The sequence below is a fragment of the Mucilaginibacter sp. dw_454 genome (genome assembly GCF_018449775.1).
Taxonomy (GTDB): domain Bacteria; phylum Bacteroidota; class Bacteroidia; order Sphingobacteriales; family Sphingobacteriaceae; genus Mucilaginibacter.
The window spans coordinates 1-57,671 of the sequence record NZ_JAAVVB010000009.1 but is presented as its reverse complement, the minus strand read 5'-3'; the positions used below and the strand labels follow the sequence as shown (position 1 = coordinate 57,671).

General features: G+C 43.8%; 55 protein-coding genes (1 of these 55 running past the window's edge). 30 read left to right on the top strand and 25 right to left on the bottom strand.

Going from position 1 to position 57,671, the window contains the following annotated elements:
• Window positions 1–1,170, bottom strand: partial view of an aminomethyl-transferring glycine dehydrogenase gene (gcvP, locus tag HB679_RS20115; protein ID WP_214073830.1) — the start only. The gene continues 1,740 nt to the left of window position 1, outside the view; the window shows 1,170 of its 2,910 coding nt (coding positions 1–1,170); it begins with the start codon at window positions 1,168–1,170; the stop codon falls past the left edge of the window.
• A 162-nt stretch (window positions 1,171–1,332) separates the two neighbouring features.
• On the opposite strand from gcvP, the gene HB679_RS20110 reads away from it, so the two are divergent.
• A complete protein-coding gene (locus tag HB679_RS20110; protein ID WP_214073829.1) occupies window positions 1,333–1,791 on the top strand; it encodes an Lrp/AsnC family transcriptional regulator in 459 nt (152 codons plus the stop codon).
• Between the two features lie 81 nt (window positions 1,792–1,872).
• Here the strand turns inward: HB679_RS20110 and HB679_RS20105 are convergent, their stop codons facing one another.
• Complete coding sequence (locus HB679_RS20105; RefSeq protein ID WP_214073828.1) at window positions 1,873–2,589, bottom strand: pyridoxine 5'-phosphate synthase; 717 nt, start codon at window positions 2,587–2,589, stop codon at window positions 1,873–1,875.
• Window positions 2,590–2,679: 90 nt separating this feature from the next.
• Here HB679_RS20105 and HB679_RS20100 point away from each other — a divergent pair, with 90 nt between their 5' ends.
• Complete coding sequence (locus HB679_RS20100) at window positions 2,680–3,678, top strand: polysaccharide deacetylase (protein WP_214073827.1); 999 nt, start codon at window positions 2,680–2,682, stop codon at window positions 3,676–3,678.
• Between the two features lie 207 nt (window positions 3,679–3,885).
• Window positions 3,886–6,921 (top strand): outer membrane beta-barrel protein, encoded by a 3,036-nt coding sequence (locus HB679_RS20095; protein WP_214073826.1) that lies wholly within the window; start codon window positions 3,886–3,888, stop codon window positions 6,919–6,921.
• A 98-nt stretch (window positions 6,922–7,019) separates the two neighbouring features.
• Here HB679_RS20095 and HB679_RS20090 read toward each other — a convergent pair whose 3' ends face one another.
• The 4 genes from HB679_RS20090 to HB679_RS20075 form a co-directional block, all read right to left on the bottom strand.
• Entirely contained in the window at window positions 7,020–7,385 is a 366-nt protein-coding gene (locus HB679_RS20090; RefSeq protein ID WP_214073825.1) for a response regulator, read from the bottom strand.
• A 264-nt stretch (window positions 7,386–7,649) separates the two neighbouring features.
• The gene (locus tag HB679_RS20085; RefSeq protein ID WP_214073824.1) at window positions 7,650–8,099 is read right to left on the bottom strand and encodes a carboxymuconolactone decarboxylase family protein; all 450 of its coding nucleotides are present in this window, start codon (window positions 8,097–8,099) and stop codon (window positions 7,650–7,652) included.
• 73 nt (window positions 8,100–8,172) lie between these two features.
• Window positions 8,173–8,745, bottom strand: a complete 573-nt coding sequence (locus HB679_RS20080; RefSeq protein ID WP_214073823.1) for a Crp/Fnr family transcriptional regulator — start codon at window positions 8,743–8,745, stop codon at window positions 8,173–8,175.
• 9 nt (window positions 8,746–8,754) lie between these two features.
• Entirely contained in the window at window positions 8,755–9,867 is a 1,113-nt protein-coding gene (locus HB679_RS20075; protein ID WP_214073822.1) for a hypothetical protein, read from the bottom strand.
• 399 nt (window positions 9,868–10,266) lie between these two features.
• Here HB679_RS20075 and HB679_RS20070 point away from each other — a divergent pair, with 399 nt between their 5' ends.
• Genes HB679_RS20070 through HB679_RS20050 form a run of 5 tightly spaced genes read left to right on the top strand, consistent with a single transcriptional unit; the run spans window position 10,267 to window position 15,575 of the window.
• Entirely contained in the window at window positions 10,267–11,076 is an 810-nt protein-coding gene (locus tag HB679_RS20070) for a hypothetical protein (RefSeq protein WP_214073821.1), read from the top strand.
• A gap of 18 nt (window positions 11,077–11,094) precedes the next feature.
• The gene (locus HB679_RS20065; protein WP_214073820.1) at window positions 11,095–11,859 is read left to right on the top strand and encodes a methyltransferase domain-containing protein; all 765 of its coding nucleotides are present in this window, start codon (window positions 11,095–11,097) and stop codon (window positions 11,857–11,859) included.
• Window positions 11,860–11,862: 3 nt separating this feature from the next.
• Entirely contained in the window at window positions 11,863–14,010 is a 2,148-nt protein-coding gene (locus HB679_RS20060; RefSeq protein WP_214073819.1) for a 7TM diverse intracellular signaling domain-containing protein, read from the top strand.
• Between the two features lie 53 nt (window positions 14,011–14,063).
• Window positions 14,064–15,149: a hybrid sensor histidine kinase/response regulator gene (locus tag HB679_RS20055; protein WP_214073818.1), complete on the top strand. Its 1,086-nt coding sequence runs from the start codon at window positions 14,064–14,066 to the stop codon at window positions 15,147–15,149.
• A gap of 6 nt (window positions 15,150–15,155) precedes the next feature.
• Window positions 15,156–15,575 carry a response regulator gene (locus HB679_RS20050; RefSeq protein ID WP_214073817.1) on the top strand — a complete coding sequence of 140 codons (420 nt, stop codon included), beginning with the start codon at window positions 15,156–15,158 and terminating at the stop codon, window positions 15,573–15,575.
• A 4-nt stretch (window positions 15,576–15,579) separates the two neighbouring features.
• On the opposite strand, the gene HB679_RS20045 is transcribed toward HB679_RS20050, so the two are convergent.
• From HB679_RS20045 to HB679_RS20035, 3 genes are all read right to left on the bottom strand, one after another.
• Window positions 15,580–16,044, bottom strand: coding sequence for a response regulator (locus HB679_RS20045; protein ID WP_214073816.1), 465 nt, complete (start codon window positions 16,042–16,044; stop codon window positions 15,580–15,582).
• A 114-nt stretch (window positions 16,045–16,158) separates the two neighbouring features.
• Complete coding sequence (locus HB679_RS20040) at window positions 16,159–16,743, bottom strand: carboxymuconolactone decarboxylase family protein (RefSeq protein ID WP_214073815.1); 585 nt, start codon at window positions 16,741–16,743, stop codon at window positions 16,159–16,161.
• Between the two features lie 62 nt (window positions 16,744–16,805).
• Window positions 16,806–17,351 carry a peroxiredoxin gene (locus tag HB679_RS20035; protein WP_214073814.1) on the bottom strand — a complete coding sequence of 182 codons (546 nt, stop codon included), beginning with the start codon at window positions 17,349–17,351 and terminating at the stop codon, window positions 16,806–16,808.
• Between the two features lie 258 nt (window positions 17,352–17,609).
• Between HB679_RS20035 and HB679_RS20030 the strand changes: the two genes are divergently transcribed.
• The gene (locus HB679_RS20030) at window positions 17,610–18,296 is read left to right on the top strand and encodes an SGNH/GDSL hydrolase family protein (RefSeq protein WP_214073813.1); all 687 of its coding nucleotides are present in this window, start codon (window positions 17,610–17,612) and stop codon (window positions 18,294–18,296) included.
• A gap of 101 nt (window positions 18,297–18,397) precedes the next feature.
• On the opposite strand, the gene HB679_RS20025 is transcribed toward HB679_RS20030, so the two are convergent.
• Window positions 18,398–19,261 carry an AraC family transcriptional regulator gene (locus HB679_RS20025; protein ID WP_214073812.1) on the bottom strand — a complete coding sequence of 288 codons (864 nt, stop codon included), beginning with the start codon at window positions 19,259–19,261 and terminating at the stop codon, window positions 18,398–18,400.
• A 183-nt stretch (window positions 19,262–19,444) separates the two neighbouring features.
• Window positions 19,445–21,484, bottom strand: a complete 2,040-nt coding sequence (locus tag HB679_RS20020; protein WP_214073811.1) for a beta-L-arabinofuranosidase domain-containing protein — start codon at window positions 21,482–21,484, stop codon at window positions 19,445–19,447.
• A gap of 252 nt (window positions 21,485–21,736) precedes the next feature.
• Here HB679_RS20020 and HB679_RS20015 point away from each other — a divergent pair, with 252 nt between their 5' ends.
• From HB679_RS20015 to HB679_RS20000, 4 genes are all read left to right on the top strand, one after another.
• Window positions 21,737–24,193 carry an alpha-L-arabinofuranosidase C-terminal domain-containing protein gene (locus HB679_RS20015; RefSeq protein WP_214073810.1) on the top strand — a complete coding sequence of 819 codons (2,457 nt, stop codon included), beginning with the start codon at window positions 21,737–21,739 and terminating at the stop codon, window positions 24,191–24,193.
• Between the two features lie 395 nt (window positions 24,194–24,588).
• Window positions 24,589–25,353 (top strand): SDR family oxidoreductase, encoded by a 765-nt coding sequence (locus HB679_RS20010; RefSeq protein ID WP_214073809.1) that lies wholly within the window; start codon window positions 24,589–24,591, stop codon window positions 25,351–25,353.
• A 225-nt stretch (window positions 25,354–25,578) separates the two neighbouring features.
• A complete protein-coding gene (locus HB679_RS20005) occupies window positions 25,579–26,487 on the top strand; it encodes an AraC family transcriptional regulator (RefSeq protein ID WP_214073808.1) in 909 nt (302 codons plus the stop codon).
• Window positions 26,488–27,202: 715 nt separating this feature from the next.
• Window positions 27,203–27,508 (top strand): GIY-YIG nuclease family protein, encoded by a 306-nt coding sequence (locus tag HB679_RS20000; protein ID WP_214073807.1) that lies wholly within the window; start codon window positions 27,203–27,205, stop codon window positions 27,506–27,508.
• A 403-nt stretch (window positions 27,509–27,911) separates the two neighbouring features.
• Here the strand turns inward: HB679_RS20000 and HB679_RS19995 are convergent, their stop codons facing one another.
• From HB679_RS19995 to HB679_RS19975, 5 genes are read right to left on the bottom strand one after another with little or no spacing between them, the layout of a single operon-like run.
• Window positions 27,912–28,931 carry an asparaginase gene (locus tag HB679_RS19995; RefSeq protein WP_214073806.1) on the bottom strand — a complete coding sequence of 340 codons (1,020 nt, stop codon included), beginning with the start codon at window positions 28,929–28,931 and terminating at the stop codon, window positions 27,912–27,914.
• Between the two features lie 32 nt (window positions 28,932–28,963).
• Window positions 28,964–29,731 carry a TatD family hydrolase gene (locus HB679_RS19990; protein WP_214073805.1) on the bottom strand — a complete coding sequence of 256 codons (768 nt, stop codon included), beginning with the start codon at window positions 29,729–29,731 and terminating at the stop codon, window positions 28,964–28,966.
• A gap of 48 nt (window positions 29,732–29,779) precedes the next feature.
• The gene (locus HB679_RS19985; RefSeq protein ID WP_255547678.1) at window positions 29,780–30,766 is read right to left on the bottom strand and encodes an FKBP-type peptidyl-prolyl cis-trans isomerase; all 987 of its coding nucleotides are present in this window, start codon (window positions 30,764–30,766) and stop codon (window positions 29,780–29,782) included.
• 55 nt (window positions 30,767–30,821) lie between these two features.
• Window positions 30,822–31,784 carry an FKBP-type peptidyl-prolyl cis-trans isomerase gene (locus HB679_RS19980; protein ID WP_214073803.1) on the bottom strand — a complete coding sequence of 321 codons (963 nt, stop codon included), beginning with the start codon at window positions 31,782–31,784 and terminating at the stop codon, window positions 30,822–30,824.
• A gap of 6 nt (window positions 31,785–31,790) precedes the next feature.
• Window positions 31,791–32,801 (bottom strand): DHH family phosphoesterase, encoded by a 1,011-nt coding sequence (locus tag HB679_RS19975; protein ID WP_214073802.1) that lies wholly within the window; start codon window positions 32,799–32,801, stop codon window positions 31,791–31,793.
• Between the two features lie 173 nt (window positions 32,802–32,974).
• Here HB679_RS19975 and HB679_RS19970 point away from each other — a divergent pair, with 173 nt between their 5' ends.
• Both HB679_RS19970 and HB679_RS19965 read left to right on the top strand, forming a co-directional pair.
• Window positions 32,975–33,394 carry a nucleoside-diphosphate kinase gene (locus HB679_RS19970; RefSeq protein WP_214073801.1) on the top strand — a complete coding sequence of 140 codons (420 nt, stop codon included), beginning with the start codon at window positions 32,975–32,977 and terminating at the stop codon, window positions 33,392–33,394.
• Between the two features lie 184 nt (window positions 33,395–33,578).
• Window positions 33,579–33,776: a hypothetical protein gene (locus tag HB679_RS19965; protein WP_214073800.1), complete on the top strand. Its 198-nt coding sequence runs from the start codon at window positions 33,579–33,581 to the stop codon at window positions 33,774–33,776.
• On the opposite strand, the gene HB679_RS19960 is transcribed toward HB679_RS19965, so the two are convergent.
• Together HB679_RS19960 and HB679_RS19955 are read right to left on the bottom strand one after the other, a co-directional pair.
• Entirely contained in the window at window positions 33,763–34,053 is a 291-nt protein-coding gene (locus HB679_RS19960) for a DUF721 domain-containing protein (RefSeq protein WP_214073799.1), read from the bottom strand. The genes HB679_RS19965 and HB679_RS19960 overlap by 14 nt on opposite strands.
• Complete coding sequence (locus tag HB679_RS19955) at window positions 34,046–35,146, bottom strand: DNA replication/repair protein RecF (RefSeq protein WP_214073798.1); 1,101 nt, start codon at window positions 35,144–35,146, stop codon at window positions 34,046–34,048. The genes HB679_RS19960 and HB679_RS19955 overlap by 8 nt, the downstream gene beginning before the upstream one ends.
• A gap of 142 nt (window positions 35,147–35,288) precedes the next feature.
• On the opposite strand from HB679_RS19955, the gene HB679_RS19950 reads away from it, so the two are divergent.
• From HB679_RS19950 to ytxJ, 3 genes are all read left to right on the top strand, one after another.
• A complete protein-coding gene (locus tag HB679_RS19950; RefSeq protein WP_214073797.1) occupies window positions 35,289–35,966 on the top strand; it encodes a tetratricopeptide repeat protein in 678 nt (225 codons plus the stop codon).
• 89 nt (window positions 35,967–36,055) lie between these two features.
• A complete protein-coding gene (gene ribH / locus HB679_RS19945; protein WP_214073796.1) occupies window positions 36,056–36,550 on the top strand; it encodes a 6,7-dimethyl-8-ribityllumazine synthase in 495 nt (164 codons plus the stop codon).
• Between the two features lie 252 nt (window positions 36,551–36,802).
• Entirely contained in the window at window positions 36,803–37,132 is a 330-nt protein-coding gene (gene ytxJ, locus HB679_RS19940; protein WP_214073795.1) for a bacillithiol system redox-active protein YtxJ, read from the top strand.
• A 132-nt stretch (window positions 37,133–37,264) separates the two neighbouring features.
• Here the strand turns inward: ytxJ and HB679_RS19935 are convergent, their stop codons facing one another.
• Window positions 37,265–37,666 (bottom strand): OsmC family protein, encoded by a 402-nt coding sequence (locus HB679_RS19935; protein WP_214073794.1) that lies wholly within the window; start codon window positions 37,664–37,666, stop codon window positions 37,265–37,267.
• A 154-nt stretch (window positions 37,667–37,820) separates the two neighbouring features.
• Between HB679_RS19935 and lipA the strand changes: the two genes are divergently transcribed.
• Genes lipA through HB679_RS19920 form a run of 3 tightly spaced genes read left to right on the top strand, consistent with a single transcriptional unit; the run spans window position 37,821 to window position 40,106 of the window.
• The gene (gene lipA / locus HB679_RS19930; RefSeq protein WP_214073793.1) at window positions 37,821–38,699 is read left to right on the top strand and encodes a lipoyl synthase; all 879 of its coding nucleotides are present in this window, start codon (window positions 37,821–37,823) and stop codon (window positions 38,697–38,699) included.
• A gap of 25 nt (window positions 38,700–38,724) precedes the next feature.
• A complete protein-coding gene (locus HB679_RS19925) occupies window positions 38,725–39,273 on the top strand; it encodes a sigma-70 family RNA polymerase sigma factor (RefSeq protein WP_214073792.1) in 549 nt (182 codons plus the stop codon).
• Between the two features lie 8 nt (window positions 39,274–39,281).
• On the top strand, window positions 39,282–40,106 hold the full coding sequence (locus HB679_RS19920; RefSeq protein ID WP_214073791.1) for an anti-sigma factor: 825 nt from the start codon (window positions 39,282–39,284) through the stop codon (window positions 40,104–40,106).
• 150 nt (window positions 40,107–40,256) lie between these two features.
• On the opposite strand, the gene HB679_RS19915 is transcribed toward HB679_RS19920, so the two are convergent.
• The gene (locus HB679_RS19915) at window positions 40,257–41,762 is read right to left on the bottom strand and encodes an NAD(P)H-hydrate dehydratase (protein WP_214073790.1); all 1,506 of its coding nucleotides are present in this window, start codon (window positions 41,760–41,762) and stop codon (window positions 40,257–40,259) included.
• A gap of 42 nt (window positions 41,763–41,804) precedes the next feature.
• Window positions 41,805–42,320 carry a GNAT family protein gene (locus HB679_RS19910; RefSeq protein ID WP_214073789.1) on the bottom strand — a complete coding sequence of 172 codons (516 nt, stop codon included), beginning with the start codon at window positions 42,318–42,320 and terminating at the stop codon, window positions 41,805–41,807.
• Between the two features lie 51 nt (window positions 42,321–42,371).
• On the opposite strand from HB679_RS19910, the gene HB679_RS19905 reads away from it, so the two are divergent.
• From HB679_RS19905 to infB, 5 genes are all read left to right on the top strand, one after another.
• On the top strand, window positions 42,372–44,807 hold the full coding sequence (locus HB679_RS19905) for a prolyl oligopeptidase family serine peptidase (RefSeq protein ID WP_255547677.1): 2,436 nt from the start codon (window positions 42,372–42,374) through the stop codon (window positions 44,805–44,807).
• A 313-nt stretch (window positions 44,808–45,120) separates the two neighbouring features.
• Window positions 45,121–45,537 carry a hypothetical protein gene (locus HB679_RS19900; RefSeq protein WP_214073788.1) on the top strand — a complete coding sequence of 139 codons (417 nt, stop codon included), beginning with the start codon at window positions 45,121–45,123 and terminating at the stop codon, window positions 45,535–45,537.
• Between the two features lie 132 nt (window positions 45,538–45,669).
• On the top strand, window positions 45,670–46,140 hold the full coding sequence (rimP, locus tag HB679_RS19895) for a ribosome assembly cofactor RimP (RefSeq protein ID WP_214073787.1): 471 nt from the start codon (window positions 45,670–45,672) through the stop codon (window positions 46,138–46,140).
• Window positions 46,141–46,221: 81 nt separating this feature from the next.
• Window positions 46,222–47,457 (top strand): transcription termination factor NusA, encoded by a 1,236-nt coding sequence (gene nusA, locus HB679_RS19890; RefSeq protein WP_214073786.1) that lies wholly within the window; start codon window positions 46,222–46,224, stop codon window positions 47,455–47,457.
• Window positions 47,458–47,520: 63 nt separating this feature from the next.
• Window positions 47,521–50,508, top strand: coding sequence for a translation initiation factor IF-2 (gene infB / locus HB679_RS19885; RefSeq protein ID WP_214073785.1), 2,988 nt, complete (start codon window positions 47,521–47,523; stop codon window positions 50,506–50,508).
• A 161-nt stretch (window positions 50,509–50,669) separates the two neighbouring features.
• On the opposite strand, the gene HB679_RS19880 is transcribed toward infB, so the two are convergent.
• The 3 genes from HB679_RS19880 to HB679_RS19870 form a co-directional block, all read right to left on the bottom strand.
• A complete protein-coding gene (locus tag HB679_RS19880; RefSeq protein ID WP_214073784.1) occupies window positions 50,670–51,344 on the bottom strand; it encodes a metal-dependent hydrolase in 675 nt (224 codons plus the stop codon).
• A 122-nt stretch (window positions 51,345–51,466) separates the two neighbouring features.
• Complete coding sequence (locus tag HB679_RS19875; RefSeq protein ID WP_255547683.1) at window positions 51,467–51,799, bottom strand: YbaB/EbfC family nucleoid-associated protein; 333 nt, start codon at window positions 51,797–51,799, stop codon at window positions 51,467–51,469.
• 10 nt (window positions 51,800–51,809) lie between these two features.
• Window positions 51,810–53,135, bottom strand: a complete 1,326-nt coding sequence (locus HB679_RS19870; protein WP_214073782.1) for a serine hydrolase domain-containing protein — start codon at window positions 53,133–53,135, stop codon at window positions 51,810–51,812.
• A gap of 141 nt (window positions 53,136–53,276) precedes the next feature.
• Here HB679_RS19870 and HB679_RS19865 point away from each other — a divergent pair, with 141 nt between their 5' ends.
• Genes HB679_RS19865 through HB679_RS19855 form a run of 3 tightly spaced genes read left to right on the top strand, consistent with a single transcriptional unit; the run spans window position 53,277 to window position 56,194 of the window.
• Complete coding sequence (locus HB679_RS19865; RefSeq protein WP_214073781.1) at window positions 53,277–54,275, top strand: tetratricopeptide repeat protein; 999 nt, start codon at window positions 53,277–53,279, stop codon at window positions 54,273–54,275.
• Between the two features lie 42 nt (window positions 54,276–54,317).
• Entirely contained in the window at window positions 54,318–55,328 is a 1,011-nt protein-coding gene (locus tag HB679_RS19860; RefSeq protein ID WP_214073780.1) for a tetratricopeptide repeat protein, read from the top strand.
• 5 nt (window positions 55,329–55,333) lie between these two features.
• Window positions 55,334–56,194, top strand: coding sequence for a tetratricopeptide repeat protein (locus HB679_RS19855; protein WP_214073779.1), 861 nt, complete (start codon window positions 55,334–55,336; stop codon window positions 56,192–56,194).
• A gap of 176 nt (window positions 56,195–56,370) precedes the next feature.
• Here the strand turns inward: HB679_RS19855 and HB679_RS19850 are convergent, their stop codons facing one another.
• Window positions 56,371–56,958, bottom strand: a complete 588-nt coding sequence (locus HB679_RS19850; RefSeq protein ID WP_255547676.1) for a Crp/Fnr family transcriptional regulator — start codon at window positions 56,956–56,958, stop codon at window positions 56,371–56,373.
• 57 nt (window positions 56,959–57,015) lie between these two features.
• Here HB679_RS19850 and HB679_RS19845 point away from each other — a divergent pair, with 57 nt between their 5' ends.
• Window positions 57,016–57,639: a chloramphenicol acetyltransferase gene (locus HB679_RS19845; protein ID WP_214073778.1), complete on the top strand. Its 624-nt coding sequence runs from the start codon at window positions 57,016–57,018 to the stop codon at window positions 57,637–57,639.
• The last annotated feature ends 32 nt before the right edge of the window (window positions 57,640–57,671 follow it).

The following is a 57,671-nucleotide window of genomic DNA, read 5'->3' as shown; positions in this document are numbered from 1 at the left end:
AAATTTAATCGTGTCGAAGTAAGCCTCGTTTTCTTGTTTGTAACCTAAAGCCGCTAAGCTTTTGCTCAACAAAATGGTCAGACCATGAATCCGCTCGGCAATCAGTTTCAAACCTTTAGGGCCATGATAAACCGAGTACATACCGGCCATAATAGCCAATAATGCCTGCGCGGTACAAATGTTAGAAGTCGCTTTATCTCTGCGGATGTGTTGCTCGCGGGTTTGCAGTGCCATACGCAGGGCGTAGTTGTCGGCGCTGTCAATAGTAACCCCAATGATACGACCCGGCAAAGAGCGTTTGTATTCTTCTTTAGTAGCAAAAAATGCAGCATGCGGACCGCCAAAGCCCATTGGTACGCCAAAGCGCTGGGTAGTACCAACCACAATGTCGGCACCCCACTCGCCCGGAGGCGTTAACAGTACCAGGCTCATTAAATCAGCAACAACGGTGGTTTTAATGCCTTTCTCGTGACCCTTTGCGACAAAATCTGCATAGTTATAAACAGCGCCCTGGCCGGCAGGGTATTGCACTATGGCACCAAACATATCGTCGGTTAATTCAACCGTGCGGTGGTCGCCTATTTGCAGGGTAATGCCATAAGGCTCTGCCCTGGTTTTTAAAATATCTATCGTTTGCGGGAAAACTTCTTCAGAAACAAAGAAAGTCTTGGCTTCTTCTTTTTTACGCAGGCTATATTGCATAAACATAGCCTCTGCAGCAGCAGTACCTTCGTCTAGTAAAGATGCGTTGGCAATTTCCATCCCGGTCAAATCAATTACCATGGTCTGGAAGTTTAACAAGGCTTGTAAACGGCCCTGTGCAATTTCTGCCTGGTACGGCGTATATTGGGTATACCATCCCGGATTTTCAAGGATATTACGCTGAATAACACCCGGCACAATCACGTCATAATAACCCTGGCCAATATAGCTGCGGAAAACTTTGTTTTTTGACGCGGTTTGCTTTAAATCCTTTAGGTAAGCAAACTCGCTTTTTGCAGTTGGCAAATTAAGCGGTTTCTTTAACCTGATCTTAGCCGGTACCGTTTGATCTATCAGCTCGTCAAGCGTTTTAACGCCGGTGGCTTTTAGCATTTCTGCGGTATCTGCTTCGCTGGGCGCTATGTGCCTGCCTTCAAATTTCTCCTCGTACTGTGTGTTTAATTTCATGCTAATTTCCTGCTTAATTAATCCCGGTCAAAGTTACGGAATAAAGAATTTTTATTTTATATGGATAACCTTATCGGTAAATTTTTCTGTAAAAGTTTATATTTTTATAAAAAAAATCTTTACAAGACAAGATCCACCCAAATAATTAGAAAATTTATCCCCATGGAAACTATAGACGAAATTGACAAGAGCATACTGCGCGAATTACAGAAAAACGCCAAGATCACCACCAAAGAATTAGCCTCGAAACTAAACCTTACCATCTCCCCTGTATATGAGCGCATAAAGCGCCTTGAAAACGCCGGTTTTATCAAAGATTATGTGGCGATCCTTGACAAAAATCTCATTAACAAACCCTTTACCAGCTACTGCCAGGTATCCATGCGTTACCACGAAGAATATATCGACAAATTTGAGGAGGAAATATTAAAACTTGACGAAGTGCAGGAGTGCTACCATATAGCCGGGCAGATAGATTTCTTATTGAAAATAAACGTAGGCAGCATTGATGAATACCATGATTTTATCAGGTACAAACTATCTAAAATTAACAACATAGGTTTGTTGAACAGCGCCTTTGTTTTAAAGGAGATCAAGAAAACGTACGCGTATAATATTTGATGACATAATGTAGAGACGCAACATTTTGCGTCTCTGTGCAGGTTCTACATTCAGACGCAAAATATTGCGTCTCTACAGCGGTTAAACCAACTGTCTCAAATACATTTGCACCGTATTTTCTAAACCATAATACAAGGCATCGCTAATCAATGCATGGCCTATGCTTACTTCGTCTAAAGCTGGAATTTTTTCGGCGAAATATTTTAAGTTATTCAGATCAAGATCATGGCCGGCGTTAATACCTAAACCCAGTTGATGGGCCACTTGTGCAGCTTTAACATAAGGTGCTACGGCTGCCTCTTTGTTTTGCGGATAATGATGTGCGTAAGCTTCGGTATATAACTCTATGCGGTCGGTACCGGTAGATGCCGCAGCTTCTACCATTTCAACAATCGGATCAACAAAAACAGAAACCCGGATACCGGCATTTTTAAATACAGCGATGATATTTTTTAGATACTCCTGGTTCTTAATGGTGTCCCAACCATGGTTTGAAGTGATCTGTCCCAGTACATCAGGCACTAGCGTAACTTGCTCGGGCTTACTGGCCAAAACCAGGTCGACAAATTTTTGTTCCTGGCAGTTGCCTTCAATGTTAAACTCGGTGGTGACGATTTTTTTTAGTTCAAAAACATCATTGTAACGAATGTGTCGTTCGTCCGGACGAGGGTGTACCGTGATGCCCTGCGCCCCGAAACGCTCGCAGTCTTGAGCAACTTGTACCAGGTCGGGATTATTGCCACCGCGCGAGTTACGTAATGTAGCTATTTTGTTTATGTTGACAGATAATCGAGTCATCGTAGGTAGATTTGTAAACTTAAAGAGTCAAATATCACCATTAGTTAATAATAGCCCAAACATTTTTAATTGCATTTAGTTGCCAAGCATATGAAACCCTTTTTTAAATTATTGCTGATAGTTTTACCGCTCACTATTTTCGCGCTAACGGCGCGCGGACAAGCCAATTATTTAAAAATTACAGATTACCGGGTAGATTATGGCTGGGCCAAACGTTTTCCGCAAGACTGGATAGTACTGCGCCGCTTTGAAAATGCCGGCCGTCAATATATGCTGATGGTGAACCCGCAAACGCTGGAAACCAAGGTTGACGAATCAAAAGACTACCAGGTAAAAGCTATGTCGATGGTAGCGCTGCGCGACATGTTTAGCAGTTCGCCGTATGCAAAAGCTTTGGTTAAAGCCGAGCGGCAATCTGTAATGGTACAGGACGCCGGCATAGAAATGGGCATGCCTAAAGAAGCCGGCATCAGTTTAACTGCCGATCTTTGCCCGTCGCACCGCCCGTTGGATAAAGAGATCTTTACAGATCTGTTCCACGAATTTCAAAAGGTAGAGAAGCCTGCGCCTATCGCCTTGTCTGTTACCGGCGTATGGATGCGCCAGCATCCAAAAGACCTGGAGTGGCTCAAACAAATGGAGCGTAACGGCGAGATCTATATTACCTGGATTAACCACTCTTTCAATCATCGCGTTAGCAAAACCTTACCCTTAAAAGAAAACTTCTTGCTGGAACCCGGCACGGATATAAGTTATGAGGTGTTAGAGACAGAAAAAGCGATGCTCAAAAACGGCTTACTCCCTTCTACATTTTTTCGTTTCCCCGGCCTGGTGTCAGACCAGCAATTGGTAAACCGCATCACCGAAGGTTTTGGGTTAATCCCTATCGGTACGGATGCCTGGTTGGCTAAGGGCCAGGAACCACAGTCGGGCAGTATAGTACTTATCCATGGCAATGGCAACGAGCCTGTCGGCGTACACGACTTTATTAACCTGCTAAAATCAAAAACACAGGCTATTGCCAATAAGCAATGGCTGCTGTATGATCTGCGCGAAAGTGTGGACGAAGAGTTTGAGAGTTCAAAATAGCCATTTTAAATATCACAGGTCATATTTTGGGGTCGAAAGAGGTTGATCTATAGCTACTAATGTAACAATTGTGGTATTAACCAACCATTCGGGGCGCACTGTGTAACAATAGTATTAAAGATAATTATTAAAAGTAATTAAAGTTGAACCTTTGCGTCCGAATGATTTAATGCAATTTTTACACCACTAAACGTACCACAAACAATTATGAAATCTATTTTAATTCCCCTATTTCTGCTCTTTTTATGTGTGGGGACGTCCTATGCGCAGACTACGCACAATGTGCGCGGTACTGTTGTAGACACCACCAAACAGAGCCTGCCCGGAACCGTAGTAAAAATCAAAACCGACCAGGGTGACAGCACCCAGGTTGCTACAGATCTTGACGGTAAGTTTTCTTTTGATGCCCTTAAAGGCACTAAAATCACTTTATTTATTTCGAACTTTGGCTATAAAGCCATTATTAAACACTTTAGTTTTTCGCCAACTGATAGTACTACATTGCAGATACCAACGATAGTATTAAAAAGCGAAGCCAAGCAACTTAAAGAGGTAACTATTGTTGGCGTAAACCCGGTTAAGTTTACCGAGGATACGGTAGACTATAAAATAGCAGCCTACCCCGTGCGCCAGGACGCTCCGGTAGAAGACGTTTTAAAGAAAATGCCGGGCGTTGATGTCGATGTAAATGGCAACGTTACCGTACAAGGTAAAAACGTTACCAAAGTGCGAATAAATGGCAAAGACTACATGGGTGGCGACGTGCAGGCGGCTACCAAAAACATACCTGCCGATTTATTAGAAAGCGCCCAGATCATTGATGATTACGGCGACCAGGCAGCGCTTACCGGCATTAAAACCGGCGAACCTAATAAGATCCTGAACTTTACTATCCGTGCCGATAAAAACTATGGCTACTCTGTACAAGGTACCGTGGGCGATGGCCGCGATGCATTGCCATCCACTAAAGGTGCTGACGGCACTACGCTAAAGCCCGATGATGCTAACCGTTACCTGGGTACTTTAAATTTGTTTGATTTTAAAGGCAATCGTCAGTTAACCGTTTTAGCTAATCTTAATAATACCAACACCAATACCTTTAATTTTGGTGGCGGTGGCGGCAACAACCAGGGTGGCGGCAATGGCGGCGGCGGAAACGGCGGTGGTGGTGGCGGCCAGGGTGGTGGTGGCGGCGGCCGTGCTCAAAGAGGCAGCAACAACGGCTTAGCCAGCACCAAAGACGGCATTACCGATGCGCACGCCGTGGGCCTTAACTACCGCGATCAATGGGGTAAATACGTGTCTGTATATGGCAGCTATAGCTTTTCTGACAACACTACCTTTACACAAAGCAATACCCTGCGTACCAACAGCGGCCAGGCAACAGATAACACCAATGCTACCACTGCTAATGATAACCCCATCAATCATCGCTTTAACTTTAACTTAGAGTACAAGCCTGATACGATCAACTATTTAAAGATATCGCCTACCTTTACTTATGCCAGCACTAATTCTACCTCATTAGAAGATGTAGTAGTTCATGATGCGGGCGTTACTACGCAGGCTTATAAAACTAACATAGCCAGTAACTCAAGTACGCCTACTTTTTCTACCAACTTATTGTTTAACCACCGTTTTCCAAAACGTGGCCGTAACTTAAGTGTATATGGCCAGGTTAGCACGTCTACCTCAAACTCATACACCAACCCAATAGTTAATAATACTGTTGGTACCTTAAACGTGCCGGCCAACCAGGTATCGAATACACAGAACCGCACTACCAGCTATGGCGGTAACCTATCTTACCTGGAGCCTGTTGGTAAAATATCGTATTTAGAGTTAAACTATAACTACAACCGGTCTTATACCACCAATGATAAAGAAACAGATACTTTATCGGCAGCAAATACTTACAACAACTATTCGCTGTTAAGCAACAATTACAACTATACATTTGTAACCAACCGGGTGGGTTTAAACTTTAGGGTTATTGATACTAAATACAACTATACCCTGGGCGTTGGCATACAGCCTTCTACTTTGGATGGCCGTTCAATCACTAATAATATAGACACGCACCGCGATCAAACCAACATAGTACCGGCTGCGCGTTTTGTTTACAATTTCTCAAGAAACGAGACTTTGAGTTTAAACTACAACGGATCAAGCACGGCCCCTACATTTACCCAATTACAGCCGGTAGTTGATTTAACCAGCGCATCTTACCCGGTAGAGGGTAACCCGGATTTGAAGCAACAGTTTACCAATAACTTCTCCCTGCGTTATAATTCGTTTGGTTTGGCAACCGGTAATATCCTGTTCTTGAATACCTCGTTTACTTCTATAGGCGATTATGTTGCATCGCGTACAACTACTTACAACAGGCTAAGCTCGGCAGTATTAAATGCCGACCCAACCTTGAAAAACTTTAGCAACACAACCCTAACCCGTTATGTAAATGCCGACGGCTATTATTCGGCTGCAGCGCAGGCTTTATTTGCTAAGCCTTGGGACGAGCGTCGTTATACTTTCTTTATTAACGGTAATATTACTTATAATAAGTATCCGGCTTTTGTGGATATGGTTGATAGCAACAACGTAGCAAGCGCTACTTTAAAAAATATCTCAAAAACGTTAACCTTCACACCGGGCCTGCGTTTCAGATTAGATATCCCTAATGTGGTTGATGCGCAAGCCAGCAGCAATTACTCTATCAGTAAAACCGATAATTCTTTAACCGGCACCAGCTCATTAACGCAAAACGTTAACATACGCGCCTTAACGCTTGGCCTTACCGGTAAAAACTACTTTGGCGACTGGACATTTAGCTATGATTATTCTAAGCAAATCAACTCGGGCTATACTATCCCGGTAACCAATCCTAATATCTTAAGCTTGTATTTAGAGCGTAGATTTTTGGCTCAAAACCGTGCCACTATCCGCTTTGCGGCTTATGACTTATTTAACCAAAATACCGGTTTTTCTGTTACCAGCGATGGTGCCAGCGTAACCCAAACCAGCGTTAACCGTTTAGGCCGTTATTATATGGTAACCTTTGCTTTGCGTCTGCAAAAATTTGCCGGACGTGCACCTGTACAAGATGGTGACGGCAGCTACAGAAACGGTGGTGGCGGCGGAGATCGTCCTCGTGGTCAGCGTGGTGGCGGTGGTGGTTTCGGCGGAGGCGGCAATGGTGGCGGCGGAGGCGGTGGCTTCGGTGGCGGTGGCACTCCTGAATAAGCTTCTAACTCACAATAATTAATAATAGATAGAAAAGTAAAACCCCGTCGCGAATTATCGTGACGGGGTTTTATGGTTTTATAACGTTATGGCGATGACTATGCAACCGAGCTTATTACGCGTTCCAGTTCTTCCAGATCAAAAGGTTTAGCCAGGTATGTTTCTGCACCGGCATGGCTGGCCAGCAATTGAATATCGCTGTTAGCCGAAAAATAAATCACCGGGATACCCTTTAAATCGTCAGACTTTTTAAGTGTCTGCGTAGCTATAATACCGCCGGCGTCGGGTATCCAATTATCCATCAGTATCACATCAGGCATAATGCCAGAAACACGTTCGGTTATAGAGTTGCAATCTGTAAAGGTATGCACCTCCCATCCCTTTTCTTCTAAAATGTAATTACAGATAGACAGAATATCCTCATCATCGTCAAATACAATGATTTTACGTTTGGTTTCGCTCATTTACTAGTCTGGTCAAAAAATTTCTCGGTGTGAAGCTATATAATAACATTACTTACATGCAAATGTTTTGTTAAATATCGCTTTTTTTAGATAAATGAGCGGGGTTGTATAAACATGTGGACTAATCGGACGGGAGTTAATAATGAGTTTCCAAGTAAAATACATAATCAACTGTCATTCTGAGCGATAGCGAAGAATCTTATACGACATTTCAGGTTTTATAAGATTCTTCGCTATCGCTCAGAATGACAAAAAATTTAATGCTTACGCCACAACCCTTTTAGGCTGCAAATGGGTGGTTACACCAATGCGGTTCCAGGCATTGATAACTGTAGCAGCCATGATAAGTTTGGCCAGGTAATGCTCATCAAACAGGCTTGCCGCTTTTTCGTAGGTTTCGTCAGATACGCCGCCGTGCGAGATATTGGTGATCTCTTCAGTCAGCGCCAATACAGCTCGTTCCTCTGGTGTAAAAAAACTGGTTTCGCGCCAGGCATTTAATACATAAATGCGCTGCTCGGTTTCGCCGTGGCTGCGTGCATCACGACTATGCAGATCAAGACAATAAGCGCAGCCATTTATTTGCGACGCGCGGATCTTCATCAACTCCCAATGCATTTTGTCGATGCCGCTGTTGGCTACATATTGTTCCAGGCCGGCTAATGCTTTGTACCCTTCGGGTTCAACTTGCAAAATGTTTATTCTGTTGCTCATGATATTTTGTTGTTTTTGATACACCAAAGGTCGGTACCAAACCCTATTCAAAATCTTAATCATGATTAAGAAATCAAACCTTTTTAGCTCTTATCTTACTTAAAAATTGCGGAGTAAACCCAAGGTAAGAGGCCAGCATGTATTGGGGCACACGCTGCAAAAAATCAGGGAAACGGTTGCTGAAGTTGCGATAGCGTTCCTCGTCTGTAAAAGAGTAAATGTATTCAATACGGCGTTGAGTGGCTGCATAGGCACGCTGCAAAATCAACCTGAAATATCTTTCCAGTTGCGGGATAGCTTGAATCAGTTCTTCCTGTACTTCCTGGTTCCAGGCAATCACCTCTGCATCTTCAATCGCCTGGATGTAAAAACGCGATGGCTTTTGGCTGTCCAGGCTGTCATAATCGGTTATCCACCAGTTTTCTAACGCAAATTGCGTTATCTGTTCCTGTTCTTTTTTATTGATAAAATACAACCGAAGCAAACCCTCGCTTACAAAATAATTGCCCCGGCATACTTTACCCGGTGTTAGCAGGAAATCTTTTTTCTTGATAGACGTTAACCTCAGTTTGGCACAGATCAGGGCCGCCTCATCATCCGTCAGTGTAACATATTTACGGATATGATCAAGCAGCGCGGTGTACATCAGCTAAGCTTAATTATTTTTTAAACCAATGCGATTGTTGGCATAGTCCAGCAAATACTCGTTATTCAAAAAGAAATCTATACTAAATATAGTGCGGTTATCTTTTGAGTATGATGGATTTTGGACCTCGGTTAAATTAAAGGTTGATGTAGTGGTGTATTGATAATTGAACCCTTGCCCGGTGGTTATGGATACGCTACTGTTTGCCGGCAGTGCAGCCGAATTACTTGCTGCTGATGGATCTTCAACAATTGTGGTTAATGGCGTGCCGGTATCAAACAGTATTGTGCCTTGTACCGTTTTACCGTTATAGGTTATACTTGATGCAATATTGGGCGAGTACCCGCTGATAGCATTGTAAGCCAGCGGGTGCATAACAAAATTAGACGAATTAAGATCGGCCGGGGTAAGCCCAATATATAATAAATCGGCAGTGTAAGTTGCCGAGGTTAGGAAATTTGCTGAATTAAGTTGCGCCAATCTGAAACCGCTGGTGATGTTGCTGGCTAAAGCAAAATAACTAAGCGGACTGGCTATTTTACGGCTGGTTGCGCTTACACCAGGTGCCACGCCAAATACGTCGGCAGAGTGGGCTGCCAGCTGCGCCCCGGTAGTCAGGTTTGTTACTTTGTAATATAAAAAGAAAGGGATGCGCGGTGTGGTAACATTGCCATGTCCGTCGCCAATGGTTACATTGGCATACGCCAGGTTGCCGTACTCAGATATTGCGCCATCAACACCACCGTAACTTATCACTGCTTTTTGCGATGTAATAGTAATACCGCTAACCACAATTGAATCGCCGGTTATCTGGAAGCCGTCGCTGGTGATCATCGATGCAGGGAGGATTCCGTTGGCATCGATAGTCATACCGGTTGAGCCGGTATCAAACACCAACCCATAATTCTGTGTGGTTATATCGCCCAATTTGGAGCACGCTATAAATATACGGCGTGATTGGGTGCTGCTTGCGGCCTCTTCATACAAACCAAGTTTAGCAAAATTTACCGGGCTTGTAGATATAGGGTTTACCTGCGGGTCTTTTTTACATGATGCCGCAAACAAACTTAAAAACAACAAGGTTAAAACTTTATGATGCGCTTTAAAGTAACATTTATCCATATTGAATGTCTTAGGCTTGCCTGAAATACAATTATACCCAATAACGCAAATTTACTATTTGCGGTATTAGTACCGGTGTAAATAAATTTTTAATTTATTTAAAAAAAAATCGTTCGGCCAGTTTTAATTAATACTTAACAAAATGCAATTTTTAAATATTTGCTTTTTAATGGATATGTGAATTAACGTGCCTTTAATGAAAGTTTTACATCGCTACTCTTTTTAGGAATTATTTTATTACTTTTCATCGATTAAACCTATAAGCAATCGATTGCGACCTGTAGCCCCTAAATGGTTTGATTTTTAAACGGTTGAACGAAACTTAGTGAATTATTTTGCCGTTTGAAGGACTACCTTTTTAATACAATTGATTATTAACAAGCTATATTATAGCAACAAATGGACAAGATTTTAGACAAAGCAGTGCCGGAAGTAAGACTCAGAGCTTTCAGAGCTATTGACGAACCTAAAACTTGTGCACTGTTTGTGGAAGGGCATGCTAACGTGTTATCAAGTATTGGCATTAAAAAAGTAACCTCTTCACAAAACGGCTGGACAACCAATCCCGCTGTCTTTGTAATAATTGTCGAGTCGATGGATGGCAAGCGTGTTTTTGGCGGTGCCCGTGTGCATGTGTCGGGCGGCTCAGAGCCATTACCGATAGAGCAAGCGGTTAGTTTGCTTGATCCATCTATCCATAAGCTGGTTTGGGAATATAGCCACAACGGTACGGGCGAGGTTTGCGGTTTGTGGAATTCGTCCGAGCTATCCGGTTATGGCATAGGCACCCCCTTATTAATACGCTCGGGTATTGCCATAGCAGCGCAATTAGGCATACAAACATTGTTTGCGCTTTGTGCACCTTATACGGTGCAGCCGGTGGTAAACTGCGGCATGGAGCTGGTAAGCAGCATAGGCAACAAGGGTACCTTTTATTACCCCAAGCTAGATCTTATAGCTACTGCCATGGTATTAAATGACCTTGAAAATTTAAGCAGAGCCAGAGACGAGGACCGGGCTGAGATCATGCAAATGCGCAACCACCCGGATGAACTGACCATAAATGAACTAAAGCAAAAGAAAATAACTGTTTATTTTGCTTTAGGTATTCCAAATCTCAATAAATGGAATCTGTCAGAATTTATCGAGGCGGCCAACCAGGACTTTTTGCAAACCAGTGTTAACGAGCGCGACATCAATTTTTTATAAATTAAACATAACGGCATTATGTCAGAAAAACACTACGATATCAATTACCTGCAAAATTCAAGGCGGTTACTGCTTACGCTTAAAGAAGCATCATACAATTACTTTGAAAAGATCAACAGCGGCACTATCATTGACTTAGGCTGCGGCGCAGGTAAAGATGTAATTGAATTGGCAAAGATTGTTGGTAACGACACCAAAGTTATAGGCATTGACCATGACCCGGTGATGCTGGAACAAGGTAAAACAGATGCCAAAGATCTCCCTAATGTAGCGTTTATTCTTTCTGAGGCTTATCCTTTGCAATTTGGCAGTGAAACAATTGCAGGTTTACGTACCGAGCGTGTAGTGCAACATCTGAAAGAGCCGCAAAAAGTAATTAATGAAATTGCGCGCATTCTTAAACCGGGCAGCCCCTTTGTAATTATTGAGACCGATTGGCACAGCCTTTCTTTTTATACACCGTTTGCCGATACGCAACAGAAAATTAACGCTTATTTAACAAACCAAAAAGTAAACAACGGTTTTGCTGCCAGAAAGCTAACCAACTATCTGAAGCAAAGTAATTTTAAAGATATTAAATTTGAAATTCATCCATTTATATTGGGTACCTTAGAAGAAGCTAACCAATATTTGTGGGTGCAAAAAATGGCGCAGGAAACCGCCGAAAAAGGTTTCATCACCACCCAAGAGTACGAAGAATTTTATAACGCATTGCAACAAGCAGATACCGGGGGGTATTTCGCATGTTCAATAAACCTGGTAGTAGCAACATGTATTAAATAAATGATGGGCAGGTATTTTTTAAAAACACTGATCTTTTTTGCCTTCCTATTTTTGGGGCTGCATGCAAGTGCCGATGTTATTATTGACGGCAAAACTAATCGTACCCTAATTGGCAGAGAAGTTTACGTTTTACAGCCAGGTAAAGAATTAGGGCTTAGTGATGTCTTAAAATCGGCCGAATTTAAAAAATACGACAAAGAAGTGCCTAACCTGGGTTTTTCTGAGCACAGTGTATGGCTGCGTTTCACGGTCACTAATAAGGATGCAGATCCGGCTTTCTTGCTTGACGTAGCCTACCCCATACTTGACGAGGTAGAACTATTTTCGCCTGACGCAAACGGCAAATATCACGATAATTTAATGGGCGAAGTAAGACCCTTTAATACCCGGAAATACGATCATCCCAATTACATCTTCGACCTTGACATACCGCAACATTCAAGCAGAACCTACTACCTGAGGGTAAAAAGCGCCGAGCAACTTATATTACCAATTTCTATTAACGAGCCGGCTACACTTTGGCAGGTTTTAAGCCGCGATGACCTTTTATCAGGTTTGTTTATTGGCGCCATTGTAATTATGTTTTTGTATAACCTGTTTATTTACTTTTCTGTAAAAGACAGGAGCTATCTGTACTATGTAATTTATGTCGCGTCGGTGGGCTTAACCCAAATTGGTATCAAGGGCTTTACCTTTCAGTATTTGTGGGGCAATCAAACAGGCTTCGAACTAAAAAGTGTCGTACTCTTTGCTTGTATCGGTCCCATAGCTGCACTGCTGTTTACCAAAATATTTCTCTCAACCAGTATCCGTGCACGCCGGTTTGACAAAGTGCTTACCGGCATTATTGTATTAATGATAGTTGCGTTTGTTGTTACGGCATCAGGCCAAATTCAAACCGGCTTTAAGCTAATGCAGCTATTTACCACATTGTTTGCTTTTAGCCTCATCATTGTGTCGCTAATTGTAATGTATAATGGCTACCGCCCGGCAAGGTTTGTGTTTTTATCATGGCTAAGTTTGTTAATAGGCGCCATAATATTTACGTTGAAAGACAACGGAGTGCTGCCTTATAATACATTTACCGGTTATTCCATGCAGGTTGCAACCGCTGTCGAAATGGCTTTGCTATCCTTCGGTTTGGCCGACAGGATCAACATATTAAAGAAAGAAAAAGAAGCCTCGCAGGCCGAAGCGCTAAACATAGCCAAAGAAAACGAACGCATCATACGCGAACAAAACGTGGTTCTGGAATTGAAAGTAAGCGAACGTACCCAGGAATTAAATCAATCGTTCGAGGACCTGAAACAGGCGCAATCGCAATTGGTTGATTCTGAAAAAATGGCATCTCTGGGTCAGTTAACTGCAGGCATAGCACACGAGATCAACAACCCTATAAATTTTGTAACGTCAAACATTAACCCGCTAAAACGCGATGTGGAGACAATCCTGGAGGTAATGAATACCATCGAGAACGTTAGCCAGTCTGACTTGACGATAGAAGAGAAGAAAAAACAAATCGAAGCGTATAAAGAAGAGGTTGATTTTGATTACCTGGTTGTAGAGATCCGTCACTTAATTAACGGCATTTATGAAGGCGCCACACGTACCGCCGAAATTGTAAAAGGTCTGCGGATTTTCTCAAGATTGGATGAGGATGATTTGAAACTTACCGATATTAATGAAGGACTGGAATCAACCCTGATCATTGCTAACAATTTGATAGGTGCCAGAACCAGCATTGTCAGAGCATATGGCGAGTTGCCACTAGTTGAGTGTTACGCAGGCAAGCTTAACCAGGTATTTTTAAATATCATATCAAATGCGGCTTATGCTATCGGGAAAAAATATGGAGATAAGGCAGGCGGAGAAATTAAAGTGGGCACTGTGGTTAACAATGGGCATGTCGAGATTTCCATCAGCGATAATGGTGCAGGTATGAGCGATCAAACCATGAAGAAAATATTCGAGCCTTTTTTTACCACTAAAGATGTTGGTGAAGGTACCGGCCTGGGTATGAGCATTGCATATAATACCATAAGGAAACACAATGGACAAATTGTTGTGAATTCTGAGATAGATAAAGGCACCGCGTTTATTTTAAAGATTCCATTAATTTTTGACGCAAAGCCTGCATTACCTCATGCCTGATATATACCTAGTAACGATTGATAAACCTTTTACCGAATATAAACAGATCACCAATGGCCGAAAAAATTAAAATACTATACCTGGATGACGAAATGGACAATCTCACAGGTTTTAAAGCAACATTAAGGCTTGATTATCAGGTTTACACGGCGGTAAATGTACCAACCGCGCTAGAGCATCTGGTGAAACATCCGGACATACGGGTGATTTTTTGCGACCAGCGCATGCCGGGCAAAACAGGTGTCGAGTTTTTTGAAGAGTTGCGTGGTACACACCCGCTGCCCATGCGTATTTTATTAACCGGCTATACTGATATTGATTCGGTAATTGATTCTATTAACCGCGGTAATATATTTCGCTTTGTTAAAAAGCCATGGATAGAAGCCGAGCTTGTTTCGGCAATTGAAGAGGCTAATAAATTTTACCAGGCCAACTCTATGCTTGCCATTAAAAATGACGAATTACAACGGGCCTACAGCGAGTTAGATAAGTTTGCCTATAGCGTAAGTCATGACATTCGCGGGCCGCTTTCAGGCATTTTGGGTGCCATTAACGTAGCGCGCGATATGCATGATATTGCCGAGATGAGAGAGATGCTTTTTTTGATGGAAAAATCATTAAAAAAACTGGATACCTACATCCTGAGCATGCATGATTACTACAGCTTGCAGCGTGGCGAGCTGCATATTGGCGAGGTAGACTTTCAAAAGATGGTAGAGGAATTTAAAGACATTTACCGTACCGCAGCAAGCACAGCCCAAATCAACTTTAAAGTCAACATTAATCAGCGCGAACCTTTCAGAAGCGATACCGTTCCATTAAAATTGGTTTTAAATAACCTGCTATCCAACGCATTCAAATATCAAAATAAAAACACCGATGCTAAAGTTGTGGAGCTTAACATTGAAGTAAACAAAGGCGCAGCTGTTATAACCGTTAGCGATACCGGCATTGGCATTTTGGGCAATCACCTGGGCGAGATATTTAATTTGTTTTATCGCGCCTCTTCGCAAGAGGCCGGTTCGGGCTTTGGTTTATATAACGTAAAAAGCGCTTTGCTAAAGCTTAATGGCCAAATAGAGGTTAACTCTGTATTGAATAAGGGAACTACTTTTAAAGTAATTATCCCCAGTAAATAAGTGTAAATGGAATTGTCGTTTATTATTATTGATGATACCGAGCTTGATCATTTTATAGCACGTAAAATGATTGGGAATGTAAATGCGGCTTACACCGTGAAAAGTTTTATGGATGCCGGGTTGGCGTTGCAGCATATTATATCGCATAAGCACGACAGCGCTATCAAAGTAGTCCTGGTGTTTTTGGATATCCATATGCCCATGATGAATGGCTTTGAGTTTGTAGAGGCGTTTGAAAAACTAGAACAAGCCATTCAGGACAAGTATTATATTGTTGCGCTAACATCATCCATCGAAGTATCAGACATTAACCGTATAGCCTCTTACAGCTCGTTCAGAACCCGCATCACCAAACCCATCACGGCCGATGGGTTGAAATCGTTGCTAAATACAGTGGCTGCCGAATTCGGCATAAGCTTAACCTAACAGATTAAGAAAGCAGTTTCTGCCGCAACAAAAACTCCAGCTGATCATTAGACATCCCTAGCTGTTGGTTCTCTATCTTTAGTTTGATTTTTTCCTGGTATGCCTCGTAGGCCCGATCGATGGTCATGTACAATTCTTCCTCGTTCCATGGTTTAGTCAGGTAATGGAATATCTGGCCTTTGTTTATCGCGTCAACCACCGCATTCATGTCGGCATAGCCGGTTAACAATAAACGTATGGGGTCAGGATACAGCGGGATAACTTTTTCCAGTAACTCAACCCCGGTCATAGCCGGCATGCGTTGGTCGGTAATTAAAATCTGGATTGGCTTTTCGGCCAGGATCTTCAGGGCTTCCTCGCCGCTTATGGCGGTATACACCTGGTATTTTATGCGGAATACCGCCTTGAAAGAAAACAAATTGTTTTCTTCGTCATCAACATATAAAATTGCTATCTTTTTGTCGGCCATGGGGATGACACTTTTAATCTGATTTGCTTAATTAGATAGGGTTACTACTTGTTTTTTAGACGCGCAGCAACCCTATTTATTACAAATTAGTTAAAATATTCAACAAAAACAAAATTAGAATACGATTTTTCCTGTCGCAGTTACCAGCGATGCAATACGCACCGCATCGAATATACGCTCTTCTGTTGTTCCTAATTTTATCAACGAATCCTCATGTGCATTAACACACATTTCGCAACCGTTTACTGCAGATATAGTTAAACTCATCAGCTCAAAAAACTCTTTGCCTGTTACCGGTTTCATCATAATCTGCATGCGTATGCGGGCAGGGATCTGGTTGTATTTATCTTTCCGGGTAAAGTGCCTGAAACGATAAAACACATTGTTTGATGCCAGTAATGAAGCACAGGCGGCAGCCTCGGCAATATCTTCGGTAGTAGCGCCTTGTTCAGTGGCATATTTAGTGTAAAAATTAGTTAACGGCAGGTTGTTATTATTAACCGCAACACTCAAGCCAAGCAAGGCGCATTCCTTAGTGCTTAACTGCTCTGAAGTAAGGGTGCTGGTAAAATTCAGTTTCAAATCGCGCAGATAGCGCGACTCTCCGTTTTCTAATAAACTCAGGCTCGCGGTGCGATAATTGGTATCAACGCCCAGGCTCTGTAAAAACTCATTGATGGTATCTGTGCTTTCGCTCATGGTAGTATTTCAGTAAAATATGATCAAAAAAAATCCCCGTTTTACCGGGGATCTTCGAGGTATTAAGCAGTTAGTGTTTCCTGGCCTTTTTCCCAGTTGCAAGGGCAAAGCTCGTCGGTTTGTAAACCGTCCAGTACACGTAAAACTTCTTTAACGTTACGGCCAACACTTAAATCATTAACACATACCCAACGTACAATGCCGGTAGGGTCTATAATGAAAGTAGCACGGTAAGCAATTTTTTCTGTAGGCTCTAAAATACCCAGCTCTTCGGCTAATGATTTTGAAGTATCGGCCAGCATCGGGAATTTTAAATCGCGCAGGTCATCATGATGAGTTCTCCAGGCAGCATGCACAAACTCAGAATCGGTTGATGCACCAATTAAACGGGTTTCGCGGTCGCGAAACTCGCCAAAGTTTTTATTGAACTCAGCAATCTCAGTAGGGCACACAAAAGTGAAATCTTTTGGCCACCAAAACATCACTGTCCAAACGTTATCATCATTAACTAAATAATCAGAAGTTAACGTTTCAAATTCTTTTCCTTTTTCAAGGCTAACTACTGCTGTTTTAGAGAAAGCCGGAAACTTTTGTCCTATCGTAATCATATATAAATGTGTGTTTAAATTTTATGCGAATATACGCCAAATTGCCCTATAAATTTATTGCATTTTTGAATAGCCTATAGATTTTAGCTATATATAAAATTAACAAAATAGTTTTTGCGAATTTTTACCAGGCGTTATATTTTTGTTAATATTCTGGCGCGGTAAGCTTTACAAAACTGTAACAAAACCTGCATTTAAATCATAATTGACTTGTTAACCTCTATTTTCTCATATTTGTAATAACCATTTATCCAACACGTGAAAAATAGCCTTTTTAAAATAGCATTGTCATTAGTTTTTATGCTGATGGCATCCATTGCAGCATTTACGCAATCCAGGTTAGTAAAAAACCTGGCTGCCGGCAAACATCAAACCCTGGTAACCTATGGCACAAGCCTTACTGCGGCCGAAGGTGGCCATGCCTGGGTTGACTCGGTAACCCGGGCGCTCAATAAAAAATACAACAATCAGCTTACTACCATTAACGCAGCCAAAAGTGGTATGTGGTCTACCTGGGGTGTACAGAATTTAGAAGATAGCGTAATTAAAAAGAACCCCGATGCTGTACTGATTGAGTTTAGTATGAATGACGCGTTTATGAATTATAAAACCAGTGTTGATTTGGCTAAACTCAATCTAAACTACATGATTGATCGCATCAAGCTTTACAACCCCGATTGCGAAGTGATTTTGCAAACTATGGACATCGCCCTAAACATCCATGGCGAGCAACGACCCGACCTGTTAAAATATTACCAAATGTATCGCGACGTAGCCAAATCGCGGAGCTTGTTGCTGATAGACCATTACCCGCACTGGAAGGCCCTGCTTGACAAAGGCCGCGACGCATACCTCAAAGCGGTACCTGATGGCATTCATCCGGGTATAGAAGCATCGAAAGACATTATCGCGCCTTATGTGGTGGAGCGGTTGGAAGGGAAATAACACTTATGTCATTGCGAGCGAGGAACGAGCGTGGCAATCGCAAGGAGAAAAGCCTGAACGCGTGCGATTGCCGCGCTACGCTCGCAATGACAGCTATTATTTTAATTAGCCCGCTTAATTAAAAACTGCCGCTGATACTCCATCGGCGTTTGGCCCTTAACCGCTTTGAATTTTCTATTAAAATAAGATACATTATTGAAACCCGCATCAATGCTAACCTGCGACATGCCCAGATTATTACTCTGCAAAAGTTTACAGGCGTAACCAATCCGCAGGTCTATCAAGAATTCAGATAAAGTTTTTCGGGTAAACTTCTTAAAATATCGACAAAAAGCAGACGGCGACAAATAGGCCACCGATGCCACTTCATCCAAAGAAAGATCGCGCTTAAAGTTATCCAGTATATAATCATACACCTTACTCATGCGGGTAGATTCATCAACGTTAATACCATGCAGAAAGCCCGGACTTGACAGCAGCGTGTACCCGCCGGCAATAGATAGCGAATGCAAAATATCCAACAGCGCAATAACTGTCTCGGTAGGATTTTTAGTAACCAGCGCATTTACTTTTTGAGCGATGGACGCAGTGGTTTCCTCATCAAACACAATCCCTTGCGATGAACGCTGCAGCAGGTCTTTGATCTGTTTAAAATGCTTGCGGTCAAAAAAGCCCGGCCCCAAAAAGTTTTCATGAAATTGAATAACGATTTGTTTGATCGCCTCGTTTTTACTCAATCCGCGGGTATAAAAGGTGTGCGGTAAATCGGCACCGAACATACATAGATCAGGGCCGTTAAATTCGGTAATGCTATCGCCCACCATGCGCTGGCCCGAACCTTCTAAAATCAGAATGATCTCAAACTCAGGATGAAAATGGAACGGAAAATCGTTATACTTAAATTGCTCCTCTTTGACAACAAACAGGTTATCAGGACTTACAATACTCTCGCGAAAAATTCTCATAGCGCTTTAACTCGTCCCATCGGGCACGAATTAAAGCTACTGATTTGAATTGAATATCGCGCGATCTAATAACACAAAAGAAGCTTGTCATTTCGAGCATAGCGAGAAATCTATACACATGCAAGTCGTAAATGCTCGTGTATAGATCTCTCATTTCGTTCGAGATAACATTAAAGTGTAAGGCTACTTGCCATTCTCGGGCATCCAAACCTGGTAGGTAGTACTTGGCTTACGGTTGCCTAAGCTATAAAAAGGGATGGCGGTAAACTTAACTTGCTGCCCGGCTTTGTCGGTTGTTTCGCCGGTAATGACGTTTACACCGTTTAGCAACTCTGGCTTATAATTGATAGCCATCACCGTGTTAGCGGTCAAGGTGTAATCCTGGACACCCGGGTTATCTAAACTCTCAAAACCATATACTATCGGTCCGGCTGCTATGGCAATCTTACCTTTAATGGTTTTCACCTGGTCATTAACTGAAACTATGCGGGGTTGTACCGGTAAGGTCAATTCCACTACGTCGCCTTTTTTCCAGCTGCGGGTTATGGTGGCGTAGCCTTTTACCTGGTTTAGGGCAATTTCTTTACCGTTAACTTTTAGTTTTACGCCGCTGCCAACGTTCGATTTATACAGATCAAACGGGTTCTCTTTATTCTCTGCCCATCCCGGAATGCGTACATTCATGGTGAACGTTTTTGGCTTTTCGGTAATCACTTCAATATGGGTAGTGCCTTTCCATGGGTAGCCGGTAGTTTGTTTTAGCGTGATGTCGCTACCATCCAGCTTAATCTTTCCTTCGCTGCCGATGAACAGGTTTACATAAACACGCTTATCATCATAACCATAAATATACTGCGGCAATGCCGATACCATTTTCAGGATCATTGGCGGGCAGCAAGGGCAACCATGCCAGGCCCACCGGTTATGATCGGTTGCTATCAGCGGATTCTCGTAAAAATAATGGTCGCCGCTTAACGACACACCCGACAGCAGGTTGTTATAAGCTACACGCTCAAACTCGTCCATATATTTGCCGTCAGCTTCCAGCTCGTTCATTTGCTCGCTAAAAAAACCGGAGCCTATAGATGCGCAAGTCTCCAAATAAGCATGCTCCGGCAAGAAATAATCCGGGCCGAAACGCTCGTCATCTGCAATGGCACCTTCGCCGCCGGTGATGAACATGCGTTTGCCTATCATGTTGTTCCAATAATTATTAACCGTTTTGATATAGGCCGGATCTTTAGTTTCCAATGCGGTAGCTGTTACGCCGCTCGCCAGCAAAGTAGCACGCACCGCGTGGCCCTCAATGGTAGTTTGTTGTGTAACCGGTATGGCATCCTGGTTATACGAGCCATCGCTGGCGCGTTTATAAGTACTGTCCGGGTTGCCGTGGTTGCCGCGGTCGTCAATCCAATATTTGGCCAGCGTCAGGTAATTCTGTTCATGTACCGGGGCACCCATTTTGGCTTTTAATTCCGGGTGTTGTTTGAAAAGCTGATATAGGCGCAACTCAATCTCTTCCGGGCCGCCATGACCCGGTATCACGTTATTCTTTGGTGCCGGGCCCATCACTTTGTACATGTAATTGCTCAGCTTAACACTAACCGACAGCAACTTGGTTTTGCCTGTTGCGCGGTAATAGTGTATCCCGGCATCAACCAGCATACCTGCGTTATAAACATCGTGCTGCCAGCGGTCCTGGCCGCCATTTAGGCCCCAGCGTTGTTTGGGGCGGGTAAGGGTGGTGTAAGTGTTTAAATAGCCATCCGGATCGACCGCTTGGGCCGCTGCAATGCGATCGATATAAGCATCCAGCTTTTTCTCCAGTTTAGCGTCCGGGTATTCGGCCAGAATATCGGCCGCGCCGCGAATGGTTTCATAAACCAAGCCGTCGTACCATGGCGGGCCGTCGTGCTGGCCGATATTTGTTTTGCCCTGCGCTACCAGGTCAAAGTTATGGAAAGCATCGCTGGTGTGGCCGGTTCTTTCTTTTTCGGCTTTGGTGTCCGGGCGATCAATTTCATATTTACCTTCCAATTTGTCCAGCACATCATATACGGTAACGGTGTTCCAGACACGAATTTTAGGGCTCCAGAATGAATCATTAACTTTTACAGATTGCAGTGTTAACGGATGTATGGTGTGCTCCTGGGCGGAACTTTGAACGCTGAAAAACAACTGGCCAAGCGCCAGCACAATTAATGGTTTTTTTAACGATATCATTAAGTAATTTACTATTTATTGGTTGGAATTTAAAAACGCTTTTACGCAAAGCTAAATTGCGCTTTTTGCTGATTTTGTTTTTGCACTATTTTGGCCTTTTTTTGTACAGGGTTGATGGGTTGACTTATTGAGGCCTCGCTATTTAGTCAAAATCGAACTAAAAAATATCAATTGTGTTCAAGTACAGACTGGGTGGACAGAGGATTTTTGAGCAATTTTAAAAACCCTTATATCAAAATAAAATATCTCAACATGAAGCAATTTATCCGTACAACTATTGGTGCAGTAAGTCTTGCTGTTTTTGCGCTCGGCGCATCGGCACAAAACGCACGTATTGCCATTGATGCAACTAAAGTGCTCAATAAAATACCGGCCAAAATGTACGGCTCATGTATTGAGGATGTGAATCACGAAATATACGGTGGATTGTATGACCAATTGCTTTACGGCGAAAGCTTTGAAGAGCCTGCTCCAACCCCTAATTACGATGGCTGGAAAACCTTAAACGGCGAATGGAAGCCTACGGCTGCTGGTATTGAGGTAAAGCCGGGGTCAGGCGATAAACTCATCCGCGAAAACCCGATTGTTAAAAACGGCAGTGCTGAGGCCGATATCAAATTTACAGGCCGGGGCGATAATGCCGGTTTTATTGTCCGGGTTAACCATGAGCAGGCCGGGTTAGATGATTTTGATGGTTACGAGATCAGCCTAAATCCCGACAGGCAAATGGTGATATTGGGCAAACATGTTCATAATTGGAAAATGCTGAAAGAAGTAAAAGTAAGTTTTGACAGAAACAGCTGGACGCATTTAAAGGTTGACATGAACAATGGGCAGATCTCGGTTTATGTAGGTAATGAACATGCTGCCTATCTAAAGAACATAGACGCTCCGGCCTTAACCTATACCGACACCGACCATCCGCTATTAAGCGGCAAAATAGGTCTGCGCACTTTTAATTTAGGGGCGATATTTGAAAACTTCGCCATTAAAAAAGATGGCGAAACCATCCGCAGTTTGTTTAGTGGCAAACCACCGGTGCAGGTAAGCCGTGTGTGGGATGCTGTAACCAGCCCTACAGCCCGCGCCAATTTTATGCTGGATGGCAATGACCCCTACAATAGTAAACAAGCGCAGGTTATAGAGATTTTAAGCGGGACAGGCAAAATAGGCGTAGCCAATAAGGGCCTTAACCGCTGGGGCATCAGTGTAAAACGGGGCGAGAAATTTCAGGGATCGGTATTTTTTAAGGCTGATGGTTTGACAGGGCCGGTAACCGTAGCCCTGCAAAATGCTGCCGGGACCAAAACCTATGCGTCGACAAGTTTTAAAAGCATAGCTTCTGCCTGGACAAAATATCCGTTCACATTGACTACTAATGCCACGGACCCTAAAGCGCGCTTCGTCATCTACATCGATAAAAAAGGAAGACTAAGCATCGACCAGGCCACGCTCATGAATACCGGTGCTGCGCAATTTAAAGGCTTGCCGCTTCGTGCCGACATTGCCACTAAAATGCAGGAGGAAGGTTTGAACTTTGTACGCTACGGCGGCACCATGGTAAACGCGCCCGACTATAAATGGAAAAACATGGTCGGCCCGCGGGATAAGCGACCCATTTACGAGGGCCATTGGTACTCATACACCAGCAATGGCTTTGGCATCAATGAATTTGTAGCATACAGCGAAGCAGCCGGCTTCGACCCCGCTTTTGCCATCAATGTGGAAGAAACACCGCAGGACGTTGCCGATATGCTGGAATATTTAACCGGCAGCGCCACTACCACCTGGGGTAAAAAACGCGCCGAAGCCGGTCATCCCGCCCCTTATAAATTGAAATACATTGAACTGGGTAATGAAGAGGTTATTTGGGGCGATCTGAAAAACGATTACCAGCACTATGCAGAGCGTTTCAATTTATTGTACGACGTAATTCACAAAAATAACCCGGAGATTAAAGTGATCTGCGCTGCCTGGTGGCGGCCGAAGTCTTTGGATAATATGGAGATGGTTTTTAAAGCCATTAACGGCCGTGCCGATTATTGGGATCTGCACACCTGGGCCGATGATGCCAACTCCGGCACCCAAGTGGACCATGACCTGCAAAACATGAGGGACATGTTTTTAAAATGGGACCCGAATACCAAACTGCGTATCACCATTTTTGAAGAAAACGGCGGCCTGCATAATCTGCAACGCGCACTGGGTCATGCCACTACCATGAATGCGGTGCGCAGGCACGGAGATTTTGTGTTAACATCGTGCGCAGCCAACGGCTTGCAGGGTTTGGGCCAAAATGATAACGATTGGGACCAGGGCCAGGTGTTCTTTACCCCATCGCAGGTATGGGGCATGCCACCATTTTACGCTACGCAGATGGCTGCCAAAAACCATGAGCCGTTACGCGTTGAAAGTAATGTAGATGGCGACCTGGACGTTACTGCTACGCGTAGTGAAAGTGGAGATGAGTTAGTGCTGCACGTAGTAAATACAAAGAGCGCCGCGGTTGCAACCACTATCAGTTTAAGTGGCTTTACAGGTAATGGCCCTGTTAAAGTTTATTCTTTAGCAGGTGACCCAAAGGCTGAAAATACGCCATTGCATCCTACAGCGGTTTCTACCAAAGAAAGCAGCATCCCGCGTAGCGGAAATACTATTAGTTATACTTTTCCGGGTAATTCTTATACTATTTTGCGATTGAAGAAGTAGGGATATTTTATAGCGAATCTTTAAGCTCCCTCCAACCGTCATTGCGAGGAACGAAGCAATCTCTACAACAGACAGTCAATAGGATAATCTCATTGGCGATAGCCGGCACGATCACTACGGACATTGATTAGCAAGTGTAGAGATTGCTTCGTTCCTTACAGCAATGACGTGGCGGTGGAGTTGCTGCGCGCTCAATACCATATGGCGATGAGATCGTCACGCTCGTACCTCGCTCACGATGACGGTATGAATATGGCGATAAAAAAAAACGATCCATCCGCATATCTGCACATCATCACCTCATTATTTGAATTTTGCAAATAACCGATTGATTTATCCAAACACTACCCTTCTTCCTGTCACGATCTTTGTATCATACAAATCAAAAGAAGAAAATGGAAAGCAAAAACAAAATAGCACTGGTAACCGGCGGCAGCCGCGGACTAGGCAAAGACATGGCCCTTAGACTGGCCGAAAAGGGAATCAACGTTATCCTTACCTACAACAGCAAAGCCGACGAGGCAGAGAAAGTAGTTAGTCAGATACAGCAAAGCGGACAAAAAGCTGCGACTCTACAATTAAATACCGGCGACATTAAGGGCTTCGGCGCATTTATTGAAAAACTGAATGGTGTTTTAAAAGATCAGTTTGGCACAGATCATTTAGATTTCATCATCAACAACGCCGGCACGGGCCATCATGCGCCTATAGCTGAAACAACAGAAGAAGCTTTCGACGACTTGCTGAACATCCATTTTAAAGGCGTGTACTTTCTGACACAAAAATTATTGCCGATATTGAATAATGGCGGCGGCATTGTTAACATATCGTCTGGTTTAGCACGTTTTGCGATGCCCGGCGCATCTGCCTATGCGGCTATGAAAGGCGCTATCGAGGTGTTTACCCGTTACCTGGCCAGAGAATTAGGCGCTAAACAAATTCGCGCTAACGTAGTTGCGCCCGGTGCAATTGCTACCGACTTTAATGGTGGCGCGGTTAGAGATAATCCGCAATTAAATCAGATGGTAAGCAACAATACGGCAATGGGTCGCCCGGGTGTGGCCGAGGATATTGGCGGTTTGGTAGCTTTTTTGTGTACTGATGATGCCCGTTGGATAACCGGCCAGCGCATTGAAGCATCGGGCGGTATGTTTATTTAATATAATTTCATCAAACTGGTTTCACCGATTGTAATTTGATTTAACTGATCAGGTTGTGTTGATCGATTAAATTTGCTAATTTTAATTTTGAATTCATTGATTGATTTATGCAAATACAACACATAAAATCAGGCATTAAAATCAATATAAAAGCATTTAATAAGCAGCAAAAAACATTTATTTAAGCAGTAAAAGCATTTAAAAACAATTAGTGTAATCAATAATATGATTGGTAAGACCTCATTAAACGAGTTTTACGAAGAAAGCTCGGCTCCGCTACCCGATGGCATAGCCAAAGAGATAGGGCATTTTAATGTGTTTGTTACCGAGACACTGTTTGACAAAAAGACAGGTGCGCGCGAGATGCCATACAGCCGCCGCGAGTATTATAAAATAAGCTGGATAAGAGGAAAAAGCAGGGCAGAGTATGCCGATAAAACGATCGACATACCGGAAAGCGCCCTGCTTTTTGCTACCCCAAAAATACCTTACCACTGGATTCCCGAAGATGGTAACCAAACCGGCATGTTCTGCATTTTTACTGCCGATTTCCTGGCGCAGGGCAAAAGCGGTGTCGATTTGGATGATCTGCCTATTTTTCAATCGGGGCAGGTACCGGTATTTCAATTAACCCCGACTGAAGTAGAGGAAATAGAATACATTTTCAAAAAAATGCACCGCGAGATCTCGTCCGACTATCGCTTTAAATACGACCTGCTGCGTAACCTGGTCTTGGAGCTGATCCATTACGGCCAGAAACTGCAGCCGGTATCAGTAATGGAGTCGGCCCATAATGCTTCAGAGCGGATCTCGTCTTTATTTGTCGAGCTACTGGAAAGGCAGTTTCCTGTCGAGTCGCAGCACCAGCGGCTAAAACTGCGTACCGCAAAAGACTATGCCGACCTCCTTGCCGTGCACGTCAATCACCTCAACAAAGTATTAAAAGAAGTTACCGGCAATACCACCACGCAGATCATTGCCAACCGCGTTATCCAGGAAGCCAAGATCCTGCTCAAACAAACCAACTGGAACATAGCCGAGATTTCTTACACGCTGGGCTTTGATGATATTGCCCATTTCTCTAATTTCTTTAAGAAACAAACGAGCGTGGCGCCGGTGGCGTTTAGGGGGTGAGGGGCATCTATCTCAAGACACAAAATATTGCGTCTCTACATTTGCTACCACGTCATCGTGAGCGAGGTATGAGCGTGGCGATCTCTTTAAAAGCGATAAGTAACTGCAAACGCCGCTCTCCACCACGTCATCGCGAGCGAGGAACGAGCGTGGCGATCTCTTTAAAAGCGATAAGTAATTGCAACGCCCCTCCTTACCAAGTCATCGTGAGCGAGGTACGAGCGTAACGATCTCTTTAAAAGCGATAAGTAACTGCAAACGCCGCTCTCCACCACGTCATCGCGAGCGAGGAACGAGCGTGGCGATCTCTTTAAAAGCGATAAGTAATTGCAAACGCCTCTCCCTACCACGTCATCGCGAGCGAGGTACGAGCGTGGCGATCTCTTTAAAAGCGATAAGTAACTGCAAACGCCGCTCCCCACCACATCATCGCGAGCGAGGAACGAGCGTGGCGATCTCTTTAAAAGCGATAAGTAACTGCAAACGCCGCTCCCCACCACGTCATCGCGAGCGAGGTACGAGCGTGGCGATCTCTTTAAAAGCGATAAGTAACTGCAAACGCCACTCTCCACCACGTCATCGCGAACGAGGTACGAGCGTGGCGATCTCTTTAAAAGCGATAAGTAACTGCAAACGCCGCTCCCCACCACGTCATCGCGAGCGAGGTACGAGCGTGGCGATCTCTTTAAAAGCGATAAATTTTCTATTTTGCAGAATGGTATTTCAACGGGGCGGATGCGTTTACATCGTAACTAACAAAACTCGCACGGTTTTATATATTGGCGTTACCGCCGATATTCGGAAGAGGATTTGGGAGCATAAAAACAAAGTTTACCCCAAAAGCTTTACCGCCCGATACAACTGCGACAGGTTGGTTTATTATTGCTTTTATCCTCATATTGAGGAAGCAATAGCAGCCGAAAAATCGTTAAAAGGAAGAAATAGGGATTATAAAAGTAGTTTAATAACCCAGTTTAATCCTCAGTGGGAAGATCTGTACAAAGATATCGAGCAGGAGTAAATTACAGGGCTTACAGAGATCGTCACGCTCGTACCTCGCTCACGATGACGGGGCGGGGAAAATACCGATTGCAGGGCGTATAGAGATCGCCACACTCGTACCTCGTTCGCTATGACGGGGTGGGGAAATACCGATTGCAAGGCGTACAGAGATCGTTACGCTCGTTCCTGGTTCGCGATGACGGGGTGGGGAAATACCGATTGCAAGGCGTACAGAGATCGTTACGCTCGTTCCTGGTTCGCGATGACGTGGTGGGTGTTTAGTTCGCAATGATGGAGCGGAGTGTTGTTGGATGTATGGATGTAAATAACCGAGCCAGAGATCGTCACGCTCGTTCCTCGCTCACGATGACGGGGTGTTAAGTGAGTGGTGTCAAAATCACAAGTGAAACAAAATACAGCGACTACGACACCGTCAGCTCACCCCGCAGATCAACCTCTAATAAGCGTTTCACTTCTTTAGGGTCGTCTAGCTGGCCAAGCAGGTACATCATTTTGGTAACTGCGGCCTCGAAGGTCATATCATAGCCGTTAGCTACGCCAATGTCTTTGAGTTGCTTGCTGGTTTCGTAGCGGCCCAGTTCAACGGTGCCTACCTTACATTGCGAGATATCGAGGATCACTTTACCACTGTCGACAGCGCCTTTAAGCAGGTCTATAAACCATTGGTCGGTAGTGGTATTGCCGGCGCCAAAGGTCTCCATCACAATACCGCGAACGTCGGCATTCAGTATGGCAGCTACCACCGTAGGGCTAATGCCCGGGTAAAGCTTCAATACGGCAACCTCGTTAACCAGGTTCTTGTGCAAGATCAGGGGTGCATCGGCAGGTTGGCGAATATCATTCGCACTAAAGCGCAAATGCACGCCAGACTCGGCCAGTATAGGGCAGTTAGGCGACCGGAACGCCTCGAACTTAGATGAGTTATATTTAAATGAGCGGTTGCCTCTGAATAGCTTATAATCAAAGTAGATACAAACCTCGGGAACGCGTGCACGGTCGTTCTTTTTAGCATTGGCTATCTCAATGGCGGTCATCAGGTTTTCCTTCGCATCAGTACGGATAGCGCTGATAGGCAATTGCGAGCCGGTAAAGATCACGGGTTTACCCAGGTTTTCCAACATAAAGCTTAAGGCAGAGGCGGTGTAGGCCATGGTGTCTGATCCATGCAGGATCACGAAGCCGTCCACATCGTCATAATTGGCTTCGATTAAACCAGCCAGCTCGCTCCAGATCTCCGGGTTCATGTTTGATGAGTCGATGATCTCTTCGAACGAATGCACCTTGATCTTGCAGTTAAGCTTCTCTAATTCTGGTACATTATCCATGATCTGCTCAAAGTTGATGGGCTTGAGCACCTTGGTTACAGGATCGGTCATCATGCCAATTGTACCACCGGTATAAATGATGAGTATCTGGCTCATTAATTCGGGATTACACTATGTTAAATCATTCGTCACACACCAAATATTGCTTTGGAATTGGCGGTTGTTATATTGGCTACGGTCTGTATATCAGTTTGATATATTTCTGCTACTTTTTGAGCAACATAGATCAAATAAGAACTTTCATTGGGTTTCCCCCTGTGCGGAACGGGCGAAAGATACGGAGAATCCGTTTCTAAAACGATATGGCTTAAATCAAATTGAGGTAAAATTTTGTCCAGTCCGCCGTTTTTATAAGTTACCACGCCGCCAATTCCCAACGCAAACCCAAGGTCAATAGCATGTTGGCCCTCTTCTGCATTACCGGTAAAGCAATGGAAGATGCCATGCAGATCGTCATCGTTCTCTTGCTCCAATACCTCAAAAACCTCATTAAACGCTTCACGGCAATGGATCACTATAGGCAGTTTTAATGACTTGGCCCAATTGATCTGATCACGGAAAGCCTGTACCTGCATATCAAGCGTGGTTTTGTCCCAGTACAAGTCAATACCTATCTCTCCAATGGCATAGATGGTGTGGTCTTTTTTGCTGTCGCGGATGACGGCCAGCTCAGCTTCCCAGCCCTCTTTTACCGAGCAGGGGTGCATCCCCAACATCGGGTAACACATACCCGGATACTCCTTTACTAACCCGAAAACCTGCGGAACTGAGGCGGCGTCTACGTTAGGCAGAAAAAGCCGGCTTACCTCATTATCCAGGCAGCGCTGTATAAGTTCGACCCGCTTTTGATCGTCTTGCTGATAATAGAGGTGAGTATGAGTATCCGTTAAAATCATGCTGCAAAATTAAAAAAGCCTTTCGGTATTAATCGAAAGGCTTTTCCTTTATTGTTGCTTTTTGGTGGCAACGGTGGTCTTTTTAGTCGTTGTCTTTTTCTTTGTTGTTCTTTTAGCTGCAGGCTTCTTAGTAGCTGCGGCCGGTGCGGCGGCTTTGCTTCGAACCACTTTTACCAGTTCAATATCAAACACCAGCGTGCTGTAAGGCGGAATATCCGGACCAGCGGCCTTATCGCCATAAGCCAGTTTTGATGGAATAATCAGCGTAGCCTTGCTACCCTCATTTAATAATAAAATACCTTCTTGCCAGCCTGGAATAATCCCTTGCTGCCCCAATACAAACTTTAACGGCTCATACTCACGGCCTATTTGCTGTAACCCTGCAGATTTGGCAACCTGCTCATAGCTGGTATCGAATATTTTACCTTCAAGCGTGTGGCCTACATAGTTTACATAAACAGAATCGCCGGCTATGGGCTTAGGCTTGATGCCTGCCTGAACTACTTTATACTTAAGCCCTGAGGCGGTAGTTATAACTGTTAGCTTATGGTCGGCTACATATTTATCAACCAAGGTTACTTCATCGGCCTGCTTTTTTGCAGCATCAGCTTCGCGTTCGGCCATTGCTTCTTGCAAAGACTGTATTTTTTCAACATGCAGCAGTATAATCAAACTACTACCCTTAGGGAAAAAAGCAGGGCGTTGAGCATGTGGATCTTTAAACAAGCTATCTGTAGGCACTTTGATCATGGCACTATCCTTAAGCGTTAGCAAAGGCAGCACATCCATCATATCACCCTCTGCCTGTACCTGCACTTTTATAGGAGCGCCTTTGTAGCTGCTGTAAAGGATAGAGTCTTTGTCTGTTTTCTGTATAGCGTTAATGGTAACAATATCACCAACCTTAATACGGTCGCCGGTATTATTAGTAAAGTTTTTATACATCGTGCCTTTTGATGTACGCTGAAACTGATCTTGCGCACAAGCAGTAAGGAAAGAGCTGCCTATCAGCAGCAATAAAAGATATTTTTTCATATTCAACAAAAAGCCTTCCTTACGAATAAGGAAGGCTATATTAAAGTGTTAATGATTACTTTTTAGCCGGTAACTGAGCCGTTGGCGGCGCAGGTGCCAATGAACCTGGTTTTGGATGAATAACGTCAACAACTTCCAGATCAAACACAATTGGTGTGTATGGAGCAATTGGACCGGCACCCATTGCACCGTATGCTAATTTTGAAGGGATGATGAAAGTTGCTTTTGCACCCTTGTTTAATAAACGCAAGCCTGTGTCCCAACCTTCGATAACTTTTTTCTGGCCGATAACAACCGGAATAGGTTTGAACGGGCGTTGATCTAAACTGCTCAATTTTGCTTTAATACCTTCGGCTTTGATGCTGGTATCAAATACTTTGCCATTCAACTGTCTGCCAACATAGTTAATAACAGCCGTATCATTAGCTGCAATAAGCGGACCCTGACCCGGTTGAGTAATTACATAGTATAAACCTGAATCGGTTTTGTTTACTTTAAGTTTATTGTCGTCAAGATATTTTTGAATTTTAGCAGGCTCTGCATTTTTTTGAACGTCTGCCAGGCCTTTCATATACTTAGTGATCTCTTCGTTAAATGCCTGATCGGTCAATTTACCTTTAGGTATCACTTTTTCTATCTTGATAGTATAGTTTAAATATTTGCCTTTGAAGCCCGGAGGTTTAGCTCCTCTTTTAAATACACTATCAGCCAAAATTTTAACTGATGCACTATCGCCTTCTGCAAATAGTGTTATAGCACTAAAAATATCGCCTGGAGAGCTTGCTTTTGGCAACAATAACGGGCTTGGACGGCCTTGATCATAAGTGCTCATCAATACCGAATCGGCATCATTTTTAATAATCAGGTTGGCAGTCAAAAAGTCGCCAACTTTTATTTTAGGTCCGGATTTATCGGTGTATATATTATATAACAACCCGTTATCTCCCTTCTTGTATCCACCATTACAACTTGCCAGCCCAACTGCCGCAAGTGCTAAAAACATCAGATTTTTTTTCATTTTTTATTATTGAATTAACAGTTTTTTGTATTCGGGTAATATTAGTTTAAATTGATTTACAACCTCTTGCAAACTTAAAGGCGATTGTCCGCCGGCTGCATTTCTGTGGCCGCCGCCGCTAAAATACAATTTACAAATCTCATTTGCAGGAAAATCGCCTTTTGATCGTAACGAAAGTTTCACCATACCGGGCCTTTCAACAATAAATGCCGCCAAACGGATGCTTGCCATTGATAAAGCATAGTTTACAACACCTTCAGTATCGCCGGTATTAACGTGATATTTTTCCAAATCTTGTTTGCTTACTACAATAATTGCGGTATTAAACTCGGGCAGCACTTCCAGGCAATTTGATAAACAGTGTCCCAGGAAACGCAAACGATTCTCTGACGCACTATTGTAAACCAATTCATGTATGCGATAGTTTACCGCACCGGCATCAATCAAATCGGCAACTACCCGGTGCACAGCCGAGGTTGTGTTAGGCAGTCTGAAAGATCCGGAATCTGTCATGATACCAGTATACAAGCAGGTTGCCACGTCTTTATTAATTAGCTTTTTATTGTCAAGTACATCAACAATAAAAGTATATACCAGTTGCGCGGCAGCACAAGCATTAATGTCCCAATGTCTGAAATCATCAAAATCTTCAGGTTCGAGATGATGATCGATCATGATCTTATAAGCTTTTGACGCTCTAACCTCTTCGCCCATTTCATTGATGCGGCTCAGGTTATTAAAATCAAGGCAAAAAACTATATCGGCATCGGCTATTAAAGCTTTAGCTTGTTCTGTTTGTTCGGTGTAAATAATAACCTCGGCATTACCGGGCATCCAGCTTAAAAAGTCGGGATAATCAGTGGGTGTGATCACCGTAGTGTGGTGCCCCTGCTGGATCAGGTAATTGTATAAGCCTAATGACGAGCCCATAGCATCGCCATCCGGTTTATGGTGCGTGGTAATGACTATTTTTTGAGGCTTGGCTAACAGGTTTTTAAGCGAAGTTATATCTAACATTCTATTTTTAAAAAAGAGCTGCAAAGCTAGGCAAATAAATGCTAAAGCCTTAACAATAAATTAAAAAAGCTTTACTGTATGGCAGTAAAAACCTACTTTTGCAGAAATATTCACAAAGCGGGCAATTTGTTACCTCGATTCATGAAAGGTAATGCCCAAAATCAAATATACAAATGGCAAGTAACAGAACTTTTACAATGATTAAACCCGATGCCGTTGCCAACGGACACATCGGCGCAATTTTGGATAAGATTACCAAAAGCGGCTTTAAATTAGTTGCTTTAAAACTAACCTCTTTAAGTGCTGAAAAGGCGGGCGAATTTTATGCAGTGCACCAAGAGCGTGGTTTCTATAAAGACCTGGTTGCTTTTATGTCATCAGGACCGATAGTGGCAGCAATTCTTGAAAAAGAAAACGCCATCGAAGATTTCCGTAAACTAATTGGCGCTACAGACCCATCTAAAGCCGAGCCGGGAACTATCCGTAACCTGTTTGCAAAATCAATTGATGCAAATGCGGTACATGGATCAGACTCTGACGAAAATGCTGAGATAGAAGGCCGTTTCTTTTTCTCTGCTTTTGAGCGGGTTTAAGTAGCAAAACCCTGTTTCTACGTAAAAGAGTTTCTAAAAGTTTCACAACAAGTGGCTCTTTTTGAAACTTTTTTTGTTTGGCCCTTGTTATCTGATTAATTGTTTATTACATTTACATCATCAATGTTATGATGTTATGGCTCGATAGTTGTCACATAAATGTGTAACATTAAATTAAAAAAAGATGAAACCGATCCTAAGAATATTTCTTTACGTGCTGATAATAGGCGTGGTGGTGCTGGTTCATACCCTGTTTTTTATCCACCACCCACCAGAAGTGCAATTGGCATTTTTAACTCCGGGTATTACTTTAGTTGCTTACTCTATTATCCGCGATGATCTTTATAAAAGACCATCAATCCGTTGGGCTAGAGAAAGATAACATCTTTAACCAATACAGTTTTGGCTTCGGTATTAATACGTTCAATAATTTGAGCACGTATTATCATTAATTCGTTTTTTATTACTGACGATTCTATACGCAGGTACAATTTTTTATCGTGGATAAAAAGCTCCTTAGTTCGGCTGGCTACTGCTTTTCCTACCAGGTTGGGCCATTGTGCTATAATACCGGTTTCATCAAACTTGCGCTTGATCTTGTAAACCTGCATCATTTGTTCAATAGCTTCTTTAATTGGCTTGTCGTTGGCTTTACGCATCTATGTCGCCTCCTTTTACTTTAAATATACGGATAGGCACATTCATTCCATTAAAAATATTTCGCACCCGGGTATCGCTGGTATCGGTAATAAATACCTGCCCAAAATCATTGTTGGATACCATTTGCATCAATTTGGTTACCCGGCTATCGTCGAGCTTATCAAAAATATCGTCTAATAATAACAATGGCTTATATCCTTTTTGCTGATCGAGAAAACTATACTGAGCCAGCTTCATGGCTATCAGGAAAGATTTTTGCTGCCCTTGCGAGCCAAATTTTTTCATAGCCATACCATGTACGGCAAACTGTAATTCATCGCGATGTATGCCGGTTGTGGTACGCTCCAGCGCCCGATCTTTTTCCACCGTCTTTTTGAGCAAATTCTCAAAACTCTCATTTAACAATTGCGATTCGTACACCAACTCCACCTGTTCGGCATTATCGCTCAAAAATTGGTAGTGCTTATTAAAAATAGGTGTAAAAACCTCCATAAAAGCGCGGCGCTTTTGAAAAATTTTTGTGCCTGATGCTATTAACTGATCATCCATCACCTCCAACAAACCCGGATCATACCGGCCTGTATCGGCAATCTGTTTCAAAAACGCGTTTCTATTAGCCAATACCTTGTTATAGGCAATCAACTCATCAAGGTAATGATTGTCAGTTTGCGAGATCACATTGTCAATAAATCGCCTTCGCTCTTCGCTACCCTCTATAATAATACTAATGTCGTAAGGCGATACCATTACCAGGGGCAACAGCCCGATATGATCGGCCAGTCGTTGGTAATCTTTTTTGTTGCGCTTAAATTGCTTTTTCTGGTTTCTCTTTACCGAGCAGGCCACAGCCTCATCGTTCCCATTTTTATTAAACTGGCCGGTGATAATAAAGAAATCCTCTCCCTGCTTTATCTGCTGACTGTCAATAGGGTTAAAATAACTTTTGCAAAGCGACAGGTAATGTATAGCATCCAGCAAATTGGTTTTTCCCGCCCCATTATTCCCCAAAAACGCATTCACGCCCTCACTAAGGGTAAGTTCGGCTTCTTCGTAGTTTTTGAAGTTAATTACTGACAGTTGTTTTAAATACATAAGCGTGGTTTCAAATTTAGCAATTAACGCTATGCTTAAGTGGATAAATACGATTAAAAAAATTAGCTCATTATTAAAATAAAAATCTATTGTTAAAACTTTTTAAAAAATGTAGTTTTGCAAACTTTAATTTAGAATAGAAATGTCAAAAAACCAGGAGAATACAACTGTGCAACTAAATGATGATGGGCTTGCACAAGTAGGCAAGTTTACACGCGAAAATCAAAAAAGCTTAATATTTATAGCTTCGGCTATAGTTGCCATGATATTGGTTTATGTGCTTTATCAAAAATTGTACTTAGCGCCAAGAGAGGCTAAAGCAGCCGACCAGATGTATATGGCTCAAGACTTTTTTGCAAAAAAAGATTGGGACAAAGCTATTAAAGGCGACGCCGGTTACCCTGGATTTGAAAAAATTGTTGCCGACTACAGCAACACTAAAGCAGCCAACCTGGCTTCTTTCTATTTAGGTGTATCTTATTTGAATAAGGGCGAATACCGCAAGGCTATCGAGAACCTGAACAACTACCACGGTGATGATTCGATGGTTGCTGCTGAAGCTTTGGGCGATGCCGGCGACGCTTATGTTGAGTTAAAAGATTACAGCAATGCTGCGTCTTACCTTAAAAAAGCTGCCGACAAAGCAAGCAACGCTTTTTTAACGCCAGTATATTTGAAAAAATTAGGCTTGGTTTACGAGGCTCAGAACGATAACAAATCGGCTGATGATACTTATAAATCAATTAAAACTGATTATCCAACCAGCACAGAAGCGCAAAGCATCGACGGGTATATTGCCCGCGTTGAAGCGAAATTGTAATTGATTTCGGATTTCGGATCTGTGATTTCGAATTTGTTAAATATCGAACTTGCAAATCCGAAATCTTAAATCCGAAATCCGACATAAAAATGGCTACACATTTAAAAAACTTATCAGACTTTTCCGGGAGCGAGATCCCATCGGCTGCGCCATATCGTTTTGGTATTGTGGTGGCCGAGTGGAACGCCGAGATCACCAATGCGCTGTACCAGGGAGCTTACAATAGCCTGATTGCTCATGGTGCTTTGGCCGACAACATTGCTACTCACCCTGTTCCGGGCAGCTTTGAGCTAACATCGGGTGCTGATATTTTGTTAAAAAATGGCAACTTCGATGCAATAATTTGCCTGGGCTGCGTTATACAAGGAGAAACACGCCATTTTGACTTTATCTGTAATGCTGTAGCAAACGGCGTAAGTAATGTGTCTATTAAATATTCAAAGCCGGTCATTTTTGGTGTATTAACGACAGATAACCAGCAGCAGGCCATCGACCGCGCAGGCGGTAAACACGGCAACAAAGGAGACGAGGCTGCTATTACCGCCATTAAAATGGCCGATCTTGCCAAAACTTTGAAGGGTTAATTTGCGTATAACAGATATAATACAGATATTAGAAGCATGAGAAAGATCATATATATAACTCTTCTGGCGGTAACCATTGGCAGCGTGCTTGCATCTTGCTCCAACAGACTTTGTCCGGCATATGCCTCTTATCCTCCAAGATCCCGCAGATAATAGCGAGACTTTATTGAATCCAAACCCTCTTCTGGCAAAATAATTGTTTGACGTTGTAATTACTTATAACCGCTAAGCGGTTTTTATCTTTGCAGTACTATGACGTGGATACAACTAACATCGGCCGACCAGCTTAACAACATTAAACAAAAGCCGGGCTATAGCCTTATTTTTAAGCACAGCACACGCTGTTCTATCAGCATGATGGCTAAAAGGCGTTTTGAATTAGATTGGGATAACCTGCCTGACGAAATGCCGCTATATTTCCTGGACTTGATCCAGTACCGCGACTTATCTGCCCAGGTAGCACAACTATTCCAAATTCATCATGAATCGCCACAATTGCTTTTAATTAAGGACGGCGAGTGTATCCTTGACCAATCGCATGGCGAAATATCTGTGGAGGATGCTTTGTTAGAGATTGGTTAATTAGAAACTAGAGATTAGTTTTATATAATTTTTTGTCATCCTAAGCATAGCGAAGGATCTTATAAAACTAACTTATCAAGCGTATAAGATTCTTCGCTATGCTCAGAATGACAAATTTGGTTTTTAAGCCAGCTACCACCCAAAATTCACCGTCTTCACCAAATCTGGGTGCAGACTAACTGCAACAGGGCAGCCTAAGGCAGCTTTTTCCAGGATCTCTTTTTCATTGTCGGTATATGTCTTCGGAAACTTTAAGTTAGTTACTACCTCGGCCACACGGCGCGGGTTGGCGGCCATCACTTTGGTTACTTCGCACTCGGTGCCGTCAATATCAATACCATGCACGTCGGCAGCTATCCCCATTGTTGTTAGCATGCAGCCCGCTAATGACTCTGCCAGCAAATCAGTTGGCGAGAAAGCTTCGCCCTTGCCTTTGTTATCGGTTGGCGCGTCGGTAATAATTTTTGTGCCCGATTGTAAGTGTGTCGCTTCTGTGCGTAAGCCGCCCAGGTAAGTGGTGTGTATAGTTGCCATATATTTTTATTTCGGATGTCGGATGTTCTAATTCGGATTTATATTCCAAATTTAGAATCTTTCATTAACTTACCTATATCAATTAACTGTAATATATTTCATAAAAAAATGCGGCCTGGGTTTGGTTAGGTCGTTTTTACTTACTTTTGTGCTTATGATTGAATTGCCGGTAGTACCTGTTGAACAAAAACAACGCAAGCCAGACTGGTTGAGGGTGAAACTTCCTGTGGGAAAAGAGTACGCACATGTGCGCAGTTTAGTTGATACGCATAAACTGCATACGATTTGCGAAAGCGGCAATTGCCCTAACATGGGCGAATGCTGGGGTGCAGGCACGGCTACTTTTATGATATTGGGTAATATTTGCACCCGTTCATGCTCATTTTGTGCGGTAGCTACCGGTCGCCCCTTGGCGGTTGATACGGATGAGCCGAATCGTGTTGCTAATTCAGTAAAACTGATGCAGGTAAAACATTGCGTAATTACCTCGGTTGACCGCGATGATCTGAAAGATGGCGGATCTATCATCTGGGCCGAAACCATTAATGCCATCCGCCGCGAAAGCCCGGAAACTACTTTAGAAACTTTATTGCCCGATTTTAGGGGCCAATGGGATAATCTTGCCCGTGTGTTGGAAACCCGCCCCGAGGTAGTATCGCATAACCTGGAAACCGTTCGCCGCCTGACCCGCGAGGTACGTATCCAGGCTAAATACGACCGTAGCCTGGAAGCGTTGAAGCACGTTTCAGAAGCTGGCTTACGCACAAAATCGGGTATTATGCTTGGTTTAGGCGAGAAGGAAGAAGATGTTTTGGAAGCTATGGACGACCTGCTTACAGCTGGTGTACACATACTTACTTTAGGCCAATATTTGCAGCCAACACGCAGCCATCACCCGGTGGTTGACTGGATACATCCGGATCAATTTGCTTTCTACAAACAAAAGGGGTTAGATATGGGTTTTAAATATGTGGAAAGCGGCCCATTAGTGCGGTCATCTTACCACGCTGAAAAACACTTGTTTGAAATCTGATATTTCCTTTTTATCTTCACCACTTGTGAGCAGAAAAAAACTGACCCTTTCTGAAGAGGAGCTGGTTCTTGCCTTGAGAAATCGCGAGAAAATAGCTATCGAAGCGCTGTATGATATGTACTCGGCATCACTATTTGGTGTGATTTGCCGGATAGTTATTGACGAGGCTACTGCCGAAGATATCCTGCAGGAAACTTTTGTAAAGATCTGGCACTCATTCTCGAGCTACAGTGCCGATAAAGGCCGCTTGTTTACCTGGATGGTGAATATAGCGCGCAACCTTTCTATAGATAAATTAAGATCTAAAGATTTTAAGAACCACAGCAAAAACCAAGAACTTGAAAATAACGTAACTTCCATAGACGAACAAAGAAACACAGTTTACAAACCTGAGTTAATGGGCATCAAAGAGTTAGTGCAAACGCTCAAGCCTGAACAAAAGTCTATCCTTGATTTGGTTTATTTTAAAGGCTACACCCATGTGGAAGCTGCCGACGAACTCGGTATCCCGCTTGGCACCATTAAAACCAGGTTACGAATGGCCATAATTGAACTCAGGAAACATTTTAATTGAAGCCGAAAGTGGAAGACGTGAAAAAATTTATTGAATCAGGTATCTTAGAACTCTATGTTCTGGGAGACGTTTCTCCTGCTGAGCGACAGCAGGTTGATGCGATGATTCAACAACATCCGGCGGTGAAGGCAGAATTAGAAGAGATTGAAAAAGCACTGGAGTCTTACGCATTAGAAAACGCTGTTCAACCGTCTCAAAAGCAACGCACCAAAATTTTAAATAGCCTGGTTATCAATTTGGCCGATGACAGGGTCTTTACCAAAAAGGAAACCGTTACCGAACCCACAGTAATTACTATGCGCCCGCCGGGCAGCAGCAACTTTTATAAATATGCTTTTGCTGCAAGCTTAGCGTTATTAGTAGGCAGCGTGGTAGCTATCTATAACCTAAACAGCAAACTACAGCAAACCACACAACAATTAGTAGCTGCAAATTTGCAAACCCAACGGTTTACCAAAACGGTAAATTACATGAATGATCAGTTGGGCGTTTTTAGAGATACAAGTTATAAGATATTGCATCTAAAAGGCACTAAAAACCTACCAAACGGCAGTTTGCTTGTAGCTTGGAATCCGGCCAAGAAAAAAGTGATGATCGATTTAAAATCATTAAACATGCCGGTTAATGATAAAGATCATCAGTATCAGTTGTGGGCATTAGTAGGTGGGAAGCCGGTTGATTTGGGTGTTTTTGATAAAATAGCCAACGATAGCACTGACATGAAACAAATGAAATCAGTTGCTTTGGCGCAAGCCTTCGCGGTAACCCGCGAGCCAAGAGGCGGTAGCGTTAACCCAACCATGAGCGAAATGATGATTATAGGCCAGTTCTAACCAGGCGATAGTTAAATTTTGTTAAAAATCATTCTTGCTGTAACGAATACACACACGTTAACGTCTTATAGGTACAAATTGAGAGTATTTGTTCTTTATAAGATCAGTTAATAAGTAGGAAAAAAGGCCGTATAATACTTGCGGCCTTTTTTATGCCATTAATTTTGCCATGGTAATGGGCAACTGCCCGGCCAGCCTGCCCGGCATAATTACGTTCATTCTGTTAGGCAGCGCCAATTCATCGCCCGCTTTTCCGTGGATATAAACACCCAGTATGCAGGCTTCTGCCGGGGTATATTTCTGCGCCAACAGCGAGGTAATAATCCCGGTCAAAACATCGCCCATACCCCCGGTAGCCATCGCGGCATTGCTGGTGGAATTAAAATAAACCTTTCCTTCCGGCGTAGCCACCAGCGTATAATCATTTTTAAGCACGATGTTGATGTTGTACTTTTTGGCATTTTCGATAGCGCTTTGCAGCCTTTGCCACCAATTGTCATGATCGCCAAACAAACGGTCGAACTCTTTCATGTGCGGGGTAACGATGCTGCCCGCAGGTACTTTACTCCAAAGCTTTGGGTTGGCAGCCAGGATATTTAATGCATCAGCGTCAATAACGATTGGCTTTTTGTAGTTTTTTAAAACTGTGGTAAACAGTTTTAAGGCATCGTCACCTTTGCCCAAACCCGGGCCTATGCCAATGGTGCTGAATTTATCCCATTCTATCTCAGGCAACATACTTTCCTTACGTATGATAGCCATAGCCTCTGGTTGATATGTATTCAAAGCAATTAAACCACTTTCGGGTATACAGGCGGTGGTTAGCCCCGCTCCCGCGTAGGAACATCCTGCCGAACTTAGTAAAGCGGCACCCATTGTTTTAGCCTGCCCGGCAATAATCAAAGCATGACCATACGTGCCTTTATTGCTAAAACGATGACGTGGCTTGAGTATACTGCGGATATCCTTTTCTTCTAAAAACTGGTAAGGCGATTTAAGCGATTGGATAAACCCTTCATCAATCCCGATGTTAACGACCTCCCAGCACTTAATATGTGGCGCAGATTCAGGCAGCAAGAAATTGACCTTTGGTTGCTGAAAAGTGATCACCAGGTCGGCGTGAACTACTGTAGCATCTTTGTCCATTTCGCCATCTGTATAAAAACCGGTGGGTACGTCCACAGCTACTACAGTTTTATGCAGATCATTGATAAAATCGGCAAGGCGCTTATAGTCGCCCGATAAGGGTTTGTTAATGCCGCTACCCAGTAAAGCATCTATTATGATATCGGCATTTTCAGTTAGAAAAGGGGTGTCAGGCTTTAACTCATGTAGCTCAAGCCCCATTTGCGTAATGCGATTTAGATTGGCATTAAAATCATTTGTCGACTTTTCAGAGAAGCGCGCCACCTTAATAGCTACATTAATATACTTATGGCTGTACAACATGCGTGCAATAGCCAACCCGTCGCCGCCATTATTGCCTGTACCGCAGTACACAGCGATCTTTAAATTACGATCTGCAAACCTATTCACAAACCAACCCACAAACGCTTTCGAGGCACGCTCCATCAAGTCGACAGAATTGATCGGTTCGTTAGCGATGGTATGAGCATCCGCGTCGCGGATCTGTTGGGCAGTTAGTAGTGGCAGCATACGGTATAAATTAACGCTTGATGTGTTTTGTTTGATGCGATGTTAAATTTGATATAAGGCATAGATATACTCATCGAATACTTCGCCGTTTTTAACTACCGACCTTGCCAGGATTCCCTGCTTAATAAAACCTGCTTTTTCAAGCACCCGCATAGAGGCAATGTTGGGGTCGAAAACAACCGCCTGGATACAAATAATATCCAGCTTGGCAAAGCCATAGCCGCATATCAATTGAGTTGCTTTGGTGATGATGCCTTTACCCCAATGCTTTTCGCCAAGCCAGTAGCCTAATCTTGGAGTTTTACTATAGACATCGCCGCGCATCTCCAGGCTGATTCCACCTGCCAGTTCACCATCAATATCGATCACAAAATTGGTTACCGGCGACTGCTTCAATTGTAGGTTGATGAAGAAATTGGCATCCTCCAACGTATAAGGATATGGAAAGCGATCAGATAGGTATCGTGACACGTTGCTATTGTTGGCATGCTCTTGCAGGGCGGTTGCGTCCTGCAGTTGCCAGGTCCTAAGTTTAAATCCGTCGCCTTGTAGTTCCATATATAAAAGTAATCAGTCAAAATTAGTAACTTGTCATCATTAACTGAATTTATGAAACGCTTATTAACTGCACTACTTATCCCAATTTGTTCGGCAAGCTATGCCCAAAAACTGGAAACCCTAACTGTCGAAAAGATCATGCGCGACCCAAAATGGATGGGCGTGGCACCCTCCAACATTCATTGGAGCGATGACAGCAAGAAACTCTACTTTAACTGGAACCCAAACAGTACCGATCGCGATGAGCTATTTGCCGTCACGCCGGCAAGCACCAAACCGACGAAAATCGGTATTGACGAACAGCGCACCTTCACCACCGAGAACGGCGAGTGGAACAAGATCCACACCCAAAAGCTCTATGAAAAGAATGGGGACCTGTTTCTCTTAGACATCAAAACCGGCAAGACACGCCAACTGACTGCCACCACCGAGCGCGAAGGAAATCCATCTTTCAGCGCCGACCAAAGCAAGGTGATCTTCAGCCGTGCCGATAACTTATATTCTTTAAATATCAATAATGGCGAGTTGGTGCAGATCACCAATTTCGTACACTCCGCAGCAGCGCCTGCGGCACCGGCAGGCCCGACGGGCGGCGGTGGTCGCCGTAGTGGGCTGGGTGGTAGCGGAGGAGCTGCACGTGCTGCCCAAACCCAGGCAGCAGGCAGCGAGCAGGAACGTTGGCTAAAAGCTGAGCAACTAGAGGTGTTTGACATCATCAAAGTAAGAGAAAAGGACCGCAAGCTGGATTCCATTCAGGCCAAGCAGTTCGAAGTCAGGAAACTGAAAGAAATAGCCGTTGGTGATGAGTTTGTAAGCGGCACCACGCTAAGCCCGGACGGACGGTTTGTGACCTATAACCTGGTCAAAATAGCGACCGACGCCAAGCGCACCAACGTGCCTAATTACGTAACCGCTTCCGGTTTTACAGAGGATATCCCTAACCGCACCAAAGTTGGGGCACCAGAGAATACCTCCGAATCATACATCTTCGATACCCAGCGAGATAGCGTTTACCGCGTATCCGTTGCCGGCATTCCGGGGATCAAAGACATCCCGGCTTACTTTAAGGATTACCCAAAGGAGTTGGAGCAGCGCAGCAAACGCAATGAAGATCGCCAAGTAAACATCATCCGTACCCAATGGAGCGAGGACGGCAAGTATGCCGTTGCCATGGTAATTGCACAAGACAATAAGGATCGCTGGATCATGAAGCTGGATGCCGCTACAGGTAAGCTCTCGCCTTTAGACCGCGAACATAATGACGCCTGGGTTGGCGGCCCTGGCTTTTATGAGTTGGGCTGGGTAGACAATACGCATATCTACTTTGAAAGCGAAGATCCCGGCTATGCGCACCTGTTTGTCGAGGATGTCACCAACGGCAGTAAGAAGCAAATCACCAGCGGCAAGTCGGAAGTGCAGACCCTGCAGCTATCGGCAGACAAGAAGACTTTCTACTTTACGGCCAACATGGAGCATCCCGGCATTACACATTTCTATAAGGTACCGGTTACTGGCGGCGAGCCGGTTAAGCTGACTACGATGAAAGGCACCAATACGGTCACCCTATCGCCTGATGAGCAATGGCTGGCTATTAACTACTCGTATACCAATAAGCCTGATGAGTTGTACATTCAGCCCAATAAGCCCGGCGCTACCGCCACGCAGGTTACCAACTCATTAACCGAGGAGTTCAAGTCATACCCATGGCGTGACCCGCAGCTGATTACATTTAAGAACCGTTATGGTAGCGATGTGTATGCACACCTGTACCTGCCTGCCAAGCCCGATCCGTCGAAACCTGCCGTGGTATTTGTACATGGTGCAGGCTACCTGCAAAACGTAATGTATGGCTGGAGCGAGCACTACTTCCGCGAGTATATGTTTAACAACATGCTGACCGATAACGGCTATACCGTACTGCAGCTCGACTACTCGGGCAGCGCAGGCTATGGCCGCGACTGGCGCACTGCCATCTACCGCCATATGGGTGGTAAGGATCTGACCGACCAGGTAGACGGTGTGAAGCTATTGGTTGACAAGTATGGTGTTAACCCTAAACACGTGGGCATGTACGGCGGCTCGTACGGTGGTTTCATGACTTTGATGGCCATGTTTACCGAGCCTGATGTGTTTGCCGCAGGCGGCGCTATCCGCTCGGTTACCGACTGGGCGCATTACAATCATGGCTATACCTCAGAGATCCTGAACGAGCCGTTTAATGACGAGAATGCCTATCGCGCCAGCTCGCCTATATACTTTGCCGATGGATTGAAAGGCAACCTGCTGATGCTGCATGGCATGATAGATCAAAACGTAAACTACCAGGACATTGTACGCCTGAGTCAGAAACTGATTGAGCTGCATAAGGATAATTGGAGCCTGGCCTCATACCCTGTAGAAGATCACGGGTTTGTACAGCCCAGCAGCTGGACCGATGAGTACAAGCGCATCTATAAGCTGTTTGAGACCACGTTGAAGGGTCAGTAGCCGTCGCTGTTTTGTTTCATGCGTGTGTGCAACAGCTGAAACAAGTGAAACAGTATTTTTTGTCAAATAATTGATTATTAAATAAATACAAAAACAGAGTGAAACAAAATGAAACACCAAAAATGACTTTTAGGTCATATTTTGTTTCACTTAAAAACATCACCGACACGTCATCGCGAGCGTAGCATGGCGATCTCCGGATAATTTGCTATTTCGCTTATCAGGAGATTGCCACGCTCGTACCTCGCTCGCAATGACGTTTTTGATATGTTTAAAATCGCTAAAAAACACTTAATTACAAAATACCGCAGGTTTGAAACGCTATATTTTTCTTTTGTTATTTTTTTGTTGGGGATGCCGTCATGAGCCGCCTGCATCGGCCGTGCATATTAGCCTCATCGACAGCAATCGCTCATTAAAGATCGTCGGCATTGACCCGGTGATTTTAAATGACATTGATCGCGATAGCATAAAAAACTGGCAGAGCTTATTTTCTATATCTCGCCTGCCGGCAGATACGGATCTGAAAGATTACCAGCCTACACAGCCTGGTCGGTATTTGGTTAACAACGGCGCCGTTGTTTTTACGCCTGATACGCCTTTTGTAAAGCAACGCACCTATTTTTTGCGCTATTATAACTATGCCGGCAACAAATCTATTTGGGACTATGTGCGCGGGCGCACCAAGCCGGGGCAATTGCACTATACCGATTTGATTTTTAAGCTGTAGCGCTTTGAATATTTAAATATTTTAGCTATATTTGCATCTAATTAATAAAGAGGGGGCCATTTGCCCCCTCTTTTAGTATACCAAAATTCCCGGGCCAATGACCATCGGGACGGAAAAAAGCGAAGGCGAATAATGAATATTGAAAAAAGGGTTATTGAGCTGGTTAACGAAAAGATAGCCGAAATAGAAAGGCCCGATGTGTTTTTAGTGAGTGCCAAACTGCACAGTAACGGAAAACTGATCATCCTGCTTGATGGCGATAAGGGTGTTGGTATTGCAGAATGTGTGCAGGTAAGCCGTTACGTAGGCTTTAAGCTGGAAGAGGAAAATGTAATTGAGACGGCGTATAACCTGGAGGTTTCATCGCCGGGCATAGATATGCCGCTAACCATGCCCAGACAATACACCAAAAACATTGGCCGTACGTTGTCTATTAAAATGGCCGACGGCAGCAAAAGAGAAGGCACTTTAAACGGGTTAACCGAAGATGCCATTATGATTGAAGAAAAAATAAAAGAAAAAGGGAAAAAAGCCGAAGTTATTGAAAGTGTAATCCCCTTAGAGCAAATATCAGAAACTAAAGTTTTAATATCATTTAAGTAAGAAAACCATCATGAGCAGCCGCTTAAAAAACACGCTCATGATCGCTTCATTACCTTTAAGAACAAATAATTTTAATGAAAAATGAGCAATATTAATTTAATTGATTCATTCCAGGAATTCAAAGATTTCAAAAACATTGATCGCCCGACGATGATGAGCGTGCTGGAAGACGTTTTCAGAAGCATGATCCGTAAAAAATACGGCAACGACGAAAACTGTGACGTGATTGTAAACACCGACAATGGTGACTTGGAAATTTGGCGCACACGTGTGGTTATGGAAGACGGGTTTAGTGAGGACGACGACCTGGAAATTGAATTAGCTGAAGCTAAGAAATTAGACGAGGACCTGGAAGTTGGCGACGAGTATATCGAACAGATCACTTTAGAGAGCTTTGGCCGTCGTGCTATTTTAGCTGCACGCCAAACACTGGTTTCAAAAATTCTGGAACTGGAGAAAGACGAGATCTTCAAAAAATACAAGGACCGTGTGGGTGAGATAGTTACCGGCGAGGTTTACCAGGTTTGGAAAAAAGAAACTTTGGTATTGGATGATGAAGGCAACGAGCTTTTATTACCAAAAACAGAGCAAATACCTGCCGATTACTTCAAAAAAGGCGACAGCGTAAAAGCAATTGTTTACAAAGTAGACATGATGAACAGCAATCCTAAGATCATCATCTCCCGTACTGCGCCAGAGTTCTTACAGCGTTTATTTGAGCTTGAAGTTCCGGAGATTTTTGATGGTCTGATCACGATCAAAAAGATTGTTCGCGAGCCGGGAGAAAGAGCTAAAGTAGCTGTTGAATCGTACGATGACCGTATTGACCCGGTTGGTGCCTGCGTAGGTATGAAAGGTTCACGTATCCACGGTATCGTTCGCGAGTTGAAAAATGAGAACATCGACGTAATCAACTTTACCAATAATACACAGTTATATATACAGCGTGCTTTATCGCCGGCTAAGATCACTTCGATCAAGTTAGACGACGAGAAAAAAACTGCCGCGGTGTATTTGAAACCAGACCAGGTATCATTAGCTATCGGTCGTGGTGGCCATAACATTAAATTGGCAGGCAAATTGACAGGCTACGAGATCGACGTTTACCGTGAGGCCGATGAGCACGACGAGGATGTGGATATTGAAGAATTCTCAGACGAGATTGATAGCTGGATTTTGGACGAGTTTAAACGCATTGGTTTAGACACAGCAAAATCAGTTTTAGCGTTAACTGTTCATGAATTGGTAAAACGTACCGATTTAGAAGAAGAAACTATCAAAGAAGTTCTATCAGTATTGCAAGCAGAATTTGAATAAAAACAATTAAGCGAATTAAAAATCGTATTTTTGCATAAAATCAAGCAGAGAAAGTAATAATAAATGTCAGAAGACAAATCGATAAAATTATTTAAAGCAGTAAAAGAGCTTAACATTGGTATGGGTACCATTGTTGATTTCCTTGCTTCAAAAGGCTATAAGGTTGAAAAACAACCTATGGCGAAGCTGGATAACGACATGTACAATACTTTGTTAAAAGAGTTTGCTGTTGATAAAAGCATTAAGGAAGAAGCAAAGCAAATCAGTATCGGCAAGATACGTAAAGACGAAGCTGCGGCTGTTCCTGAAAAACCGGTGGAGACCCGCCGTTCAAGGGATTTCGAGAACGAAGAGATCCTGATTAAGAACGCAGGAAACTTTACTGCTGCGCCACCGGCACCAGAAAAGCCGGCCCCGGCACCCGTAACACCGGCAGCTGCACCAGAGCCTGTAAAGGCCGAGGAAAGCACTGATGAGCGCCGCGGAGTTAAAGTTGTAGGTAAAATAGACCTTGACAACCTGAACGCCAAACCGGCCGAAAAAGCTAAAGAAGAGCCAAAAGCACCAGAACCGGTTGCAGAAGTTAAACCGGTACCAGCACCTGCACCCGAAGCGCCTAAAGCGCCTGAACCGGTTGCAGAGGTTAAACCCGTAGTTGCGACGGAAGCACCAAAAACTGAAGCGCCGAAAGCACCTGTTGCACCTGTAGCGGTTAAACCTGCTGCCGAAGAACCAAACACCGGAAATGGTGAAGGCGAAGACGTAATCAGAGCAAAGGCAGAGCGCCTTAGCGGACCAAATATTGTTGGTAAGATAACTTTACCTGTTGCACCAAAACGTAACCCGGTAGCGTCGTCATCAAACACCAACGCCGACCAAAAACGTAAGCGTAAACGTAAAGACGGCCCTGGTCAGGGTGGTCCGGGTGCGCCAAACAACAACCAACAGCAAGGCACCAACCCTCAAGGTGGTGGTGGCCAGCAAGGTGGCGGCAATAACAACAATAATAATAACAATAACGGCCAGCGCCCTAACTTTAACAACCGCCCGCCGGGTCAAGGCGGAGGTTATCAAGGTAATCGCCCCAATAATAATTTCAATCGTAACGCTCCTTCTACTCCAAAAGAAGAGCCTACAGAAAAAGACATACAAGACCAAATTAAGGCTACACTTGCCCGTTTAAGCGGTGCCGGTAAGTCTGGTAAGTTTGCACAGCGTGCTAAGTTCCGTCGTCAAAAACGTGATGATGTGGCTGCAAATGCGGACGAATTACAAATGGCGGAAGATGCACAATCAAAAGTGCTGAAAGTTACCGAGTTTGTTACCGCGAATGAGCTGGCTATCATGATGGATGTTTCTGTAACACAGATCATTTCTACCTGTATGAGCCTGGGCATGTTTGTATCCATTAACCAACGTTTGGACGCCGAAACCCTAAGCATTGTTGCTGATGAGTTTGGTTACCAGATTGAGTTTGTTAAACCACAGGACGAGGAATTTATCCTTGATCAGCCTGATGAACCGGGAGACCTGGTTCCTCGTGCGCCGATTGTTACCATCATGGGTCACGTCGATCATGGTAAAACATCCCTGTTGGACTTTATACGTAAAACTAACGTTATTGGCGGCGAAGCCGGTGGTATTACCCAGCACATCGGTGCCTATGAGGTAACCCTGCCTGGCGACAAAGGCAAAATTACATTCCTGGATACACCGGGCCACGAAGCGTTTACCGCTATGCGTGCCAGGGGTGCACAGGTAACAGATATTGTTATCATTGTAATTGCTGCAGACGATAGCGTGATGCCGCAAACCCGCGAGGCTATAAACCACGCGCAGGCCGCAGGCGCTCCTATTATCTTCGCCTTTAACAAAATGGATCGCCCGGGTGCTAACGCCGATAAGGTACGTGAGCAACTATCGGCCATGAATATTTTGGTTGAAGAGTGGGGTGGTAAATATCAGACACAAGAGATCTCGGCTAAAACCGGTTTGAATGTGGAGCTATTACTTGAGAAAGTATTATTAGAAGCCGAACTGTTAGAACTAACCGCTAACCCTAATAAACGTGCCGTAGGTACTGTTATTGAGGCAGCGTTAGATAAGGGCCGTGGTATTGTTACCACCATCCTGGTACAGGCTGGCCGTTTAAAAGTAGGTGATCCTATTCTGGCTGGTTGCTACAGCGGACGTGTTAAAGCTTTAACCAATGAGCGTGGTCAGCGTGTAGAATCTGCAGGCCCGTCAACACCGGTACAGGTATTGGGTATGCAAGGCGCACCAACAGCTGGCGATAAATTTAACGTATTAGACAGTGAAACTGAAGCACGCGAAATTGCCAACAAACGCTTACAATTACAACGCGAGCAAGGTTTACGTACACAGAAACACATTACTTTGGATGAGATTGGCCGTCGTTTAGCGGTTGGTAACTTCAAGGAGCTGAATATTATTGTTAAGGGTGACGTGGATGGTTCAATCGAAGCTTTGGCAGATTCATTGCTGAAACTATCTACCGAGCAGATCCAGGTAAATGTGATCTCGAAGGCAGTGGGTCAGATCTCAGAATCGGACGTATTGCTGGCATCTGCATCAGATGCGATCATCATCGGTTTCCAGGTGCGCCCGTCAGGCGGTGCGCGTAAACTGGCCGAGGCCGAGCAAATCGACATCAGGTTATACTCTATCATCTACGACGCGATCAACGAGATCAAAGCGGCGATGGAAGGTATGTTGGCGCCAACATTCGAAGAGAAGATTGTTGCCAATGTTGAGATTCGCGAAACGTTCAAGATCAGCAAAGTGGGTACCATTGCAGGTTGTATGGTGTTAGACGGTAAAATTACCCGTAACAGCAAGATCCGCATTATCCGCGAGGGTGTGGTTATCTACACCGGCGAACTGGCTTCATTAAAACGTTTCAAAGACGACGTAAAAGAAGTGAACGCCAACTACGAGTGCGGTCTGAACATTCAAAACTTTAACAACATTGAAGTAGGCGACATTGTTGAAGCTTACGAAAACGTAGAAGTTAAACGAAAGCTGGCATAATTACAGCTTTATAAAATATAAAAGCCTCTCAGGATTAATTTCTGAGAGGCTTTTTTGTTGTGAGTTGGCCCTTATTGTCATTGCGAGCGAGGAACGAGCGTGGCAATCGCAAGGGTGCAATATTCGCGATTGCCACGCTACGCTCGCAATGACAGATGGGGTTATAATTCGATAGATTCCTCCAAAGCCAGCAACTTTAAATTCAAGCCAGCCTCAGTGAATTTGTCCAATGCTTCCTGGTTATCTATAGCAATCACCGGGAAAGTATCGAAATGGATGCCGATGATATTTTTACAGTTGATGAATTTAGCCGCTTTAACAGCGTCATCAACACCCATGGTGTAGTAGTCGCCTATAGGTAGGTAGGCCCAGTCCAGATTTTCATCTTCCAATAGCTTCATGTCGTAGGTTAAGGCTGTGTCGCCCGCAAAATAAATGGCCTTGCCTTCTGAATAGATCACAAAACCAGCAGGATTACCACCTGCCGCGCCGTCGGGCATAGTGCTGGAGTGGATGGCGTTTACCATTTTAACACGGCCAAAATCAAAATAAGCATTGCCGCCTATGTTCATGCCATGCGCTTCGATGCCCTGCTTGCCCAGCCAGCCGCCAATTTCGGCAATACAGATAATCTGCGCACCGCTGCTTTTCTGGATAGCAACCAGGTCGGCTACGTGGTCGCCGTGGCCGTGTGATACCAGGATATAATCCGGCTTAAGGCTATGAATATCGATGTGTTTAGCCGCCGGGTTTGGCGAAATGAAAGGATCAAACAACAGTTTTTTTCCTTCGGTCTCAATCATAACGGTTGATTGCCCGTAAAAAGTGGTTTTCATATGGTGTGGTTTTTAATTCAAAAGAGTGCTGTCATTGCGAGCGAAGCGTGGCAATCGCAAGGAGGATGCGAATAAGCGCGTGCGATTGCTTCGTCGTTCCTCCTCGCAATGACAGAATATTATTATTTGTTAAACATGCCGCCCAGGCCGCCAAACATATCTTTGGTAACGGCGGCCATTTCGGCCTGGCTAACGTTTTCGGCTTGCTCCAGGGCCTTGTTTACGGCTATGGTAACCAGTTCTTCCAGCTCTTCCTTATCAGCCTCTTTAAAAAAGTCAGGGTCGATAGTAATAGCTTTAATTACCTTATTGGCATTGGCGGTAACACTGATTTTACCACCCTCGGCAGTACCGGTTACGCTGATGGAATCTAAGCGAGTTTTCGCCTCGCCTGCTTTTTGTTGTGCTTCTAATATTTTGTCGAACATGTTAACTCCTTTCCCTTTAAAAAACAGTGTTTACAACTTAATGTTTATGTGCTTTGTGTTTTTTAACGTTGCTGTGTTTGACTACCTGTTTTTCCTTTTGTTTTTTAGCAGGCTTCTGTCTCTTTTCAACTGTAGGTGCCTGTACCTGTTCATCATCTTCCTCGCCGTCGCGGCCGTAAGCTCCTGCACGTATTACAGGCATACCGGTCATTTTAAACAGATCATCAAGATGTAGCAGGCTACCATTGGTCATGTTATCCAGCAATATAATTACAACATCTTCCTTCATATCACGCAGAAAATTGTGCCGAAAGCCGTGCCACCAACCGGTGTGGTAAACCACTTTCTCGTTAGGTGCCTCAAACAAATGCCAGCCATAACCGTAACCAAAATGACCGTTCTTTAACGGAACACGATTGGTATAAGCCGAATCTTGTGTGGCCTGTTTAATGAGCAAGCCGGCACGCAGCGCACGGTCAAACAAGAAAAGATCGGCTACGGTACTATAAATACCTTTATCACCAACGGGGCCGTCCAGGTAGTTCTGTGCTACCGAGTATCGCCAGCTGTTACGATCATGTCCTAATACTTTGGTAGGTATTTTGTCGTAAGTAGCCTTAGAGTATACATTGGTATGCTTCATGCCGGCCGGCAAAAAAACGTTTTGCATCATATAATCTGCATACGATATATGTGTTACCTTCTCTATGATAGAGCCCAATACCATAAAGTTGGAGTTGTTGTAATGGTAACCTTTATCGGGCAAATTATAACGTGCGGGCTTGTACTGCGCCAGTAAATCCATCATTTGCTGATTCGTGACACCTTTTTTCTGGTCGCGATGTTCTTTGCGAAAAACATCATCAATTGCATATACATAGTTAGGCAGGCCCGAGCGATGCGTAAGCAGCATACGGATAGTTACGCCATGATACGGAAAATTAGGAAAGAACTGCTGAACAGAGTCGCTAAGGTGCAGCTTTCCACGTTCCATTAACTGCAAAATAGCGGTCGACGTCATCGTTTTGCTGACAGATGCCAATTCAAACTGAGAGTTTAGCGTCAGGCTGTCCTGATTGGGGTAGTTAGCCCAACCAAAAGCGTTTTGGTAAACTATCTTTCCGTTTTTTGCCACCAATACGTTACCGTTAAACCCTGCATTTTTGTGCAGATGTTGCATAAAAGCATCTATCTGTTTATCGGCATTTTTAGGATTATAAGCTAACAGAGCCTTAGTATCTAACGGTTTAATTTTTTCGGGCGGGCTAAAGAACGAATTTGCTTTGTCGCCGCTTGATGAACATGATGCCATTAAAAGCATCGAAAGACTAACAGTTAGCAGGCTTTGTTTAACTAATTTCATAAATAAATAACTTGTCACGATAAATGAATTGCGAAAATTGCAAAATATAACCCGCGCTGAAAGTAAAGTTTTGAACATTTTGATTGTTTTAGTTAATAACCCTTGCTACATTTAAAGAGTAAACCACTTAGCTAAACCATAATGAAATCTTATCACAAATTACTGCTTACATTAAGCTTATTCATCTGCTCGGTTGCATCGTTTGCTCAACAGTTGCCTCCTCACCTCGATTCGTTAATGAAAGCCGGGTTAAAGCTAAGCGATGCCGGTAAATTTGCCGAAGCCATTGCCAACTACGACGAAGTGCTGAAGGCTGCACCAGACAACATGGGCGTTCTTTATGAAAAAGGTTTCACACTTTCCGTCTCCGGTAAAAATGATGATGCTGTACCGCTCTTTGAGAAAGTTATAGCTATTGCTAAAATGCCGCAAGCCTATGCCGCATTAGCTAATATATATGATGTAAAAGGCGATTTTGACAAGGCTACCAAATACTATACCGAAGGGATAGCGGTATCGCCGAGGGACAGAAACTTATGGTTTAACCTGGCCGTATCTTACACCAGGCAAAAAAAATATACACAGGCAGAACAAGCCGCAACCGAGTCAATCAAAATAGATAGGCGACATGCGGGCAGCCATCATATTTATGCAGTGGCTTGTTATCTGCAAGGAAAAAATGCACAGGCATTGCTGGGTTTCTCCAACTTCCTGATGTTGGGTCCGCCGCCAAGACAGGCTGCGCCCGATTGTATGTTCATCAAAGCGATACTGCATGCTAATCCAGATCCAAAAGCTGATGCGATGGCCAAGTTACAGCAGGAAACCATTGCACAGGCAGTAACCTCCTCAACCGCAGGAAAAACAAACCTAACCGCTACCGATTCACTGACCATGCAGCTTACTGCCGCCTACAAAGCCATCAAAACCCAGGAGGACCAATACGGCTCGCCATTTTTTTCTAAATATTTCGGAAACTTTTTTGGCGATATAGCGGCGACAGATTATATGGATGTTTACACTCGTTTTGTAAGTGTAAGTCTATCTCCGCAGGAAAACCTGGCCTGGCTAAAAGCGCATCCGGATAATATCAAGGCGTTCAATACCTGGCTAAATACCGAAAAGAGGCAAACGGAGTAATAACAAAGCAGTCCCTATAAAATCAAAAGATAACCTAATCTTATGCATTACTATTTCAAACCTTTTTTACTATTAATTCTACTTTTTAGTTCGATAGCCGTATTTGCCCAAGACACGGTCAAAGATGTGCCAACGTTAATGAAAGAGGCGAAAGATCTTTTAAAGCAAAGAAAGATGACGGAGGCATCTGTTAAATTTGACGAACTTTTAAAAATTGATCCGGTTAATACAGATGCGCTGTTTAATAAAGGCTTTTGCTTATTAGTAACCGGCAAGCGCGATGAAGCCCTCCCGTGTTTTGAAAAGCTTACCACTATAACCAATACGTTGTATCCCAACGCATACGAATATATGGGCGATATTTATAGCATCAACCGCGAGTTTGACAAAGCAACTGCGCTTTACTCGAAAGCTGCAGCGCTTATGCCCCGGAATCCGCAGGTTTGGTATAGCCTCGGATCGGCTTATCTTAACGGGCGAAAATTTGCACAGGCCGAGTCTGCCGAGGCTGAGTCGATAAAGCTTAATGACCACTTTTCCAATAACCAGCAATTTTATGGCATTGCTGCAATGTGCCAGGGTAGAAACGCAGAAGCCGTGTTAGGGTTATCAACGCACCTGATGTGGGCAAAGCCCGGTGATAAAAACGCAGCTGAATCTTACCGCTTATTGAAATTTATGCTAAAGCCTAACCCCAAGGCTACGATAATAACAGATCCGATTGCTAAAATGCAGCAAGAGCTTTTAATAAAGTCTGCTACGGCGGCGGTAGCCGGAAAAACAAACCTTACACCAGTTGATTCGTTAACTTTACAGTTAACATCGATTTTTAAAGCGATAAAGGAGCAGCAGGACCAATATGGGTCGCCATTTTTTTCTAAATATTATGGCGATTTTTTTGATGCTTTAGCCGCCACAGAAAACATGGATACATTTGTTCATCTAATCAGTTTAAATGCATCGCCCGACAATGATGCCTGGCTAAAGAGCCACCCGGATAAAATGACTGCGTTTGTTAACTGGACAAAAAACACAAAACGACAAACAGAATAATTATAATGAAAGCTACCCTTCTCCTACTGATAACTGCCTTTAGTTTATTAACCGCAACCCGCACATTTGCGCAAGACACCGACGACCCGGCCACCAACTATAAAGCAGCGCTCGGGCTGGTAAACGACAACAAAGCCACAGATGGTATCCCTTACCTGGAGAATGTGGTGAAAACAAATTCAAACTACACTAATGCCGCTTATAGTTTGCTGGGCAGTATTTATGATAAAAGTAATCAGCCGCAAAAGGCTATTGCCACTTATAAAGCCGGTTTGAATACTTTTCCGCAGGACCAAAACCTGAACTTTAATTTAGGCATTGCCTATTTCCGCGATAAGCAATATGCACAAGCCGAGCTGGCCGCTATCGAATCGATCAAGATCGACCCAAAACATGCCAACAGCCAGCGCTTGTATGGGCTGGTAACTTTTCACCAAAACAAACGCGCCAATGCGTTGCTGGCGTTCTGCAACTTCTTGTTAATTGAACCCAACGGCGAAAAAAGCGACGAAGCCCTTACCAATATGCAAAGCATCCTGAAAGGCGGCGTATTAAAAGCCGAGGGGCCTTCTATTGCAGAAAATGTTAAGCTCAACAGTATTATATCAGCCAGCGTAGCCTCGGGCCAGGCAAAAAAACTGAGTGGCAACGCCCTGTTAGAGTATCAGCTTAAAACCATTTTTACGCAAGTTGGCCAGCTATCAGCCCAAAAACCGGCCAAAAACTTCTTTGATACTTTTTATGCCGACTACTTTTATAAGCTAACCCAAAGCGGCAATCTGCCGGGTTTTGTGAAGTTGCTTACTACTAAGACTGAAGATGCAGGACTGAGCGCTTGGGTGAGTGCTAATGCGCATATGTATTAACAGCAATATTTGTCATTGCGAGCGAGGAACGAGCGTGGCAATCGCAAGTAGGTCGGGAACGCGTGCGATTGCCGCGCTACGCTCGCAATGACAACTTAATAATATCATTGTCTGGCGCAAGCGTCCGCTTGTGCCTTAATAGCGTGTCACAAGCGGACGCTTGCGCCAGAAACAAATTATTCATTACCTAATTCTTTCAACGCCCTGTTCAAACTCCGGATATTAATACCCAGATAAGCGGCCATATCATCCTTAGAAAGTTTAATATCCAACTTGCCGATCAATTGCTGAAGCTTTAACAAACTATGCGCGACCGTATATAGTTGTTGAAAAGAGGCGCGGGTGGCGGTGTTAATAATTCGCTGCGCGAAAACGTCTATGAGCAGGTGGTTAAACTGCAGATCTTTTTCCAGCAGTTCCCGAAAATAAGCAACAGACATGGAATAAGCCTCGACATCGGTTATGGCCTCTACAGTGCACATGGCCCGGTTCTTTTTAATGCCCTCTATTTCGCCAATAATCTCTCCTTTGCTTAAAAACTCAACGATGAATTCTTTGTCGTTATCCTCATAAAAAAAGCATTTGGTAATACCCTCTTTAATCAAATAGATCTTGCTTAGTTGCTGGCCCTGTATTACCAGTTGATGCTGCTTTGTGAACTGCTTTAAAGCAATAGTATCCTGCCCCGGCTTGGCATTGTAGGCTTGCTCAATATATTCAAGAAAAGATTGATTGGTGGGCAGCATATTTATCTGTTCGGACAAATGTCCTTTTAATTGATTGAATACTTACGGACATTTGTCTGCGGAAGCTAAACAAAGATGAAAAAACTAATTGATTTAGAAAGCTGGGTACGCAAAGACCACTTCAATTTATTCACAAAATTCGAAGAGCCGTTTTGGGGAGTTGTGATTTCGATTGATTGCACACAAGCCTATCAAAATGCAAAAGAAAAGAACCAATCTTTCTTTCTGTACTACCTATATCGCGCCCTAAAAGCAGCTAACGAGGTGGAAAATTTCAAGTACCGGATCATCAGCGGCGAGGTTTATTTATATGACCAGGTAAACGTAGCCACCACCACCAACCGACCCGATGGCACCTTTGGTTTTGCTTACTTTAATTATTTTGAAGACGAGCAACAGTTTATTGAACAGGCTAAAAGCGAAATGGAGAAAACCAGTAAGGCTACAGGTTTGATACCATCGGCAGAAGGCGCGAATGATATTCATTTCTCGGCATTACCCTGGTTAGATTTTACTTCGCTATCGCACGCCAGGGCATTCGGCTTTCCGGATAGCTGCCCGAAGATCTCGTTTGGTAAAATGACGCAGGTACATGGTAAAAAGACCATGCCGGTTTCTGTGCATGTGCATCACGGCCTGGCCGACGGCTATCATGTGGGCTTGTTTGTGGAACGGTTTCAGGCGTTGATGAATAGCTAGCGGGGGACTCACCCCGCGGCACTTCGTGTGCG

What these genes read in the sequence shown, in the direction of transcription:
- HB679_RS20110 (WP_214073829.1), top strand. Translation starts at nt 1,333, where the DNA reads ATGGAAACTATAGACGAAATTGACAAGAGCATACTGCGCGAATTACAG.
- HB679_RS20105 (WP_214073828.1), bottom strand. Translation starts at nt 2,589, where the DNA reads ATGACTCGATTATCTGTCAACATAAACAAAATAGCTACATTACGTAAC.
- HB679_RS20100 (WP_214073827.1), top strand. Translation starts at nt 2,680, where the DNA reads ATGAAACCCTTTTTTAAATTATTGCTGATAGTTTTACCGCTCACTATT.
- HB679_RS20095 (WP_214073826.1), top strand. Translation starts at nt 3,886, where the DNA reads ATGAAATCTATTTTAATTCCCCTATTTCTGCTCTTTTTATGTGTGGGG.
- HB679_RS20090 (WP_214073825.1), bottom strand. Translation starts at nt 7,385, where the DNA reads ATGAGCGAAACCAAACGTAAAATCATTGTATTTGACGATGATGAGGAT.
- HB679_RS20085 (WP_214073824.1), bottom strand. Translation starts at nt 8,099, where the DNA reads ATGAGCAACAGAATAAACATTTTGCAAGTTGAACCCGAAGGGTACAAA.
- HB679_RS20080 (WP_214073823.1), bottom strand. Translation starts at nt 8,745, where the DNA reads ATGTACACCGCGCTGCTTGATCATATCCGTAAATATGTTACACTGACG.
- HB679_RS20075 (WP_214073822.1), bottom strand. Translation starts at nt 9,867, where the DNA reads ATGGATAAATGTTACTTTAAAGCGCATCATAAAGTTTTAACCTTGTTG.
- HB679_RS20070 (WP_214073821.1), top strand. Translation starts at nt 10,267, where the DNA reads ATGGACAAGATTTTAGACAAAGCAGTGCCGGAAGTAAGACTCAGAGCT.
- HB679_RS20065 (WP_214073820.1), top strand. Translation starts at nt 11,095, where the DNA reads ATGTCAGAAAAACACTACGATATCAATTACCTGCAAAATTCAAGGCGG.
- HB679_RS20060 (WP_214073819.1), top strand. Translation starts at nt 11,863, where the DNA reads ATGGGCAGGTATTTTTTAAAAACACTGATCTTTTTTGCCTTCCTATTT.
- HB679_RS20055 (WP_214073818.1), top strand. Translation starts at nt 14,064, where the DNA reads ATGGCCGAAAAAATTAAAATACTATACCTGGATGACGAAATGGACAAT.
- HB679_RS20050 (WP_214073817.1), top strand. Translation starts at nt 15,156, where the DNA reads ATGGAATTGTCGTTTATTATTATTGATGATACCGAGCTTGATCATTTT.
- HB679_RS20045 (WP_214073816.1), bottom strand. Translation starts at nt 16,044, where the DNA reads ATGGCCGACAAAAAGATAGCAATTTTATATGTTGATGACGAAGAAAAC.
- HB679_RS20040 (WP_214073815.1), bottom strand. Translation starts at nt 16,743, where the DNA reads ATGAGCGAAAGCACAGATACCATCAATGAGTTTTTACAGAGCCTGGGC.
- HB679_RS20035 (WP_214073814.1), bottom strand. Translation starts at nt 17,351, where the DNA reads ATGATTACGATAGGACAAAAGTTTCCGGCTTTCTCTAAAACAGCAGTA.
- HB679_RS20025 (WP_214073812.1), bottom strand. Translation starts at nt 19,261, where the DNA reads ATGAGAATTTTTCGCGAGAGTATTGTAAGTCCTGATAACCTGTTTGTT.
- HB679_RS20020 (WP_214073811.1), bottom strand. Translation starts at nt 21,484, where the DNA reads ATGATATCGTTAAAAAAACCATTAATTGTGCTGGCGCTTGGCCAGTTG.
- HB679_RS20015 (WP_214073810.1), top strand. Translation starts at nt 21,737, where the DNA reads ATGAAGCAATTTATCCGTACAACTATTGGTGCAGTAAGTCTTGCTGTT.
- HB679_RS20010 (WP_214073809.1), top strand. Translation starts at nt 24,589, where the DNA reads ATGGAAAGCAAAAACAAAATAGCACTGGTAACCGGCGGCAGCCGCGGA.
- HB679_RS20005 (WP_214073808.1), top strand. Translation starts at nt 25,579, where the DNA reads ATGATTGGTAAGACCTCATTAAACGAGTTTTACGAAGAAAGCTCGGCT.
- HB679_RS20000 (WP_214073807.1), top strand. Translation starts at nt 27,203, where the DNA reads ATGGTATTTCAACGGGGCGGATGCGTTTACATCGTAACTAACAAAACT.
- HB679_RS19995 (WP_214073806.1), bottom strand. Translation starts at nt 28,931, where the DNA reads ATGAGCCAGATACTCATCATTTATACCGGTGGTACAATTGGCATGATG.
- HB679_RS19990 (WP_214073805.1), bottom strand. Translation starts at nt 29,731, where the DNA reads ATGATTTTAACGGATACTCATACTCACCTCTATTATCAGCAAGACGAT.
- HB679_RS19985 (WP_255547678.1), bottom strand. Translation starts at nt 30,766, where the DNA reads ATGAAAAAATATCTTTTATTGCTGCTGATAGGCAGCTCTTTCCTTACT.
- HB679_RS19980 (WP_214073803.1), bottom strand. Translation starts at nt 31,784, where the DNA reads ATGAAAAAAAATCTGATGTTTTTAGCACTTGCGGCAGTTGGGCTGGCA.
- HB679_RS19975 (WP_214073802.1), bottom strand. Translation starts at nt 32,801, where the DNA reads ATGTTAGATATAACTTCGCTTAAAAACCTGTTAGCCAAGCCTCAAAAA.
- HB679_RS19970 (WP_214073801.1), top strand. Translation starts at nt 32,975, where the DNA reads ATGGCAAGTAACAGAACTTTTACAATGATTAAACCCGATGCCGTTGCC.
- HB679_RS19965 (WP_214073800.1), top strand. Translation starts at nt 33,579, where the DNA reads ATGAAACCGATCCTAAGAATATTTCTTTACGTGCTGATAATAGGCGTG.
- HB679_RS19960 (WP_214073799.1), bottom strand. Translation starts at nt 34,053, where the DNA reads ATGCGTAAAGCCAACGACAAGCCAATTAAAGAAGCTATTGAACAAATG.
- HB679_RS19955 (WP_214073798.1), bottom strand. Translation starts at nt 35,146, where the DNA reads ATGTATTTAAAACAACTGTCAGTAATTAACTTCAAAAACTACGAAGAA.
- HB679_RS19950 (WP_214073797.1), top strand. Translation starts at nt 35,289, where the DNA reads ATGTCAAAAAACCAGGAGAATACAACTGTGCAACTAAATGATGATGGG.
- ribH (WP_214073796.1), top strand. Translation starts at nt 36,056, where the DNA reads ATGGCTACACATTTAAAAAACTTATCAGACTTTTCCGGGAGCGAGATC.
- ytxJ (WP_214073795.1), top strand. Translation starts at nt 36,803, where the DNA reads ATGACGTGGATACAACTAACATCGGCCGACCAGCTTAACAACATTAAA.
- HB679_RS19935 (WP_214073794.1), bottom strand. Translation starts at nt 37,666, where the DNA reads ATGGCAACTATACACACCACTTACCTGGGCGGCTTACGCACAGAAGCG.
- lipA (WP_214073793.1), top strand. Translation starts at nt 37,821, where the DNA reads ATGATTGAATTGCCGGTAGTACCTGTTGAACAAAAACAACGCAAGCCA.
- HB679_RS19915 (WP_214073790.1), bottom strand. Translation starts at nt 41,762, where the DNA reads ATGCTGCCACTACTAACTGCCCAACAGATCCGCGACGCGGATGCTCAT.
- HB679_RS19910 (WP_214073789.1), bottom strand. Translation starts at nt 42,320, where the DNA reads ATGGAACTACAAGGCGACGGATTTAAACTTAGGACCTGGCAACTGCAG.
- HB679_RS19905 (WP_255547677.1), top strand. Translation starts at nt 42,372, where the DNA reads ATGAAACGCTTATTAACTGCACTACTTATCCCAATTTGTTCGGCAAGC.
- rimP (WP_214073787.1), top strand. Translation starts at nt 45,670, where the DNA reads ATGAATATTGAAAAAAGGGTTATTGAGCTGGTTAACGAAAAGATAGCC.
- nusA (WP_214073786.1), top strand. Translation starts at nt 46,222, where the DNA reads ATGAGCAATATTAATTTAATTGATTCATTCCAGGAATTCAAAGATTTC.
- infB (WP_214073785.1), top strand. Translation starts at nt 47,521, where the DNA reads ATGTCAGAAGACAAATCGATAAAATTATTTAAAGCAGTAAAAGAGCTT.
- HB679_RS19880 (WP_214073784.1), bottom strand. Translation starts at nt 51,344, where the DNA reads ATGAAAACCACTTTTTACGGGCAATCAACCGTTATGATTGAGACCGAA.
- HB679_RS19870 (WP_214073782.1), bottom strand. Translation starts at nt 53,135, where the DNA reads ATGAAATTAGTTAAACAAAGCCTGCTAACTGTTAGTCTTTCGATGCTT.
- HB679_RS19865 (WP_214073781.1), top strand. Translation starts at nt 53,277, where the DNA reads ATGAAATCTTATCACAAATTACTGCTTACATTAAGCTTATTCATCTGC.
- HB679_RS19860 (WP_214073780.1), top strand. Translation starts at nt 54,318, where the DNA reads ATGCATTACTATTTCAAACCTTTTTTACTATTAATTCTACTTTTTAGT.
- HB679_RS19855 (WP_214073779.1), top strand. Translation starts at nt 55,334, where the DNA reads ATGAAAGCTACCCTTCTCCTACTGATAACTGCCTTTAGTTTATTAACC.
- HB679_RS19845 (WP_214073778.1), top strand. Translation starts at nt 57,016, where the DNA reads ATGAAAAAACTAATTGATTTAGAAAGCTGGGTACGCAAAGACCACTTC.